Source organism: Aestuariivita sp., from assembly GCF_021404545.1.
Classification (GTDB): Bacteria; Pseudomonadota; Alphaproteobacteria; order Rhodobacterales; family Rhodobacteraceae; genus Aestuariivita.
On the sequence record NZ_JAAWWD010000033.1, the window covers coordinates 112,020 to 166,714 of the forward strand.

Here is a 54,695-nt window from a genome sequence, read left to right on the forward strand (position 1 = left end):
AGCTTTTTGGAAAAGAGCGGAACGAAGGCGGTATTGAATGCCCCTTCTGCGAAAAAGCGGCGAAACATATTGGGCAGCGAGAACGCAATCAGAAACGCTTCGGCCACGGGTCCCGAACCCAGAAAACCCGCGATCATCACATCGCGGACAAAGCCGAAGATACGGCTCGCCAGCGTCCAGACGCCAACGGTCAGAAAACCTGTGACCAGCCGGATGGGTTTCATGGCACCTGCCCGTTGCCTGTTTTGACCCCGTGATACCGTGCTTTGACGCCCACGGGAAGGGAGCGTCGTGCACCCCTTGAGATCTCGGGCGCGGGTTTCGCCGATCCTGTCGGATCGGCCGCATGGCACGGATCACGCGGTAAAGGGGAGCTGCGCGCCGCCGTCGGGAGAAGACCGCACGCAGTGTCCGGCAATCGGAAAACCTGCGAAGCGCATTCGCGGGCTCGCGGACAGGTTGGTGGGACGGTGGCAGGGCAGTTGAAGACCATGCCGCTCATCGGCTTGACGTGTGACCCGACCCAACTGCGATCTAACTTTACGCAAGGATTCGCGAGCAAAAGGGGGGATAGGGCTGCGGTGCAGAGCTTTGGCTGGCCGAGGGCGCGGATCCGCCCCTCGGCCCCGCCGCATGTTTACCGATAAGGCACGCCGTGGATCGGGCGCTGCTTGCCCGATCCGCAGGATGCGTCAGAACACCTCGTCAATCTCCACGGTGCGGCCATTGAATGTGAACGTATCGCCCGCGCCCATGCCGTTCATCGCCTTATAGATCGGGCTCTGCATCGAGATGCCCATATAGGTGACCCCGTCCACGTCGAACCGGTCGGTCGATACCGCGACGACGAAATGCCGGCCCTCAAATCCGACGATGGCACCGGCCTCGATCGTATCGGTCAGCGCGAAATCGAGACTTTCCAAAACGTCGATCTTTGCATGATGGTCCTTGACCGGATGGTCGAAGGCGGCCGCCAGATCGGCATTTTCGCGCGCTTCGGCAATATCTGAATTGTCGTGCTGTTCGCGGTCATCAAGCCGCGCTTCGGCCAAAAACCGTTCGTAATGCTCTTTGGCTGTTTCCAACTCTGCCGCCTCAAGGGACATCATCCTGTCCCGAATTTTTTGTTTCAGCGCCGTCTTCTCGGGCTCTGGCATATCGCGTCCCCTTTTTGGTTGATCGGACATATTCTGGCCTGCGGGCCACAGACTGGCAATGACCTAAATCAGCAGCGACGCCGCCCCTTCGTGCCGCAGGAGCGCGATCTTGGTCTCGACCCCGCCTTTGCCGGAAAACCCCGTCAGTTTACCGCCCGCGCCCATGACGCGGTGACATGGAATCAGGATCGGGATCGGGTTGCCGCCGCAGGCCGTGCCCACCGCTTGGGCCGATTTTCCCAGCGCTTTGGAAATCTCACCATAGGTGCGGGTCTCGCCAAAGGGGATGGCCAGCATCGCCGTGCAGACCGCCTTTTGGAAGTCGCTGCCCTGCACCGCGAATGGCAGATCGAACGCGGTGCGCCCGCCCGCGTCATAGTCGCGGAGCTGCCTGGCCGCCTCGCGCAAGAGAGGGGTCGGCGAGCCGTGATCCTCTCCATCCCAGACGACGCGGGTGATGGCGCCGTCCGTCTCTTCGATACCAATCCGGCCAAAGCGGGTCTGTGTCGCGATCATGGGCATGGCGTGACAATGGGCCAGCGTTCCGATCCGCGCAATCCGCTTTATGCGGATCAGCGGCTGGCAACGCCCGCGCGGGAGCCGCGATAGATCGCGCGCCGTTCGGCGGGTGTATCGGCGTATTTCGGAGCGTTGCCTTGCGCGGCGGCGACGGCCAGCGGATCGGGCGAGCCGAACTGCCCCGGCGTGCAGGCAGCAAGAAGGGTGAGCGACACGACAATGGCAGTCAATCGGACAAGCATATTCTGGATCCCGGTCAATTGGAAAATGTCTTCATTGATCAAAGATGGAGGCGTGATCGCCCCTTTCCAAGGCAGGTCACGACGATGTGTCAATGCCCGTACATGCAAGACCTGACCCGGTCCGGCTGATCGCCGGGTCCCGTCCGATTATCGAGCGTCGGAGGATCCCGGCCGGGTACGCCTGCTGGTTCATTGCGGATACTGAAAGAAGGGGAGGCTTAGCCCAGCGCCGTGGCGCAGCGTGCGCAGACGCCCGGGTGGCTATGTCGACCCACATCCTGCAGGATCTTCCAGCACCGTTGGCATTTCTCGCCATCAGCCTTTTCAAAGACCACACCGACTCCTTCGATTTCGGGCATCCGAAACGCCTCAGCCGGGATCGGATCCTCGGTCAGCGAGATATCAGACGTGATGCAGATATCCTCGAACGGGACAGATTTCAGCGCAGCGAGCACATCGGGATCACGCACATGAACCACCGGCGCGGCCTCCAGCGAGGCGCCGATCACCTTGTCGCGGCGCTGGATCTCCAGCGCTGCCGTGACCACCCTGCGCACGCGCCGGACATCGGCCCATTTCGCGGCCAGCCCGTCGTTCAGCCAGTCAGGCTGAGGCGCAGGCATATCTTGCAAATGGACCGAGCTTTCGTCGCCCGGAGCCCGCTCCAGCCAGACCTCTTCCATGGTGAACACAAGGATCGGGGCCAGCCAGGTCGTGAGCCGATGAAAGAGGATATCGAGCACCGTGCGTGCCGCGCGTCGGCGAACCGTGTCGCCATCGCAATACAGCACGTCCTTGCGGATATCGAAGTAGAACGCGCTCAGCTCCACAGTTGCAAAGTTGAACAGCGCCTGGAACACGCCCTGAAAATCAAAGGCGGCATAGCCTTCGCGCACCTCGGTATCCAGTTCAGCCAGCCGGTGCAGAACCCAGCGCTCCAGCTCGGGCATCACGGTGGGGTCGATCCGGTCGGCCTCGCTGAAATCAGCAAGCGATCCCAGCATGAACCGCATCGTGTTTCTGAGCCTGCGATAGCTGTCTGCGGTGCCTTTGAGGATCTCCGGCCCGATCCGCTGATCTCCGGTATAGTCGGTCTGTGCCACCCACAGCCGCAGGATATCGGCGCCATATTGGTCGATGATCTTTTGCGGGGCGATGATGTTGCCCAGCGACTTGGACATCTTCATGCCCTTTTCATCCAGCGTGAAGCCGTGGGTTACGACATTGCGATAGGGCGCGTGGCCCGTGGTGCCGACCGATTGCAGCAATGACGAATGAAACCACCCGCGATGCTGATCGGTGCCTTCCATATATACATCCGCGATCCCGTCCTCGGTCCCGTCGGGGCGGTCGCGCAGGGTAAAGGCATGGGTAGAGCCGCTGTCGAACCAGACATCCAGGATGTCTTTTACCTGGTCATAGTCGTCAGGGTTGTGATCATTGCCCAGAAACCGTTCCTTGGCGCCGTCCTCATACCAGACATCGGCGCCCTGGGCCTCGAACGCCTCCACGATGCGGGCGTTGACGTTCGGGTCGCGCAGCAGGAAATCGGGATCCGTGGGCAATGCGCCTTTCTTGGTGAAGCAGGTCAGCGGCACGCCCCAGGCGCGCTGGCGGCTGAGCACCCAGTCGGGACGCTGTTCGATCATAGAATAAAGCCGGTTGCGCCCGGATTTGGGCGTCCAGTTGACGTTGTCGATCTCGGTCAGGGCGCGCTGTCGGATGGTGGTGCCATGCTGATCCAGGCCGTCGCCCACCGGTTTGTCGATGGCCGCGAACCATTGCGGCGTGTTGCGATAGATCACCGGCGCCTTGGAGCGCCAGGAATGCGGATAGCTGTGCTTGATCTTGCCCCGCGCCAGGAGCCCGCCAACCTCGGCCAGCTTGTCGATCACCGCCTTGTTTGCGTTGCCCTCCTTGCCATTGGGCTTCAGGATCGCCGTGCCGCCAAAGAACGGCAGATCATCGCGGAACCGGCCATCGGGGTTCACGTTATAAGTGATGACCTGCTCCAACATGCCCAATTCGCGATAAAGCTCATATTCCTCCATCCCGTGGGAGGGCGCACAGTGCACAAAGCCGGTGCCTTCCTCATCGCTGACGAAATCGGCGGCACGAAAATCGCGCAGATCGTCCCATTCGCCGTTTGATCCTTCCTTCCCGGCCAGCGGGTGCGACAGGCTGAGCTCTTTCAGTTCATCGGGCGACACATCCCGCAACCGCCGCCACATGGTGTCATCGAGGCGCGCACGGCCAAGCACGTCGCCCGCCATTTTGTCGGCAAGGATGTAGCGATCGCCGATCCGCGCCCAGCAATCCTCAGGTCGGCCAGTGACTTCATAAAGGCCGTATTTGACGTCATTGCCAAAGACAACCGCCTTGTTCGACGGCATGGTCCATGGGGTTGTGGTCCAGATGACGACATACACACCCGCAAGATCCTGATTGCTTTTAAGGTATCTTTCCGCGTTTTCCGGCGACTCGAAGGCCGAAAAGATCTCATCAGGGACCAAATCCTGAATGTCCGACAAAGGAAGAGGTTTGGATTTGGCGACCCGGAATTTCACCCAGATCGTGAAGCTATCCTTGTCGTGATACTCGACCTCCGCCTCGGCCAGCGCGGTCTGTTCGACGGGCGACCACATCACGGGCTTGGAACCTTGGTAAAGCGTGCCGTTCATCAGGAACTTCATGAACTCCTCGGCGATCACGCGCTCGGCGTGGAAATCCATCGTCAGATAGGGATCGGCCCAGTTGCCGGTGATCCCAAGACGCTTGAATTCCTCGCGCTGCACATCGACCCAGCCCTCGGCGAACTTGCGGCATTCGGCGCGGAAATCGTTGATCGGGACCTGGTCCTTGTCCCGGCCCTTCTTGCGATACTGTTCCTCGATCTTCCATTCGATCGGCAGGCCGTGGCAATCCCAGCCGGGGATATAGCGGCTGTCGTGTCCCATCATCTGATGGCTGCGGACGATCATGTCCTTGATGGTTTTGTTCAGCGCGTGGCCGATATGCAGATGCCCGTTGGCGTAAGGAGGGCCGTCATGCAGCGTGAAGGGTTCGCGCCCCTGCTTGTCCCGCAGCCGGTCATATATGCCGATGCGGTTCCACCGCTCCAGCCAGTCGGGCTCGCGCTTGGGCAGGCCCGCGCGCATGGGGAAATCGGTTTTTGGCAGGTTCAGTGTATCTTTGTAGTCAGGTGTCTCGGCGCACATCGGTGGCGTCCTTCGGATCAGATCGTATCGGGGGAGAGAGGGGGAGGGCGGTGCGAACACTCAAACACCTTTGCCCGGCGTCTCATCAGGTCAGAGCGCCGGGGATATAATTCGGATAATGATCGCGCGGTGCGGGGTCATGTGGCGGGTTATAGGCGCGAGGGGTGCAAGGGGCAAGGGGTGGGGCGCTGACCGCACGCGGCGCGCCCTTGACGTGATGGCAGCGTGTGCGAGGCAAGACAGATACTAGCCTGGGGATGGCCTCTGCCGCCTGTATGTTTTTGGCCGCCCGGTGGCGCTGATACCGTCCTCATAGATCCAGGCCCGGTCCCAGTAACGCTGTACCTCGCGAAACCGGGCCCCGTTCAGCAGCGCGCGTACATCCGCCGGGGCCGTTTCGCCAGCCGGTCGCATATCTGAACTGACCCTGTAGGTGATCCGGGGCGGTAGATGCCCGCCGGTGCGGAACGCCAGATAACCGTCCCCGTCCAGTGTGAAGGATCCAAAAGAGGCAGCGTCCGAGCTGTCGGCATCTATCAGCGCCACATGGTCGCAGATGCGCCCGACCAGTGCGACGCGCGTGTCATAGCCGTCTTGCGACCAGATGCGTGAGGTCTGTGCGTTCACGGTGGTGGCATAGGTCGCCCCATCGGGAACGAACACCGGATAGCGCGCGTCGACAAGAACCATATCCTTGAGCCCGTCCAGTCCTTGGCGGTCGTCAGCGGTCAGGCGAAACGCAACCTCCTGTGCCATTTCAACGAGCTTGTGTCCGAACCGATGTTTGATGTCCCGCTCGAACATCGAAGTGGCGCAGTTGCGATAGGCCTTGGCGATCCCGGCCTTGAGATACATTTCAGCGGCGTATCCCAGCAGCAGCATTGAGGCGCGCGGTAAGCCCGTCAGCAACGGCCAATCGTCACTCCGCCGGGTGGAGCCTGTCATGTGCTGCGCGATGGTGTCGGCGAAATTTGCCCGATGTTCCGCCCAGACGGCGCGCATCTTGCGCGAAGAGGCCATCAGCCCGTCACCCTCTTTCGTCCAGTTCGCGGGATCGAACTGGGCCTCGCTGCGATGCGAAAGTCTGTGGCGGTCCTGCACGGTTCCCTGCTCCGATAGTGACGATCCGGTCCGGCGCGGGCAGTCTAGCCGGATCGCCTGGTGTTCCGCCATGGCCTGCGTCTAGGGGTGAAAAAGCGTGCCCACCGCATAGGCCAGCGCCGCCGCCACGCCGCCAATGGCCAGCGTTTCGGCCCCCGATCGCCACCAGGGCGACAGCGACCACAGGCTCTTGGTCGCGCCAATGCCAAAGAACACCCCCAGCGTCATGATTGCGGACCAGCGAAACGCGTCCGGGCCCATCCCGGCGATGAAGGGCAACAGCGGGATCATTCCGGCCACCAGAAAGGCCGCGAATGTGGCCAGCGCCGCGGCCATCGGGTGCGGATCGACGCCCCCCAACCCGTACTCGCCCTCCAGCATCAGCGCGACCCATGTTTCGCGACGCGAGGTTATTGCGCTGGTGGCATCCTCCAACACCTCCCCTTCCAACCCCTTCAACGCCAGGATTTCGCGCACCTCTTGCCGCTCGCCTTCTGGGTTGCGGTCGATATGGGCGTTTTCGATCCGGCGGATGCGGCGTATATTGTCAAGTTCGGCCTTGGTGCCCGAGTAATTGCCCGCCGCCATGGAAAAGCCGTCGGCCAGCACATTAGCCAGACCCAGCGCCACGATGATGACCGGCTGCAAGCCCGCCCCCGCGACCCCGGCCACGATGGCAAAGGTTGTCACCGACCCGTCGATACCGCCATAGATCATGTCGCGCAAAAGACCACGCCCCGGCGGCGCTGCAATACGGGCGCGGATATCGGCGGGATCGTGGCTGTGGTCTGACATGGCGGGCACTTGTGCTGGCTTTTCCGCCAGTCTGCCCTAGGTTCTTTTGGCGCGCCTTGCGCTGAATCAATCGCTCAGCCGCCTACGAAAGCCCATACATCCGAGATCACGACCGAGCCTTCGCCCACAGCGCTGGCCACGCGTTTCACGGATCCGGCGCGCACGTCGCCCACCGCATAGATGCCCGGGTGCGAGGTGGCAAAGGAGGACGATTGCCCGACCGCGGCGCCCGTCTGCACAAATCCGCGTGGGTCCAGATCGACAAGGCCCGAGAGCCACCCGGTATTGGGCGCCGCCCCGACCATCACAAAGAGCGCCCCGGTGTTCAGCCGCCAGTTCTGCCCCGACAGCGTATCGTGGATCGTCACACCCTCCAGCATGCTCTGGCCATGCAGTTCGGTCACGCTGGTGCACAGATGGATGGTGATGCGCGGATGCGCCTCCAGCCGTTGCAGCAAATAGTCCGACATCGACGCAGCCAGCGTCTTGCCACGCACCAGAACATGCACGTGGCGCGCGGTGCGGCTGAGATACATCGCTGCCTGCCCGGCGCTGTTGCCGCCGCCGATCACCGCGACCTCGCTGTCGCGGCACCAGCGCGCCTCGACCTCGGTCGCGGCATAGTAGACGCCCGCACCTTCGAGCCGCTCAAGCCCCTCAAGCGGCAAGCGCCGGTATTGCACGCCCGTGGCAACGATGACCGCGCGGGCCGAGACCTCGACGCCGTCATCCAGTTCGATGTGAAACAGTTTCTCGTCGCATTGGCGCAGCGCCACGGCCCGGCGCGGCGTGGCAAAGCGGGTGCCGAACTTGAGCGCCTGCACCTCGCCGCGCCCGACCAGATCGCCGCCCGAGATGCCCGTGGGAAACCCCATGTAATTCTCGATCCGCGATGAAGTTCCGGCCTGGCCGCCAATCGCGATATCCTCAAGCACCAGGGCGCTGAGCCCTTCTGCCCCGGCATAGACCGCCGCCGCCACCCCGGCTGGGCCGCCGCCTACGATGGCCACATCGACCACATCGCCCGCCGCAATCTCCAGATCCTGGCCCAGTGCGCGGGCCACAGCGCGCGGCGTGGGCGGGTCGATCTTCTGGTCGCGGCCAAAGATGGCCCCCGGCTGCGCTTCGGCAATGCCGCATTGAGCGGCCAGATCGCGCGCCTCGTCACTGTCCAGCGCAAGCTCGCGAAACGGGATCCGGTTGCGCGCGGCAAAGCTGGCGATGCGTCGCAGATCGCGATTGGTCTCGCCGCCGATCAGCGTCAGTCCGGCCTCTCGGCTCTCCAGGATGCGGCGACGGCGGGCGGCAAAGACGGTGATGATGATATCGCTCATCTCAGGGATATCGGACATCAGTTGCAACATCTCGGCGCGCGGCACACACAGGACCCGGCAGGCCACCACCGCACGGCTGCCCATCAGCGCCACACCGCCGGTCAGAAAGCCCAGCTCGCCGAAAAACTGCCCCGGACCCAGCGTCGCATTGCCGGTGCGGGCGCCGGTACGGGGGTCGATCGCCTCGAGCTCGCCCTCCACCAGATAGGGAAAGACCGTCATCGGCTGGCCCGGCTCCTGGAGCATCTGGCCCGGTTTGAGGGTGACCTCGCGCCCCACTTTCCGCATCTCCGCCACATGAGCGGGGGTCAGTGGGGTCCGCACCATGGTTGCCAGATCGGCCGCAAAGCTTTCCATATCGTTAACCTTCTACCTGGTTTTGAGGCGAACTAGCCCGGTCAGCGCGTTTTTCACCATCCCCCGGACCGAGGGGCGGCGGCGTTCGGAAAAGGGCAGGGGGCGGCAGACTTCCATCGCGGCCACACCCACCCGTGCAGTCAGCGCGCCGTTCACCAAACCTTCGCCAAACCGGCGCGAGAGTTTTCCAAGGATCGTACCGCCCAGAACCGGTTCCAGCATATCGTCGCCCACCGCCACAGCGCCTGTCGCCACAAGATGGGTCAGGACCGCGCGCGTCAACCGCCAAGAGCCCAAAACCCCGGATCTGCCGCCATAGACCTCGGCAACCCGGCGGATCATCCGCAGATTGGCGACAAGGGCTGCCGCCACGTCCGCCAGCGCCAGCGGTACAAGGGCGGTAACGGTGGCCACCTGACGGGCGGCGGCTTCGACTTCGCGGCTGGCCATCTTGTCGAGCGGGACCAGCAGTTCCGCCTCGGCCAGATCCAGCAGCGCGGGGGCGTCAAACATGTCGCTCTGCGCCTCTGCCAGCCGATCACGGCCCCAACGGGTTTCCTCGCGCGCTGCATAAAGACGGGTCATCCGGGCAACGACGCGGCGGCCGACGACCAGATCCTGCGCCGCGATGGCGTCATCGGCGGCGCGGCGCAGATCGTCGATGCGTGACAATCGGCCAAAGGCGGCCATCTCGCGGACGCCAATCACCGCGAGGACCAACAGAAATGCCGCGAACACAGCGGTGACTGCCCAACCCAAGAGCGGGGCACGGTCCAAAAGTCCGGTCACGAAATCCCACGCCGCCACCGAAATCACCGCGCCCAACAGCGCCGTCAGCAAGCCCCAGAACCATCGTGCGAGCCGCGATGGCCTGCGCGCGGCCAATCTGGCGGCGATCTGCATCGCCTCTCCTGTGGGCAGGGCGGCGGCATCCGGGACAGGTGGGGCTTCGGTCACGCTGGGGGCGGGCGATGCCTCCTCCAGGTCGATGATCACGGGACCTTTTGGTGTGGTCATATCCTGCCCCTTTTCCAGCCCATTCGCAGATCGGGCAACCCTTCATCATTGCCCGCGCCATCGGTTCGTTCCATCTCGGCAAACCCGTGGTGCCGATAGAACGCCTGCGCGCGGGTGTTGTGCTGAAATGTCCACAACGTCAGCGTGTCTGTCGCCCGCTGCATCTGCTTGAGCAGAGCCCCGCCGCAGCCTTTTCCGCGCGCGCGCGCATCCACGTAAAGCGCATGTACCATGCAGGCTTCGCGCGCAGAGAACCCGACCACCGTGCCCGCCGTCTCGGCCACTGTGACCCAGCCGCGGTCAATCATATCGGCGGCAAAGCTCAGATCTTCGGCCCGGGTGTGGATGCGCGGCATCCAATCGGTATGATCAATGAAAGCCGACAGGATCGCGCCGGTGCGGCCCGCATCGGTCGGACGCGCGGGACGCAGGAAGAACCCCGTCACAACCGATCTCCGATCAGAAACTGGGCGGCCTGGTCGAGCCGGATATGCGGCGGGCCGTAACCCGGTTTCAGCGATAGCACCGCAGGGGCAAAGCGCATCGCCTCGAAATCGACCTCCAGCCAGGTTTGCGCGCCATCGCGGGCGGGGCGCAGCAACTGGCCGGGATCCTTGGGCAACTCACCAGGGTATAGAGCGGCCTGTTTGCCAGTGTCTTGCAGCGTGCCGCGCACCATGTCGAGGGCTGTGCCCTGATGATCGCGCGTCTCTTCCGTCGTGGCCCGGATCGCGGCGATTGCCATCGCCGCTGTTTCCGCTCCGGCAAAGCCCGCGCGGTCGCGGGCCTCCCGCGTCAGTGCTTCGATGATGGCGGTCAGGCGGCTGTGCTGGCTGTGGTGGATGTGATCGGCCTTGGTCGCGGCAAACAGGATCCGTTCAACCCGTTTGCCCCGCAAGAGCTGGCTGAGAAAGGCGTTTCTGCCCGGGCGGAACGCGGCCAGGATATCGGCCATTGCGTGGCGCATATCCTCGACCGCTTCGGGCCCTTTGTGGATTGCGCCCAGCGCATCGACCAACACGATCTGCCGGTCGATCCGGGCAAAGTGATCGCGGAAAAAGGGGCGCACGACTTTCGCCTTGTAGGCCTCGTACCGCCGTTCGAACTCCCGCCAGATCGAACCGCGCGGGCCGCGCGGTCCGGGTAGCGGCGCAAAGGTCAGAGCGGGAGAGCCCGCCAGATCGCCCGGCAGCAGGAACCGCCCCGGTGTGCAATCATAAAATCCCGCATCGCGCGCGGCCTGCAAATAGCCGGTGAATGCCGAGGCAAGCGCTTTGGCAGGGCCTTCGTCATGGGGCACATCGGGCTTAGCGTCCGACAGCAAATCGCGAAACCCCGCCGCCATGTCGCGCGTTTGGGTTCGCCCCAGCACGTCGCCCGACCAATCCTCAAAACTCTTGTCCAGAAGGGGCAGATCGAGCAGCCACTCACCGGGGTAATCCACGATGTCGAGGTGGATCGTGCGCGGCCCTTGCAACCCTGCCAGCAGCCCCGCGGGTTTGACACGCATCGACAGGCGCAGTTCCGAGATCGCGCGGGTGCTGTCGGGCCAATGCGGTGCGGCGCCTGTCAAGGCCGCAAGATGGGTCTCATAGTCGAACCGGGGCACCGTATCGTCGGGCTGGGGTTGCAGGAAACTGGCGCTGATGCGCCCTTCGCCTGCTGCGACCAATCCGGTCATGCGCCCGCGATCCAGAAGGTTGGCGACCAGCGAAGTGATAAAGACCGTCTTGCCCGAGCGTGCCAGCCCCGTCACGCCCAGCCGGATCACCGGTTCAAAGAACGCGCCTGAAATCCGGTCGCTCGCCTCTTCGACGCCCCGGACCAGCGTGTCGGCGAGTGTGGAAATGACCAAACCGAATTCCTACCTTTGTCTTCTCGCCAAAATAGGCATCAGGATCCAAGGATACCAGTGGGAAGCCCAACTGGGAATTCCCCCGGGCTCGGGGTGGCGGGCACGCTGCGTACCCTTGCCCCGGCCCGATCATCGGTTTAGCTGGCAGTGCCATGCCCCGTTACGCTTTGAAAATCGAATATCACGGTGCCCCGTTTGCCGGGTGGCAGCGGCAGGCCGATCAACCCTCGGTCCAGGGCGCGATCGAGGCCGCCCTTGCGCGGCTTGAACGACGTGACCACACCATTGCGGCTGCCGGGCGCACGGATGCGGGCGTGCATGCGCTGGGCCAGGTCGCCCATTGCGATATGGCGCGCGACTGGGATCCGTTCCGGCTGTCGGAGGCGCTGAATTATCATCTCAAGCCCAACCCGGTTTCGATCCTGGCCTGCGCGCAGGTGGAGGACGCATGGCACGCGCGGTTCTCGGCGGTCGAGCGGCGTTATCTCTTTCGCATTCTGGAACGTCGCGCGCCTGCGACGCATGATGCGGGCCAGGTCTGGCAGATCACGCATCCGCTCGATGTTCACGCGATGCAGCAAGGCGCGGATATGCTGATCGGCAACCACGATTTTACCACGTTCCGCAGTTCGATCTGCCAGGCAAAAAGCCCGGTCAAGACGCTGGATGCCTTGCGGGTGCAACGGGTTGAAGGGTTCTCAGGCCCCGAAATCCACTTTCACGTGCGTGCGCGGTCGTTTCTGCACAATCAGGTTCGCAGTTTTGTCGGTACGCTGGAGCGGGTCGGTGCGGGGACCTGGACCCCAGCGGACGTGCGCCGCGCTCTGGAGGCAAAGGATCGTGCCGCCTGTGGTCCAGTTTGCCCGCCATACGGGCTCTATCTGGCTGCGGTGGGATATCCCAACGATCCATTCGCCTGAGGCGTTGCAGGCGGGTTCCGATGCGGGGCGTTGCCAGCGGAGTATCGTCGATAGTTCTCACATTTCGCAAAAAAACGCCGCGCAAATAGCGCGGCGTTCTCCGAACGAATATGAAGCGGGTTCAGAAACCCAGACCCTCGTATTTCTTTTTGAACTTCGACACACGGCCGCCGGTATCCATCAGACGCGACGAGCCGCCGGTCCAGGCCGGGTGAACCGAAGGATCAATATCCAGCGAGAGCGTGTCGCCTTCCGATCCCCAGGTTGATTTCATCTGGACGATGGTGCCATCGGTCATCTTGACGTCGATGAGGTGATAATCGGGGTGGATTTCTTTTTTCATCGGTCCAGTCCTTATGCCTTGGCGCCCGAGAGCGGCTTGTAACGGGTATCTTCGGCGATCCGGGCCGATTTGCCCCGGCGCGAGCGCAGATAGTAGAGCTTGGCGCGGCGGACACGGCCACGACGGACAACCTCGATGCTTTCGATATTCGTCGAATAGAGCGGGAACACACGTTCCACGCCTTCGCCGAACGAGATTTTGCGAACGGTGAACGACCCGGCGATGCCTTTGCCGTTGTTGCGGGCGATGCAGACACCTTCGTAATTCTGCACCCGGCTGCGCGTCCCTTCGGTCACCTTATAGCCGACGCGGACGGTGTCACCGGCCTTGAAGTCCGGGATCTCTTTACCCAGGGCGGCGATCTGTTCCGCCTCGATCTCTGCGATCAGGTTCATCTGATCTACTCCTATATGCTCGTGGTTGATCCACGAAGGTTTGGTGCGCCTCAGAGCTCTTGGTCTTCACCGGGTCCCGCCCCCTTGGAGCAGCCCGCCAGAGATGCAGGTCGGCATATCCTTGTCGCGATGTCCCCGGATACGCGCGGGTCCCGAAGAAGGTACCATATCCGAAGGGAACAGAGCCGCGCGAGGCGACTCTGTCCCGGCGGTGTTTAGGCGGGATGCCCCGTGCGATCAAGAGGAAATCCGGAGCACGTCGCATGGCGCTTCGGATCGCGTCAGATGCGGCGTTTCATCAGGCGGTCGACGGAACCGTCCAGGTTGGTCCCGCGATCCAGCGCGGTGTGGGAGCGATCTGCCTCCGGCGGCACCTTCTGAACGAGCGTTACACTTCGAGCACCGGGTCCCGGTGATCCGGGTCCGGTACAGAACTGTGCTGATCCTATGATCTCACTGATACGGCTCACCCGGTGGCGCAGGGCAGGAGTAGGGCGGGACTTGTCCCGCCGGCCAGGCGTGGCGGGACAAGTCCCGCCCTACTTTTTGTACTTCGCCCACAGATCCGGTCTCCGAGACTGCGTCAGCGTCTCAGACTGGGCGCGGCGCCATTCTGCGATCTTCTGGTGGTTGCCCGACAGCAGAATATCGGGGATCGCATGGCCCCCCCATATGGCTGGGCGTGTGTATTGCGGATGCTCCAGAAGTCCGGAGGAAAAGCTTTCCTCATCGGTCGATGCGGCATTGCCCAGGACCCCTGGGATCAGCCGCACGGTGGCGTCGATCAGCGCCTGGGCGGCGATTTCGCCTCCGGTCATCACAAAATCCCCAAGCGAGATTTCCTGAATGCCATAATGTGCGATCACACGCTCATCCAGCCCCTCGAACCGTCCGCAGATCAGGGTCACGCCGTCGGCCCGCGCGAGCGACTGGGCCAGGGGTTGATCCACCCGGCGGCCCCGGGGGCTGAGGTAAATCAGCGGCCAGTGGCCCCGTGCGCCTTGCATGGCCTCTTCGATTGCAGGACCAACCACATCCGCGCGCAGCACCATGCCCGCGCCACCGCCGGCTGGCGTGTCATCGACATTGCGGTGCTTGCCGATGCCAAACCGGCGCAGGTCGTGAATATGGAGTTGCCACAGCCCCTCTTTGAGGGCCTTGCCCGTCAGGCTGAGGCCCAGCACGCCTGGAAAGGCCTCGGGAAAAAGCGTGATGACATTGGCCTTCCATACGCCGTGCAGATCCGGCGTTTCCGTCATCAACTCCCGGGGCTGGGCACTGATCCGAATGGTCTTGCGGGCCCTGGCACGCGGGGTCTCTGTCATGTTCCGGCTCCATCCGCACCTTTGAAGATCTCTTGCTTGGCTGCCCTGCGTTGTTCAGTTCCCGTGATGGTGCGGTTCACCTCCAGCATACGCTCAAGGATCGACGGATCTGCGATCGGATTGGCAGGTTCTGGCCGGGTCATCCGGTCGCGCAGGTCCTGCGGTACGTCGCAGAGGTCCAGGAGTGGTGTGGCCGGGCCAAAGGGGCTTTCCAGGTTATCTTCAAACTGCGCACGCTCCACCCGCACCTGTGTGGCCGCCGCAATCTCATCGACGACCGCATCGAGATTGGCAGCACCCTGAAACCGTGTGGTGAAAGCGTCGAAATCCATTGTCATGGATGAGGATTTGACATGCTCCCAATAGGCGTTGCGCAACCAGTCTTGAGCGGCACAGGTCGTATAGAACAAAACCAGTTCGGTCTTGGGAAAGGCGATCTTGACGCAATCGGCCATATGCTGGGCCAGCGGCACCGCAGCGCTGTAGCTGGGTGTGGCGGGGCGTCCGGCCATCTGGCCTGAAAGCCCGTCCGCCGACAGGCACAGAATTCGGCGTGGCATCGGTTGCAGATCCGACAGGAACGCGCCGAACCGCCTGTGAAAGGTGGCACGCGCAAGTGCATCGTCGGTGCCCGAAACCTCGCGCGCGGTGCCGATCACGTCGCGCAGACCTGGTGGCAGAATGCTGCGCAGCACCGGTTTGAGCAGGGGTCGGTTCAGCTTGAGCGTTTGCTGAATGGCCGTCGCGCCGGTCTTGTGGAACCCGGCATGTATGACAATGCGCCGGGGCACGTCAGATCAGACCTTCGGGCGGGTCGGCGACAATGCGGCCGGTGTCCAGATCCACGGTCGGGACGGCCGCGCGCGTGAAGGGCAACAATACCGTTGACGGTAGGCCGGGGCCATGCAGTTCCAGAAGATCGCCCGCGCCATGGTTTTGTACGGATTTTACATGTCCCAGAAGCGCGCCACCGGTATCGACCACTTCGAGGCCGACAAGATCGGCATAGTAGAACTCATCATCGGGAAGCGATGGGAGCTGGTCGCGCCGGGCATAAAGCTGGGTGCCGCTTAGAGCATCAGCCTGTTCTTTGGTGGTCACGCCGGCCACCCGTGCGGCAAAGCCGTTCTTGATCGGACGTGTCAGGGAAAGGGTAAAATGGCGCGCGCCATCCTCGCTGGTCAGTGGCGCATAATCGGCGATGTCGGACGGGGTTGCGCAAAAGCTCTTCAGGCGCACCTCGCCGTGAACGCCATAGGCGCCGCCGATCGCACCGACACAGATCAGATCAGACATTCCGGTCCCATTCCCCCGGGCGCATGACGCGGCGCGGGGCCTGAATTGAAATGGCAGGCCACATGGTCAAAACGTGGCCTGCCCCAGATCATTTGTCGAGGCCTGCAAAGCGCCTCACACAGTCGTGCGCGCGATTCAGCTCGCGGCCTCTTGCTCGGCGGGGGCTTGGGTGGCCTCTGCCGCTTTGGCGGCTTTTTCTTCGGCGCGGTCCTTGGCTTTCTGACCGGGCTCCCCCTTCTTGAGGTTGGCGCGCTCCTTTTTGTCGATGGTGCCCGCGGCTTCGAGGAAGCGCGAGATCCGGTCGGTGGGCTGGGCGCCCTGATCCAGCCAGTACTGAACGCGTTCCATGTTCATCTTGACGCGGTCTTCGCTGTCTTTGGGCAGAAGCGGGTTATATGTGCCCAGCTTTTCGATAAAGCGGCCGTCGCGCGGCATGCGGCTGTCCGCGGCCACGATGCGATAGAAGGGACGCTTTTTCGAGCCGCCGCGGGCCAGTCTGATTTTCATTGCCATGGTGAATCTCTCCTTTGAATGGCGGTGGCGGGGATGTCCCGCCGGTGAGGGGTTGATGGCGAAGGCGGGACAAGTCCCGCCCTACGATTGGTGTTGCTCGTGGTGGCGAATGACCTCGTCAATCACGAAGCGGAGGAACTTCTTGGCGAACTCGGGGTCCAGATCGGCTCGTTTCGCCAGGTCTTCAAGCCGTGCGATCTGAGCGGCTTCGCGCGCGGGATCGGACGGGGGAAGGTCGTGTTCGGCTTTCAGTTTGCCGACGGACTGGGTGTGCTTGAACCGCTCGCCCAGCGTATAGATCAGGATCGCGTCGAGCCGGTCGATGCTCTCGCGGTGCTCGGCGAGAAGTGCTGCCGCGCGGGTGGTGGTGTCAGTCAAGAGCGTAGCCTTTCGGTTTAAAGAGCGGATCGGCGTAATGGGCAATTTCCATGTCAATGCCATGGGCCAGCTGGGTGCCGTCCAGCGCAGCGGGCGCGGGGTGGCGATAGACCACGTCATTGCCGTCGATCGAGGGCGCGCCTTTGTCCGGGGTGGCACCGAGCCGTTCGGCCAGCCGGATGCTGTCGAGGTTCTTGGGGTCGATATAGCTGACCGCTCCGTCCCAGCCATTGCGATAGAAATGGGCGCGCGCGGCATGGGTTGCCTCCAACGCATAGCCTTTGCCCTGGGCGCCGGGCCAGATCACCCAGGCCAGTTCGGTCTCGGGCCATTTGGCGGGTTTCCAGCCACCGGCCATGCCATAGGTCTCGTCTGTTTGCTTATCGTGTATCATCCACATGCCATAACCGCGGATCGCCCAGTGGCCGATCTCGGCGGCATAGAGCATCCAGGCCTCGTAGGCGTTGAGCGGCCCGCCCATGAACCGCGCCCGGTAGGAGGTGAAGGTGGCCTTGAAATCGGGATAATCCTGCGGTTCCGGTCCGCGCAGGATCAGGCGGTTGGTCTCCAGAGTGGGGATCGCAAGGTCGGTCATCGCACGGCCTCCGGTCCCCAGTGGCGCCAGACTTGCGTGGTGTCCGAACCCAGGGCGGCCTCAGCCTCCGCGTCGCGTTTCGCACCCAGCTTGCGGGCAACGTTTTGCGAGGCGGTGTTGCGATCCGAGACATAGCTGACAAGGGATGGCAGATGCAGCAGGTCACGCGCGCAGCCCCTGGCCGCGAGAGAGGCTTCGGTCGCATAGCCTTTGCCGCGCGCGGGCGCTGTGAGAAGATAGCCCAGCTCCGGCTCGCGGTCGCCGGGCTCAAAGCCCAGCCCGACGAAACCACACGCACCGGCGCTGTCTTCGACCGTCCACCAGCCGTGGCCCCGCAAAACCCATGTGGCGGACATCTGCATGAAGTTGCTCCATGCCTCTTCGCGGTTGTCCGAGCGCAGATCGGTATCGGCAAGGCTGTCTTCGATGTCGAGCAGAACCTGGAAGTCCCGCAATATCGGCGGGCGCAGTGCCAGGCGAGCTGTTTTGAGCGCAGGCACTGCTTCAAGGATGGACGGGCGCGCATGGGTGTGTGGCGCGCGCTCATGCGGGGAGGTCATGCGTAGGCCTCCACACTACCGTCATCGTCCAGCGCGGGATGCCGGTATATCAGACAGGGTTTGCCCAAGAGCGCGCCGGTGCTTTCACGCACCGCGCCCAACCGTTCGGCCAGTGCAATGGAGCGGGTATTGACCGGTTCGATGTAACTGATCGGGCGGTGAATCCCGAGATGGGCGGCGGCATAGTCGCGGGCGGCAAGGGCGGCCTCGAACGCGAGACCCTTGCCTTCGGCCTCGGGGAACACGGTCCAGCCCAGTTCAGGCTCGGCCCACCCGGGGGCGAAGAGGATGCCGGTCCAGCCCAGCACCTCATCCGTTGCCCGACCGGCAATGTACCACATGCCATAGCCGCGCAGCGCCCACTGGCCGATTGTGCCCGCCATGACCCGCGACGCGGCGCGCGCGTCGAGAGGACCTCCCACCAGATGGCTGCGCTCGGTCCGGTAAAAGGCGGTGAGCGTCGGCAGATCGTCCAGCTTGGGCGCGCGCAGCGTCAGGCGGGGTGTCTGGATCTGCGGGATCATGGCGCGCATGCGGGCGGCGCGCTCGTCTGGCGAGGTCTGCTCTGGCGGTGTGTAAGGGGCCATCATGCGTCCTCCCTTGGCAGGACAAACACCGCGCGGCCGGCCCCGGTCGCATAGCCGTGGCCACGTCCGTTGGGCATCAGCCACCAGGTGAGCTCATTGGACGGCCACAGCGACAAGCGGTCCGTCTGCAGAACGGTTGGGGGCGAGAGTGTTACCCTCATGCCAGAGCCTCGGGGGCTGGATGACGGTACACGTTCATCGCGCCGAACCGCTCATGGGTAAATCGGCCATCTGGCCTTGCACCCAATCGGGTTGCGACGGCGGCGGAGGCATCGTTGCCCTCGGCCACAAGGCTGATCAGAGTGGTCCAGCCCAGTGTGTCATAGGCATAAGCACGCGCGGCACGCGCGGCTTCGGTGGCATACCCCTTGCCGGTGGCATGTTCCGCCAGATCCCAGCCCAGCTCATGTTCCGGGAAGCCTTCAGGATACCACAGGCCGGTGATCCCGATCCATTGATCGCTTGCCTTTTCAATGATGGACCAGCGGCCAAAGCCCCGCAGCAGCCAGTGACCGGCTTCCATCGCAAGACTGCGCCAAGCCAATTCGGGTGTCATCGGCCCGCCCACGAATTTAGAGTGATCCGTGGCATAAAACGCGGCCACGTCCGGAAAATCGCTCAGCGTATGGGCCCGCAGGATCAAGCGGTCGGTTTCCAGTCGGGGGATGGTGATCTGAGCGGTCATGTCCGCAACCCTTCTGCACAGCGCCGAAAGGCCACGCAGCCCGGCAGCGGCACAGCTGCCGCAGGATCCGATTTGGCGCCCAGCCGCAAGGCCAGCGCGCGAGAGGCATGGTTTTCGGCGTCAATGTAGCTCACCACGCTTGACCAGCCGAGATCGGCAAAAAGATGAGTCAGGACTGCCCGGCAGGCTTCGGTGGCAAAGCCATGCCCTTCGGCATCGGCGGTCCAGAGCGTCCAGGTGAATTCAGGCGGATGCCGCTCGTCCATCGCCAGTGGGCCGACATGACCGATCGGGGCGCCGTTTTGAGCGATCACGTAACGGCCAAAGCCACGCAGCGTCCAATGGCCAATGATGGCTGCGAATGTGTCAAACGCTTCGGGAGCGGTAAACGGGCCGCGCACAAAGCGCGAGCGGTCGGATGCGCAATACCTGGTATAGGCGCCGAGATCCGTGGTCCGAGGTTGGCGGAGGCACAAGCGTCGCGTGGTCAGCTGGGCGGCGGCACTCATTGCGGCCTCCGGTGACGGTAGACTGTGGTGTCATCCGCGGTCTCACCGCGCGGCAAGGGAGCGTTCGGGTCTGGCGTGGCGCCGAGACATGTAGCCAGCGCTTCGGACCGGGTGTTGCCGGGCGTGATATAGCTGACGATGCTCGGCGCGTCAGAGGCGGCCCAGTACCAATCCAGTGCGGCCCGGGCGCCCTCCTGGGCGTAGCCATTGCCTTCGGCGGAGGCGCCCAGACTCCAGCCCAGTTCGGGTTCGGGAAAGGCATCCGGTTTGAGGATGCCGATATCGCCCAAGAAACGGTCTTCTTTATCGGTAAGCGTCCAGGCGCCGAAGCCGTGTAGGCACCAGTTGGCGCTGTTGTTTGCGAAATAGTCCCAGGCCGCATCGCGGTTGAACGGGCCACCCATGTATTTCATGCGCGGGTCGGCGAGCATGGTGGCGAAAGCCGCGAAGTCGCGTGCCTCGTGGCCGCGCAGGATCAGACGGGCCGTCTCGATCCGGGGGATATGGGTGGAGAGGGGCGTCATCGCAGCGTGAACGGGATCCGAAAGCCGCGCTGCCGCGCGACACTTGATGCCACGGAAAGGCGGATGCGACGCAATTCGTCGCGCGCAGCACCGGTGGCGGACAGCCGTATTTGAGAAGAGAAGAAAGGGCGGGTCATTTCTTTTTGCCGAAGCCGGAGAGGCCGGGCGGCAAGGCCATGCCGCCACCCAGGCCCGGAAGCTTGCCCGCACCGCCCATTTGTTTGGCGGCCGCTTCGAGCGCTTTGGGGTCCATACCTTGCGCCATGGCGGCGGGGTCCATGCCGCCTTTGCCCATCATCGCCTTCATCGCCTGTTTCATCATGCCGCCTTTACCCTTGCCGAGCTTTTTCATCATGTCGGACATCTGGCGGTGCATCTTGAGGAGCTTGTTGAGGTCCGAGACCTCCATGCCCGACCCTTTGGCGATGCGTTTCTTGCGGCTGGCCTGCAGGATCTGCGGCGCGGCGCGTTCCTTTTTTGTCATCGACTGGATCATGGCGATCTGCTGGCGCAGGATCTTGTCGTCGAAGCCTGCCTCCTGCACCTGTTTGGCCATTTTGCCCATGCCGGGCATCATGCCCATCATCCCTTCCATGCCGCCCATCTTGATCATCTGTTCGAGCTGCATCTTGAGGTCGTTCATGTTGAACTGACCTTTGGACATGCGGCGCATCATCTTTTCGGCCTGCTCGGCCTCGATGGTTTCCTGGGCCTTTTCGACAAGGGCGACGATGTCGCCCATCCCGAGGATGCGGCCTGCGACGCGGTCGGGCTCGAACGTTTCGATCGCGTCCATCTTTTCACCCAAACCGACAAAGCGGATGGGCTTGCCGGTGACCGCGCGCATGGACAAGGCGGCCCCGCCGCGCCCGTCGCCGTCCATCCGTGTCAGAACCACGCCTGAGACGCCGATCTTGTCGTCGAATTCGGTGGCAACGTTCACTGCGTCCTGACCGGTGAGCCCATCGACCACCAAGAGCGTCTCACGCGGCTGCGCCACGTCGCGCACGGCGGCGGCCTGCGCGATCAACTCCTGATCGATGTGCAGGCGTCCGGCTGTGTCAAGCATGTAGACGTCGTAGCCGCCCAAGGACGCCTGTGTCTTGGCCCGTTTGGCGATGGCGACGGGGTATTCGCCCTTGACGATGGGAAGGGTGTCGACGCCGATCTGGGCGCCCAGAATGGCGAGTTGCTCCATCGCGGCCGGGCGGTTGGTATCGAGCGAGGCCATCAACACCTTCTTGCCCTCGCGGTCTTTCAGGCGTTTGGCGAGCTTGGCTGTTGTCGTGGTTTTGCCCGACCCCTGAAGGCCCACCATCAGGATGGGTGCCGGTGGGTTGTCGATTTTCAGTGCGCCGGGGTCGCCGTCGCCTTGCAGCACATGCACCAGTTCGTCATGTACGATCTTGACGACTTGTTGGCCGGGCGTGACCGATTTGGTGACAGCCTGTCCGGTGGCCTTGTCCTGCACAGCCTTGACGAAATCGCGCGCGACCGGGAGGGAGACGTCGGCCTCCAAGAGGGCGACGCGCACCTCACGCAGGGCGGTCTTGACGTCTTCTTCGGACAGGGCACCCTGTTTCGTCAGCCGGTCGAAGACGCCAGAGAGACGCGTCGATAGGTTTTCAAACATGTCTCGGCCTCCTGCGCCGGTCGGTCGTTCTGCCCCAGACATAAGCAAGGGCGGCTCAATGCACAAATGCCCCCACGGGCGCAACGCGCTGGTGGAGGGCGATCCCCTGAGGGCGGGGACCGGAAGGATGACGCTTCCGGATCTGTGGGGGAGGTAGATCGGATATCGAACGGAGTCAAGTCCGGGGCGGCGGCGGCGCGGGTCTTTTTGGGATCGTGTTGGACCGCATCGCGACCGATCTTTCGGGCGAGGAGCATTTGCCGCGGCGTTGCGCGGACCGGCTCCAGGCCGGGTGTGGTCCACGCCCGCAATTCGGGCCGCGATTTCGACTTAGCGAAAGTGGGGGCGTGCGCGCATCGTCCCAAGGACCATGTCACAACCGAGGATCATTTGTGCCCAGCGGACGAGGACGGCCAGGCCACCACACCCAGACCGCCGCCGAGGATGATCAGGATCAGCGTCGCCCACAGGCTGCCTGACAGGATCAAAACGCCAGGGCGTCGCAAGGGCCAAACGGAGGATCGGCGTGCTGATCGCGAGACCCAACTGTGTCCCTTTGGCAATCCGCACTGGGTCGGTTTTGCGGGTGACTTTCCTGAGCCAAAGCGCACGGCGCCGCGCGGTTGTGTCAAACTCCTGCGCGGATGCGCCGCCACCCGGGTGTCACGCGGCGAGCCGTGTCACCGCCCGATATGCGGAATCCAATGCCGCCGCAGGATCAATGGCCAATTGGTCGGCCGCCACGACCTCGACATCGGTGATGCCGACAAACCGCATGATATGCGCGACATAGCCGCTTGCAAATTCGAGTTCCGACCCGATCTTGGTGCCACCGGAAAATACTGCGATAACCGCGCGCTTGCCGTAGAGCAGACCTCGGGGGCAATTCGCAGTGTACTCAAACGTGCGACCGGAGCGCCTGGCCAGGTCGATCCAGGCCTTGAAGCTGGCGGGGACCGAAAAGTTGTAGATCGGCAGACCGATCACAACGGTGTCGGCGGCGATCAGTTCATCGACCAGTTGGTCGGACAAGGCCAGTATGAAATTCTGTTCGGTGCTGCGCTGGTCGGCGGCGGTGAAGGTGGCGGTCACCCATGCGTCGTCGATCTGCGGCAGTGGCGCTGCCAAATCGCGCCGAACCACCTTGTCGGGGCCCAGATGCGCGACGATCCGGCTGGAAAGCTTCCGGGAGGTGGAACCGGTGAGGCGGGTCGAGGCGTCGATATGCAGAAGGGTGTTGGCCATGACAGAATGTCCTTTGAGGTGCGCGGCGTATCGGTCAGGTCCAGAGAATTGATCCTTGCTAAATCGAACGCAACGCCCGATAAATCACATCATATGTGGATTTTCGCACATAACTTTTTCGAGGGGCAGTATGGAAAACTGGGACGAAGTCAAAACAGCCTTTCAGGTCGCGCGGATGGGCACGGTCAGCGGCGCGGCAGAGGTTCTTGGCGTGCATCATGCCACTGTGATCCGCCATATTGACGCCATCGAGGGACGGCTGGGGGTAAAGCTGTTTCAACGCCATGCGCGCGGGTACACGCCAACCGAGGCAGGCGAGGATCTGTTGCGCGTGGCCCAGGCGACCGAGGATCAGTTCAACCAGCTTTCGGGCAGGATCAAGGGGCAGGGTAACGATGTCACCGGTGAGCTGGTCGTGACCTCCCTGGTGTCCCTGGCCCCTTTGCTCACCCCTGCACTAACAGAATTTCAGACCGTGCATGACGGGGTGATCGTGCGCTTCCTGACCGGGGCGCGCCTGTTCCGGCTGGAATATGGCGAGGCGCATGTAGCGATCCGCGCGGGCACGGTGCCGGATCAGCCGGATAACGTCGTTCAGGCCTTTGGCAAGCAACGGATGGGGCTTTATGCCAGTCGCGCCTATGCCGAGCGGTACGGGGTTCCCGACACGCTTGCCGACTTTCCCAAACACAGGTTTGTCGATCATGACGATGCCAGTTCCCGCGCTCCGTTCAGCCGCTGGTTGCGCGCCAATGTGCCAACCGAGGCGATCATGTTCCGCGCCATCGATGACCGGACGTTGACGCAAGCCGTGCGACTGGGTGCAGGGATCGGATTTGTGCCCGAATGGCAAGCCGTGGATGAACCCGACCTGATCGAGGTGCTGCCACCCAGTGAGGAATGGGACGGTTTGGTCTGGCTGGTCACTCACGTGGATCTGCACCGCACCACGAAAGTGCAGGCGTTTCTGAGCTTTCTCAAGGAAAAGGCAAAGGATTGGGATCTATGAGCCCAGCCCTTCAGGGTCATGCCGCTATGCTGCTTTTCTCGGCCCTGGTGGCGGGGTCGTTTTCGTTGGGCTCACTGGCCGCAAACGAGATTGCGCCTGCGGCCCTCAACGCAGCACGATTTGCATTGGCCGCACTGGTGATCGGTGTGGCGGCACTGGCGCTGGGCAAGCTGGACCGTGCGGCGTTTGCAGCACCCTGGCGCTATCTGGTGCTGGGCGGGCTCTTTGCGATCTACTTCGTGTTGATGTTCGAAGGGCTCAAGACCGCACCGCCGGTCAGCGCGGCGGCGGTTTTCACGCTGACGCCGGTGATGGCGGCAGGCTTCGGGTATCTGCTGATGCGCCAGATCACGACGCCGCGCATGGCGCTGGCGCTGGCGATTGGCGCTGGCGGCGCCCTGTGGGTCATCTTCCGTGCTGATCTGACCGCGCTCAGGGCATTTCGCATTGGCGGTGGCGAGGTTATCTATTTCTGGGGCTGTGTGGCGCATGCGATCTATACGCCGATGGTGCGCAAATTGAACCGGGGCGAGCCTGCGGTCACCTTCACCTTTGGCATGCTCTTGGCGGGGTGTGTGGTGCTGCTGGTCTGGGGATGGAGCGATATCCGGGCCACCGATTGGGCGGGGCTGCCGGGCATCGTGTGGATCACGCTGGTCTATATCGCGATCTTTGCCAGCTCGGCCACATTCGTTCTGCTGCAATTCGCGACGCTGCGGCTGCCTTCGGCCAAGGTGATGGCCTATACCTATCTCACCCCCAGCTGGGTCATCCTGTGGGAGCTGGCGCTGGGCAACGGCGCCCCGCGCGGGTTGGTGCTGGGCGGTATTGGTCTGACGGTTCTCGCGCTGCTCTTGCTGTTGAAGGACAGCGACGCGTGAGGCGGCGCATGGCCTGGCCCCGACGTGTCGGCCAGCATGCGCAGGTCGACACCTCTGCGCAGTGCGGCTGTCGCCATCACGGGTCGGCAGACCGTCCGTTCTGCCCCAGATTGTGTCTTTGGGGGAAGATGGCCTGTGCATCCCGGGCCAAGGGGACTAGCTTTCCCGCATAACATCGCAATCAGGAGAGTCTCATGCGTTCTGCCGTCACTGCCCTCACACTCGCTACCGCGACCATGGCGCAGGCTGAGAATAGGATTGATGTGGTGCGGCCCGACGCACCCGCCCTTGCCGCCTATGGCGCGTTCAAGGTGGGCGTCACGACCCTGACCTTTGTGAACGAAGATCAAATCGATTTGGTCAACACCCCGGCCGAGGGCGATGTTCCAATCTATGATCGGCCTCTGACCGTCGAAGTCTGGTATCCCGCAGCATCCGACACGACATCCGGCAGCAGCTTTGAGGTGATCCTGCGGGATGGCGAAAGCACCGCGACCCTGACCGGTCAGGCCGCGCGGGACGCGCAACCGCGTACCACCGGGACCTTTCCGCTTGTCATCGTCTCGCACGGCTATCCCGGCAACCGGTTCCTGATGTCGCCACTGGCCGAGAACCTGGCATCCAAGGGCTATGTCGTGGCCTCCATCGATCATCGCGACAGCACCTATGACGATCAAACGGCTTTTGGCTCCACTTTGGTCAACCGCCCCTGGGATCAACGGTTTGTTCTGGATCAGATGACCGATCTCGACAGTGATCTCGGAGCGATCATCGAAGACGACAATGCCGCGATCATCGGGTATTCCATGGGCGGCTACGGCGCGCTGATCTATGCCGGCGCAGGCGTAACGGAGGCCAGTACACAATATAGCTGGGGCGCGCCTCAAGGCCTTCTGGACCGCAACAGGATGGGCAGCCAGAGCCATCGGGAGTTGGAAGACGACCGGGTCAAGGCTTTTGTCGCCTTTGGCCCTTGGGGCAACAATACAGGCTTTTGGGATGCTGATGGTCTGGCCGGGGTCGACAAGCCGCTGATGCTGATCGCCGGCAGTGTGGATTCCGTCTCGGTCTATGAGGCGATGCGCGGGATCTTTGAAGGGACGCTGAACACCACGCGTCATCTTTTGACCTTCCAGAACGCGAACCATAATGCGGGTGCACCGATGCCTGCACCGGTCGAAAGCTATGCGCTGCCGGCCGTGAACGGCTGGTTCCCGTTCGAGCACTATGCCGATCCGGTTTGGGACAACACCCGGATGAACAACATCAGCCAGCATTTCATCACTGCTTATCTTGATCTGCACCTCAAGGGCGACGCGGCCAAGGCGGATTACCTCGATCTGGTTCCCAGCGGCGCCGAGGCTGTCTGGTCGCTTGATGACGCGGGCCAACCGACAGAGACCCACACCTATTGGGAAGGGTTCCGTGAGCAAAGCGCGGTCGGTCTGCGGTTCGAGACAAGACAGGCTGGCGAGTAAGGCGAGAGTTGGCAGGGCGGTGTCGCCGCCCTGCCGTTTCCTATCAGGCCGCCCGCACGGGACGGCAGATCCGCCCCGCACCGGGGCGATCCCGGAGGCCATTGCCGTAGGGCGGGATTTATCCCGCCGCAGCTTTTCGATGGCTCAGCGCGCAGACAACAGTTCGGGCACATGCAGGCGAATGATTTCGTTGCTGTCGGCCACGCCCAGCTCCCTGCCCGCCGAGAACGGCAGGTTGTTGTCGTTTGACACCAGAATATGCTCGTCGCCATCGCGGAGCACGCTTTCGATGGTTACGAAAGGAAACACAAAGGTCCCGTCCGCCACATCGCCCGAGGTTCCGGTCATCCGGCTGATATTGTCGGGGTCCTGAATATCCATCAGGTCGATCTGAGCGACGCGGCGCACAAAGCCGTCTGCGTCGATCTGGGCTGTGTCGATCAGGGTCACGCGTTTGACCTCGGCGGGACGATCAAAGCAGCCCTCGGTGGCCCCATCCGTGCAGGCCGCCGACGGGTGGCCCTGACCGCCATCGCGTTCGATGACCAATGCACGGGTGTCGTCGATGAAGTTGAAATCGCCAATCGCGACAGCACCCTCGGTCAGCGCGAATTTGAAGCTGTCACCGGTCCATTCGCGCGCGACCGGATCAAAGGCCAGAACCCTTAGAAAGTTACCTTCTGTCGCGCCCGCATCATCCAGCAACGGTTTTTCCAGCATACCCCAAAGCAGGCTTTGATCCGGTGTCAGCGCCAGACCTTCATACCCGCCCGAACGCGGCAGTTTCCAATCCGCGCCACCCGCAGCGGGGATGCGCAGCGCTGGATGATCGGGTGAGCGTAGCTCCTCACCATCGACCTGTGTCGGGTAGACGCCGGTGACCTTGCCATCCAGCGTGGCCGCGATCAGGTAAGGTCCGAACTCCTCGCCGATCCAGACGGTATCGCCCACAACCTGTAGCCCTTCGAGGTCGAAATCACCCCCCGTCAGATAGCGGGTCTCGGTCGCTTCATGGATGATGCGGAACGGCACGTGATGGTCAGGGTCATGCAGCCAGACACGGTCGTTGATCGCGATCTCTCCGGTCTCGAAATCAGGTGTGATGCGGGTGAACCCCAGCAGCGCGTCGGGGCTGTTGGCCTTGGAACCGAAGCCGTTGTCGATCAGCGCGTAAAGGCTGCCATCCTCTGCCCGGTTGAGCGCATAGCCGGAAAACCCTTGCAGCGGCTGTCCGAAGAACGGGCGCATCAGGCCGTTTTGCTCGATGCTCAAGGGTGTGTTTGCGGGAGTGGCTCCGTTGGTGAATTTGCCGGAGATCCACGTCTCTTGCGGAGCATCGGCCGGTGGGACGGAAAACGAGAACGCGGGCAAAACTGCGTGGCCTGCAAGCGTGGCGGGCACCATATCCTGCGCGGCCAGTGGCAGGGCGGTCACGCTGGTCAAGGCGAGGGCGAGGGAAGTCAGGCGAAACATCGAGCATCTCCGGTATTTGCATCTAGATCTGCAAATCCTGGCGCGGCTTGGTAACACTTCCTTGACCGATTGATGACGATTGCAAAACGCTTTGGCCGGGGCTCAGGTGGGCGCGACCGGACCCTCTTCGTGGTTCAGTTCACGCTCCAGAAAGCGCTCGAACGCATCGAGGTTCACCGCCTCGAACTGACCAAAGCTCTGCATCCAGATCGAGGCGTCGCGCATCGCGTCGGGTTCCAGCTTGCACCATTTTACCCGCCCGCGCTTGTCCTGGCTGATCAGGCCCGCGCGGGTCAGAATGGTGAGATGTTTGGAGATCGCAGCCAGCGACATCTCGAACGGATCGGCTACGTCCGTGACCGCCATATCGTCTTCCAGCAGCATCACAAGGATCTGCCGTCGGGTCGGATCGGCCAGAGCGGCAAAAACAGCATCGATCGAACTGGGCATACCAACCCTTCTAAGCCGAGGGCCGGCGTGGGTCAAAGCCTTGGATGAATTTCGCGTTGTGAGGGCAGTTCGAGGTTCAACAGATCGCGTTCGCTGGGCGACAGGTTGATGTCGCGGGCGATGTGATCCGAGAGCCTGTCCGGCCGACAAAGGCCAAGGCGCGGGCGAACGCGGGGTCTTGGTCTGCGCAGATCCCGAAAGCGTTTGCGAATGGCACAGATTAAGGAGCTGCCAAGAGGCAGCGACTGGATCAGAAAGCGCATGAAAAGTGCCTTTTTATATTGGGCTCTGGGGCTTTTTGTCATGCCTGGTGCGTGTGGACAAACATCGTTCCTTGACATGACCTGTGCAGAAAAATCACATTACCCATATGACACGCACCCTCCCTCCCCTGAATGCTCTGCGCGCGTTTGAAGCGGCCGGCCGACATGAAAGCTTTAGCCGCGCGGCCGAAGAGCTGGGCGTGAGCCATTCCGCGATCTCCCGCCATGTGAGGGGTCTTGAGGAACGTCTGGGCGCGCAGCTTTTTCGCGAGATATCACGCGGCGTGGGATTGACGGCAGATGGGCGGGCCTATCTGGGCCGGATCAGCCCGGCGCTCGATATGATCGCAGAGGCGACGGACGAGGTTACCGAAACCCCAGCGGGCCGCGTCACCATCAGCGCAGAGCCACTGTTTACGGCCAAGGTGGTCATTCCGCGCCTGCCTCGGTTCTATGAGGTTTATCCGGATGTCGAGCTGCGGATCGATCCGTCCCATACGCTGGCGGATCTGGATCGCTATGAGGCCGACATCGCCATCAGGTTCGCGGTGCGCGGGGTTTTGGACCAGCCAGCCGATCTGCTGAGCAATGCGCCGCTCTATCCGTTTGCCGCCCCGGGGCTGTTGGAGGGGGACCGGATCACGCCGGAGGATCTGCGGCGCCATCGGCTCTTTGCCGACCGTGACCCAGGGATCTGGGATGACTGGTGTGATGCTGCGGGGTTCGATATCCGGCCCGGCTTGCACGGGGATTGGCGGATGAGGCCAATCTATGCGCTGGAGGCCGCGGTCAGTGGGTTGGGTCTGTTTCTGGGCGCGATGGACGGCGCCGCGCATGATCTGCGCGAGGGTCGCTTGGTGCGGGTCTCGGACGTGGCGATACAAAGCGGCGCGTTTTACCTGATTTACGGGGCGCAGGCCGGTCGTCGAAAGGCAGTCAAACAAGTGCGCCGTTGGCTTTTGGAGGAGACCAGGGATCTGCGTATGCCGGAAAATCAACCTTTTGGTTGAATGACGGAAATGCTGACATTCAAGTGAAACCGCGCCTGCGGCGGAATGGCAGCACCTGGAAAGGTGGAAATTTTTCTAATTAAAATCAATGCACTATCGGATGGTTTGCGCAAGATCGCAACGAATTGACTCAGGTCGCAGCACAGCATATCCCATCCCCGAACCATCCAAGGGGATGTGACCTGCGTGACGGATCCCGACCAGACCAAAAAGATGGCTGAGCTGGAGGCCCGGATTGCCGCCGCAAAGGCGGCACAGGCGCCGAAACCGAGGGCGGATGAGCACTATTCCCAGGCGCAGCTTGCCTGGCGCATGGTGATTGAGCTGGTGGCCGGTTTGGGCATCGGTTTTGGGATCGGATACGGGTTGGATGCGCTTTTCGGCACCACACCGTTCCTCATGATCCTGTTCATATTCTTCGGCCTCGCGGCCGGCATTCAGACGATGATGCGCTCCGCGAAAGAGGTTCAGAAGAAACAGTTGGCCGAGCAGGCCGAGAGAGACGCAAAGGCTGCTGATGCAGCCCAGCATGACGACGAGAGGACCTGAGACGTGGCAGAACCGACAGAAGGCGGCGGTCTTGAGTTTTACCCGATGGATCAGTTCATCATCAAACCATTGTTTGGTGGTGATGTGGTCAACTGGTACACGCCCACGAACTCCACCCTGTGGTTGTTTCTGGCAATCCTTGCGATCATTGGGCTGATGGTGTTGACCACCTCCAGGCGCGCCATCGTGCCGTCGCGTGGCCAATCGATTGCCGAACTGGCCTATGGCTTTGTCTATAAGATGGTCGAGGATGTGACCGGCAAGGACGGGATCAAGTACTTCCCGTACATCATGACGCTGTTCCTGTTTATCCTTTGCGCCAACTTCCTCGGTCTGATCCCGATGTCCTTTACCACCACCAGCCACATCGCGGTGACCGCGGTCATGGGGTTTGGGGTGTTCATCGCCGTTACCGTTCTGGGCTTTGTCAAGAACGGTGCCTCGTTCCTGAGCCTCTTTTGGGTGTCGGCCGCGCCGCTCCCCTTGCGCCCGATTTTGGCGATCATTGAGCTGATCTCGTATTTCGTGCGCCCTGTGAGCCACTCCATTCGTCTTGCGGGCAACATGATGGCCGGTCACGCGGTTCTCAAGGTGTTTGCCGGATTCGCCCAGGTCGCTGCCGTTGCCCCAATCGCCATTATCGGCGTGGTCGCGATCTATGGCCTCGAAGTGCTGGTTTCGGCCATTCAGGCATATGTCTTTACCATTCTCACATGCGTCTATCTGAAAGACGCGCTGCACCCGCATCACTAACGCGCGGCGGGACAAGTCCCGCCCTACAAGAACTCAACCATTCCATCGTAAGGAGACTAAGGTCATGGAAGGCAATATCGCAGAACTCGGTCAATTCATCGGCGCAGGCCTGGCAGCCATCGGTTCAGGCGCCGCTGCTATCGGTGTGGGCCACGTGGCAGGCAACTTCCTGGCGGGCGCGCTGCGCAACCCGTCGGCAGCCGCCGGTCAGACCGCAACCCTCTTCATCGGCATCGCATTCGCAGAGGCGCTGGGCATCTTTGCCTTCCTCGTCGCTCTGCTGCTGATGTTCGCCGTCTAAGGCCTTTCGGAAGACTTATCCTTACGGTCGGGCGGCGCGCGTTTTGCGGGCCGCCCGATGTAACGGCACCTTCCCAAGGAGGACGACATGGCAACCGAGACCACAGGTGAAGCCACCCAGGCCGCGGGCATGCCGCAGCTTGAGTTCTCGACCTTTCCCAACCAGATCTTCTGGCTGGTGATCACGCTGGTCGTGATCTATCTGATCCTGTCACGGGTCGCATTGCCCCGGATCGGCGGCGTGTTGGCCGAACGGACGGGCACAATCACGAATGACATCGCCAAGGCCGAAGAGCTGAAAGCGCAAGCCGTCGAGGCAGAAGCCGCCTATAATCGCGCGCTGGCCGAAGCCCGGTCAGAGGCGCAACGCATCGCCGCCGAAGCGCGCGCGGACATCCAGGCGGGCCTCGACGATGCGATTGCCAAGGCCGATGCCGAGATATCGGCCAAGGCGGCGGAATCGGAAAAGGCGATTGCAGAAATCCGGGCCGGAGCGCTGGAAAGCGTGAAGGAGGTTGCAACTGTGACCGCTGCGGAGATTGTCACCGCACTGGGGGGCAAAGCCGACACCAAAGCCGTCGCTGCCGCGATCGAGACACGGATCAAGGGGTCAGCATGATGCGCATTACATTCGCCTTTCTTCTGACTTTCGGAGCGGCCACACCCGCTCTGGCGGCCAAAGGCCCGTTCTTTTCGCTGGCCAACACCGACTTTGTGGTGATGATCTCGTTCTTCCTGTTCCTGGGAGTTCTGTTCTATTTTAAGGTCCCGGGGCTGATCGTCGGATTGCTGGACAAACGCGCCGAGGGCATCCAGTCGGAACTGGACGAGGCCCGCAAACTGCGCGAAGAGGCCCAAACCATCCTCGCTTCCTATGAGCGCAAGCAAAAAGAAATGCAGGAGCAGGCCGACAAGATCGTGGCGGCGGCCAAGCAGGAGGCGGCGGCCGCCGCCGAGCAGGCCAAAGCGGACCTCGCGACCTCCATCGCGCGGCGCATGGCGGCGGCCGAGGACCAGATCGCCTCGGCCCAGGCATTGGCCGTGCGCGAAGTGCGCGATCAGGCCATTGCCGTTGCGGTCGCTGCCGCGCGGGACGTGATTGCCAAGGACATCACTGCGACCGCCGGGAACAAGCTGATTGACGAGGCGATCTCGGACGTTGGAGCCAAGTTCCACTAGGCCGTTTCAGTGACGTGACAGACAAGCCCCGGATGCCGCCGCATCCGGGGCTTTGTTTTGTGAAGGTTTTGCGAAGATTTGATGAACCGGGGTTCAGATCAAATCTGATGTCATCAAACGATGCCAGCCTTTCTCTGACCGGGGATGCCCTCCGGCCTCAGAGGAGGATGTCATGCGCGATTACCTGTCCAGCCCCCAAACTCCATCCACCAAGCTAGGCGACAATGCACCACCGGTTCTGACGGTGCGCGACCTGTCGCTTTGGTACGGGGAAAAACAGGCGTTGAAGGAGGTGAGTTTCGAGCTTTACCCGCGTGAGGTCATGGCCTTTATCGGGCCGTCGGGCTGCGGCAAGTCCACCGCCCTGAAATGTCTCAACCGGATGCATGACGAGACGCGCGGTGTGCGGATCGAGGGGCAGATATATATGCATGACCGCAACATCTATGACCCGGAGATCGACCCACCTGTCTATCGCCGCCACTTTGGCTGGGTTGCACAGAAACCGAACCCATTCCCCAAGTCCATCTATGAAAACGTGGCCTATGGCGCGCGCATTCACGGACTGACGCGGACCCGTGCCGATATGGATGCCCATGTAGAGCGGTGTCTGCGCCGCGCGCACCTTTGGGAGGAGGTCAAGGATGGGCTGCATTCCAAAGATGGCACCGATCTTTCGGGCGGCCAACAGCAACGTCTGTGTATTGCGCGCGCGCTGGCGACGGAGCCGGATGTGATGCTGATGGATGAGCCGACCGGGTCGATCGATCCGATTGCGACAGCCAAGGTCGAGGACCTGATGATGTCGCTGCGCGAGGATCTGAGCGTGGTGGTGATCACCCATTCAATGATGGAAGCGCGGCGCGTGGCGGATCGGGTGGCCTATTTCCACATGGGTGAGCTGTTGGAATGTGGTCCTGTCGGCCAGGTTTTTGACCACCCCCGCCATCAGCAGACCCGGGCGTTCATTTCGGGCCGGACAGGATAGGCGCGTCTGCCCGTCGCGGGTCTGGTCGGGGCTGGGGAAGGCTTTGCCATCATGCGCTGGCCACCACGCGGGAGGTGGCGAGGGCCCTGGCTCAGCTGCCGAGTTCCTGCTGCAGGCGTTTGCGAGCGATCACCTCGTTCCGTTCGGTCTTTTGATGATCGGCAAGGGCTTGCCCGACATAGCCCAGATGCGCCTCAATCGCCGCTCGCGCGCCTTCAGGGTCGCGGTCTTGCAGCGCCTGGTTGATCGCGCGGTGTTGATCGAGAAGGGCAGCACGTGTCGTGCGCTGTTTGAACATGACCTGACGGTTGTAGAACACCCCCTCGCGCAGCAGATCGAACATCGAGCGCATCATATGCAGCATGACGATGTTGTGGCTGGCCTCGATGATGGCGGTGTGAAACTGCGCATCGAGTGCCGCATCGTCTTGCGGGTTGCGTCGCGCCTGGGCAGCTTCCATCTTGTCGAAAATGGCCTGGATCACCTTGAGATCGCTGTCCGAGGCGAGGCGCGCTGCGCGTTCGGCGGCAAGCCCCTCCAGGTCGCGGCGAAAGGAAAGATAGTCAAAGACCGCCTCGTCATGGGTCGCGAATAGCCTGGTCAGTGCGGGCGAGAAGGCCGAGCCCAGAACATCGGCCACATAGATGCCGGACCCTGCCCGGGTAGCCAGCAGCCCCTGCTGCTGGAGTTCGGCCACCGCATCGCGCAGAGAGGGGCGCGAAACGCCCAGCCGCTCCGACAGCTCCCTCTCCGACGGGAGCCGGTCACCAGGGCGCAGGATGCCGCGCAGGATCAACCCTTCGATCTGGCGCACGACCGAGGTGGAAAGCTTTTCCGATTGGACTGGTTCAAAGGGCATGGGGCCTCGCCGGTTTGATCAAAACATATGACCGCGCGGAAGGCGCCGCAATGGCGCAAGGGTTTGTTAACCGCAATTGGGCAGTTTGGGACCATGCGATTTGTGATCCTGTGTCTTTGTCTGATGGCGTGCAACACGCCCAGCCCAGAATTTCGGGGGCTGGCGGCCCAGCGTGTAACGGTCGACGGCAGCACCTTTGACGTGCGTGTCCGGGGCGACCTGGCAGAGGCCATTCGCATCAATATGCAATACGCACCTCGGTTCGGCCCGATCGAAGGGCGGGCGGCCCAGGCTATGGCAATGGTCAGTGGCTGTTCGGTCACGCGCATCACAGGCGATCAGGCGCTGGCGCTGGGGCAGCTCGATTGCGATGGGGCAGGACGCCCCGGTTGGGTGCCGACGCCTCCACTGGGCCTGGAGTGTTACGAGATCGACAGCTGGCACGGAACCGGGCAGGGGCGTGAGTCTCTCGAATTCGATTGTCAGCCGTTTTAGGGGGCAAGGGGCAATATCTTGTGGATAACCCACCGTTCCCTGCCACATGCAGGGGCAGCGCCGTTGACAGACCACCCTTGAACCGGTCACGCTATTTGTTCATGCGGAATCACGGGACACGTCCGATTTGCGATTTTCCAAGCTCAGGCTGACCGGCTTCAAAAGCTTTGTCGATCCCACCGACTTGATCATTTCAGATGGTCTGACCGGTGTTGTCGGGCCCAATGGCTGTGGCAAGTCCAACCTCTTGGAGGCCTTGCGCTGGGTGATGGGGGAAAACCGACCGACCGCGATGCGCGGCGGCGGAATGGAGGATGTGATCTTTGCGGGTGCGGCGACACGCCCAGCACGCAACTTTGCCGAGGTGCAGCTCTTTCTCGATAACAGCGACCGGTTGGCACCTGCAGGCTTCAACGACAACGACACGCTGGAGATTGTGCGCCGCATCACCCGGGATGTGGGCAGTGCGTATAAGACAAATGGCAAGGATGTGCGCGCGCGCGATGTGCAGATGCTGTTTGCCGATGCGTCGACCGGGGCGCATTCGCCGGCTTTGGTCCGGCAGGGACAGATCTCAGAGCTGATCAACGCCAAACCGAAGGCGCGGCGGCGCATTCTGGAGGAGGCGGCCGGGATCAGCGGGCTCTATCAACGCCGCCATGAGGCGGAGCTGAAGTTGAAAGGCGCCGAGAGCAACCTCACGCGCGTGGATGATGTGATCGAGCAACTGGCCGCCCAGTTGCAGCAACTGGCCCGGCAGGCCCGTCAGGCAGCGCGCTATCGCGAGATCGGCGAGGCTCTGCGGCAGGCCGAGGGCATGCTCCTATATCGGCGCTGGCGCGAGGCGGATGAGGCGCGCGCCGCGGCCGATGAGGCGTTGCGGACCCGCACGACCGAGGCCGCGCAGGCCGAGACAGCGGCACGCCAGGCCGCGCAAGGGCGCATCCAGGCCGATGAGGCCTTGCCGCCGCTGCGAGAAGAGGAGGCGATCGCGGCGGCCGTCTTGCAGCGTCTTACGGTGCAGGGGGATCGGTTGAACGATGAGGAGGCGCGGGCCGCGGCGCTGATCGCCACGCTCGAGGGCCGGATTGATCAGCTTGCGCGCGATATTGATCGCGAAAGCGGGCTCAACCGTGATGCGGGCGAGACCATCGAGCGGCTGGACTGGGAAGCGCGCGAGCTTGCCAAAGCCTCTGACGGGCATGACGCGCGGCTGGCGGCGGCGGCGGAGGCCGCCCATGAGGCCGCCGTGACTTTGCAGGACCGCGAAACCAGCTTGGCGCAGGTGACCGAGGATGTGGCCCGTCTGGCCGCCCGCCACCAATCCGCGCAGCGCCTGTTGGAAGACAGCCGCAAGACATTGGCGCGGTCCGAGGCCGAGGCAGGCAAGGCGCGCGACGCCGTGGCCGCCGCGCAGGAGGCGTTGACTGGGGCCGCGCTGTCGCAGGAGCGTGCAACCCGCGCGGAGGCCGAGGCGCAGGCGCTGGCCACCCGGGCGGACGAGGCGCTGAACGCAGCCGACATTGCCCGCGGCGAGACGCAGACGCGGGAGGCCGAGGCGCGTGCGCAACGCTCGGAGGCCGAAGGCGAGATGGGCGCGCTCAGGGCCGAGGTGTCCGCACTCGTCAAGCTGGTGCAGCGTGACACGGCCGAAGGCGGGCAGGTTCTGGATCAGCTGACTGTCACGCCGGGGTATGAAAAGGCCTTGGGTGCCGCGCTGGCCGACGATCTGCGCGCCCCTGCCGTGGCCGCGGATGGCCCCTCGGGCTGGGCCGCGCTGTCACCCTATGATCAACCGCAGCCCCTGCCCGAAGGGGTGCATCAATTGGCCGCCCATGTGACGGTCCCCGATGTGATGTTACGGCGTATCACGCAAATCGGGCTGGTAGACGCCGATGATGGCCCACGTCTGCAACCGTTTTTACAGCCCGGTCAAAGGCTGGTGTCGGTGGAAGGTGATCTGTGGCGTTGGGATGGTTACCGCGCCTGGGCCGAAGACGCGCCAAGCGCGGCGGCGTTGCGCCTGGAACAGCTCAACCGTCTGGAGGCGCTGAAACAGGAGATGGAGCGTGTGGGCGCCCGTGCCGATGCCGCGCGCCTGGCCCATGAGGCGCTGACCAAGCGGCTGGCGGAGTTGACGGAGGCCGACCGCGCCGCCCGTCAGGCCCGGCGCGAGGCTGACACGCAACTGGCCGATGCGGGCCGCGCGCTCAGCCGGGCGGAGGCCGATCGCAACCTGGCCGAGGGGCGCCTGGAGACGATGAACCTCGCCGTGACCCGGCATCAGGAGGACGCGACCGCCGCCCGGCTGCAACTGCGCGAGGCCGAGACGGCGGCGGGTGGTCTGGGTAATCTCGATGCCGCGCGCGCCCGGGTGGAGGATATCAAGATCACCGTCGAGGCGGCGCGGATGACCATGATGGCCAAACGCTCGGCCCATGATGAGTTGCGGCGCGAGGGGGAGGCACGGCTTAAACGCGCGCAGGAGGTTACGAAAGAGGTCAGCGGCTGGAAGCACCGGCTGGAGACGGCGGAGAAGCGGATTTCCGAGCTGACAACGCGCAAGGCTGATAGTGAGAGCGAACTGGCAACGGCAAGCGCTGCTCCGGCAGACATCGCCGCTAAGCGTGAGGCCCTTGTCGGAGAGATCACCCAGGCCGAGGCGCGGAGGGCTGCGGCCAGCGACGCGCTTGTCGGTGGGGAGGCCGCGCAGCGTGCGGCTGTGGAGGCCGAGCGGACCGCCGAGCGCGCGGCGTCCGAGGCGCGCGAAGCCCGCGCCGGTGCGGAGGCACGCGCAGAGGCCGCGCGGGAGTCCGTTGCGGCGGCGGCCGAGCGGATCGCCGACGACCAGCAGCTGACGCCCAACCAGCTCTTGACGCAGCTCGATGTGAACCCCGATGACATGCCCCATGCCGATCAGCTTGAGGCCGAGGTCAATCGCCTCAAGCGGCAGCGCGACGCGCTGGGTGCGGTCAACCTGCGTGCCGATGAGGACGCCAAGGAGGTCCAGGAGGAACACGACACGCTGGTGCAGGAAAAAATGGATCTCGAAGAGGCGATCCGCACCTTGCGCAGCGGCATCTCCAGCCTGAACCGAGAGGGGCGCGAACGGTTGCTGACCGCGTTTGAGCAGGTCAACAGCAACTTCTCGATGCTGTTCAAGCACCTCTTTGGCGGGGGAGAGGCCAATCTGGTGATGGTGGAGAGCGACGATCCCCTGGAGGCGGGCCTTGAGATCATGTGCCAGCCGCCGGGCAAGAAGCTCTCGACGCTCAGCCTCTTGTCGGGGGGGGAACAGACGCTGACCGCGCTGGCGCTGATCTTTGCGGTGTTTCTGGCCAATCCCGCGCCGATCTGTGTGCTGGATGAGGTGGACGCGCCTTTGGACGACGCGAACGTCACCCGGTTCTGCGATCTGCTGGACGAGATGTGCCGCCAGACCGAAACACGGTTCCTCATCATCACCCACCACGCGGTAACGATGAGCCGGATGGACCGTCTGTTCGGGGTCACGATGGCCGAGCAGGGGGTGTCACAGCTCGTCTCGGTCGATCTGAAGAAAGCCGAGGCGATGGTCGCCTGATAAGCGCATTGTGATGTTGGGTTGAGCGGTGCCTGCGCTAGGCTGCGGGGTATGAAAATTTCAATAATCTGGTCGGTGTTTGTGCTGGCGGCGAGCGGCGCGACCGCACAGGACTGGAACCTGCGGGACAGCGATGCGGTTTTGGGCGCCGCGGAAATGGCGATGATCGCCGATGGCGGATCGCTCACCTATTACGATGACGGGGTGTCGCTGTTTTCCGCGGGAGGGGCCTATTCCTATACTTATGCCGATGGGGGCGGGACCGCCTTTGGCCAGTTTCGTATCGAAGAGGGCGGGCAGATCTGCATCGACTATCGAAACGGCTTTGCGCGCTGCGACATGTATGTGCGCAACAACGGGCGGCTTGTTCTGCTGACCGCAGATGGCGAGCGTTATCCGGTCAAGGTCGAGACCGGTGTTGCGCCGTAACCGCCGCATCAGCGCCGCCGATTAAGATTTTGGACATCTCCCGCTTCTAGCGTTTTCCCACCGCAAACCCTTGCGGTGAAAGGAGGTGTTTGTGTTGACATGACACAAGAGACGTTCTGGAAATGGATGGTGTTTCTGACAGGGGCGGGTTTGGTTCTGGGCATCATCCGGCTTGTTTTGAGCCTATAGATTTTGAACCAGTTGGCCGCGCAGAGATGATAGCTCTGCGCGGCCATTAGAGTGGTTGCGTTGCCACAGGCACGTTCTGGAAAGCCCATAATATAGCAATTCCCTTAGATTTGGTAAAGGATCGGCCCCGCTCAGAGCCGGTTGAGCAAGGCAGGCGTCGGCCAGGCATCGACAGGCAGCCCCAGCCGCGCCTGCTCAGCACGCACGGCGGCACGGGTGCCCGCGCCCAGAATGCCGTCGATATTGCCCACATCGTGTCCGCGTGCGCGCAGCCTTTGCTGAAGCGCTTTCATCTTATCACCGCTCAGCCCCGGCTCGGGGGTGCCTGCGTCATAGACCGGCGCGCCCTCCAATCGGGTGGCGAAATAGGCGGCCGTCAGAACATAGGTAAAGCTCTGGTTCCACTCGAAATACACGTTGAAATTCGGATAGGCGATAAAGGCCGGGCCGCGATGGCCTTGCGGAATGATAATCGAGGCGGGCAGATCGGGCCGGGCAAAGGTACCAGCGCGGGGCACGACACCTAACGTGGCCCAGTCCTGAGCACTGCGTACTTCATTCAGGCCGGTCAGCGACCAGTCGAACCCCTCGGGCATCCGCACTTCCTCCAGCCACGGCTCGCCCGCGCGCCAGCCCAGGTGTTGCAGCATCTTGCCCCCCGACATCAGCGCGTCGGGCGCGGAGGTCTTGAGATACACATGCCCGTCGCCATCGCCATCCACCCCGTTTTCCAGGATATCACGGGGCAGCATCTGCACCATGCCGATCTCACCCGCCCAGGCGCCGCTGGTGCGCGCGGGGTCGAAATCGCCGTTCTCATAAAGCTCAAGGGCAGCAAAGATCTGAGGGCGGAAAAGCGCGGGTCTGCGGCAGTCATGCGACAGGGTCACCAGCGCGTTGAGCGTGTTGAAATCACCCTGAAAGCTGCCGTAATCGGTCTCAAATGCCCAAAAGGCCAGGAGCACCCCACGCGACACGCCGAATTCCCGTTCGATCCGGTCAAACACGACGTCGTAGCGCTGTGCGTTCTGCCGCCCGCGGTCGATCCGGTTCTGCGAGATCAGGCGGCGCGAGAAATCGACGAAGGGGCGCTGGAACACGCCTTGCGCCCGATCGGCCCGCAGCACCTTCGGATCCTGGCGCGCGCTGGCGAAAAACGCCTCTACCGTGGCCGGGGCATGGCCCTTGGCGATGGCTTCGTCCTTGAGACCCGCAAGAAAGGCGGGGAACGATGCGCCACAGGCAGCGTGGAGCGGTGTGGCCATGAGGCTCAAAGCGGTCAAGATACTGATAAATCGCATGGAAAAATCCTTGAGTTCCTTATGCGGCAGAGCCTAACGTCGCCCTAGAAAATCGCAATCACAAGGCAGAGAGCGATCATTGCGCCCCAAGCCCGCCAGAGTGTCGTGACGGCGCGATCAATCTCATCTGGCCCGATGTCATGGCTGCCATCGCCATGCACAAATGGCAGCACGCGGCGCGCACCATCATAGCTGCGTGGCCCGGCAAGGGCGGCATTCAACACCCGCGCCATCGCGGCCTCGGGCCAGCCCGCATTGGGCGAACGGTGCAGCGCAGCATCGCCTTGGATCGCTCCCCAGCCGGTAAAGCGGCCCGAGGACAGCGCGATCAGCACGGCGGTCATTCGCGCCGGGATCCAGTTCATGACATCGTCCAGACGCGCCGCGGCCCAGCCGAACTCCTCGTACCTTTCGGTGCGGTAGCCGATCATGCTGTCGGCGGTGTTGATGACCTTATAGGCAAGGATCCCCGGCAGCCCGCCCAAAAGGAACCAGACCGCAGGGGCCACCACCCCGTCCGAGAGGTTTTCGGCAGCGCTTTCGATTGCCGCACGGGCCACGTCGCTCCGGTCCATCGCGGAGGTGTCGCGGCTGACGATGCGGGCGACCATCATGCGCCCGTCGGCCACCGAAAGGCGCAGCGCATCGGCCACCGCCCGCACATGCTGCACGAGCGAGCGTTGGGCCAGCAGAATGGCGACAACAAGCAGTTCGACCAGCGGACCGAACAGCGACAGGGCGAGGCCCAGCAGGATTGCCCCGGCCACAAGGATTGCCACCGTCAGAACACCGGCACGGCGCTTGTGCGCACCGCGATTGTACCGCGTCTCACACCAGGTCACGGCTTTGCCCATCAGGACCGCCGGGTGGGGCGCACGCGACCAAAGCCAGCGCGGCTCTCCCAGCACGGCATCAAGCGTTGCTGCGGCCGCGAGAACAGCGGCGCTCACAGCGCGTCCTCCAACTGTGTCCAGCGGTCTTCGGGGGGCAGGCCAAGACGGATCAGATCGTCGGCATATGGAAAGACCCGCGTCCAGATCTGGGCGTGGGCGAGGCGGGTCTGCCAATGCTCTGCGCAGTCAACGCGGTAGAGTCCGAAGAGATCCGTGCCTCCCACCGTTTCGGCCCCCGCACCGACCAGCATCGCATCCATCCGTTTGCGATTTTGCGACAGGCGCGCCCGGGTCCGTTCGGCCCAGTCTGTGTCCCCGAGAGCCTGTGCACCGACAAGCAGCGCGGGCCCCGAGACAGGCCAGGGGCCCAGCATGTCGGCCAATCGGGCAATGGTGTCCGCTGCGGCAATGGCAAAGCCCAGCCGCAGCCCCGCAAGCCCCCAGAACTTGCCGAAGCTCTTCAGCACCACGATACCGGGTCGGGCGGCATGTGCGATCAGGCTGTGATCCGGAATCACATCGCAAAAACTCTCGTCAATCACGGTCAGGCCGGGATGAAACGCGCCGGGCGAAAAGAGCCGCCCATCGGGATTGTTGGGATGCACCAGGACGCGCGCATCCGCCGGACCGTGATCGCGCACCTGCCAGCCCGCCGCGCGGAACGCCGCGCCATGTTCGTTATAGGTGGGTGGGGTGATCTGGACGCGGGTGCCTTGGATCAGGCGCGGCATCTGCGCGATCAGCGCCGACGCGCCGGGTGCGGCCAAAACCGCCGCCCCGTCTGGAACTTGCCAGAACCCGCGCGCCGCCTGTATCAGCCGATCTTGCGCCTCTGTGTCCGGCAGCGCGCTCCAGGCCGCGTCGGGAAATGTCGGCACCGGATAGGGTTGTGGGTTGATGCCCGTCGAAAGATCCAGCCACACCGCGCGCCTGCCTCCGAACCGGGCCATGGCTGCATCCAGATTGCCGCCATGATCGCGTGGCCGTGCATCGTGTAAGATGTGGGTCATCGAGGCTCCTGGATCATTCGACCGCATCGAACGGCGATTTCTCGCCGCTTTTTAGGCTAATTGCAGTGGATGTTAAGACTCTGATTGCAGCGTTAAGGAATTGTTAATCAATTCTGAACAAACCGTTAAGCAGGCAATCGGCGGTGGGTACGGCGTGAGCCTGGGAAGCGAAACCATGAATGTCTTGATCGTTGAAAGCAGTGTCGATCTGGGTGAGCTGTGGCAGCGCCACTTGCAACGCCAGAGGTCGAACGTGGACCTGGTCTACAGCCAGGATGCCGCAATCGAAGCGTTATGTCACAAGGCCTATGACATCATCGTGCTCGATCTGGTGTTGAACACCGGCAGTGCGCTGGCCGTTGCCGATTTCGCCAGTTACCGCCACCCGGACGCCCGGGTGATCTTTGTCACCAATACCACATTCTTCTCGGATGGCTCGATCTTTGCACACAGTCCAAACGCCTGCGCGTTCCTGCAAAGCTCCACCCCGCCCGAAGATCTGGCGGCGATGGTGGAGCATTACGCGATCCCGCGTTAACCACGATCATGCGGTGCGGCATAGTCCAGCACCGGGTTGATCGGGATGATCCGGTGCGGATTGATGCTGTCGTGGCTGTAATGATAGTGGCGCACGATATGGGCCATGTTCACCGTCTCGGCCACGCCGGGCCATTGATATAGCTCGCGGGTAAAAGCCCAGAGATTTGGGTAATCCACGATCCGGCGACGGTTGCATTTGAAATGCAAATGATAGACCGGATCGAAGCGGATCAGCGTGGTGAAGAGCCGCCAGTCGGCTTCAGTGACGCGCGCGCCCATCAGATAGCGGTTCCCGGCCAGCCGCGCCTCGATCCACTCCAGACTGTCGAAAAGCGCATGCACGGCCTCGTCATAGGCGGTTTGAGTGGTGGCGAACCCGGCGCGGTAAACGCCGTTGTTTACCGTGTCGTAAATGCGTGCGTTCACCCCTTCGATATCGTCGCGCATCTCCGTGGGCCAATAATCGTCGGTATTGCCGGTCAGCCCGTTAAAGGCGCTGTTGAACATCCGAATGATCTCAGAGCTTTCGTTGGAGACAATGGTGTTCTGCGCCTTGTCCCACAGGATTGGCACGGTGACGCGCCCGGAATAGGCAGGATCGGCGCGGGTATAGAGTTGATGGGCATGATCAGACCCAAAGAGCGGATCTCCGATGGCGCCGTGGTCATCGGTCTGAAAGCTCCAGCCCTGGTCCAGCATGTCAGGATGCACGGCCGAAACCGATATGTGATCTTCCAGCCCTTTGAGCGTGCGGAAAATCAGTGTGCGATGCGCCCAGGGGCAGGCGTATGAGACATAGAGGTGATACCGTCCGCTTTCGGCGGCAAACCCGGCCTTGCCGGATGGTCCGGTCCCGCCGTCCGCAGTAATCCAATTGCGAAACTGCGAGTGGGAGCGGACGAACTTACCCCCGGTTGACGCGGTATCATACCATTGATCGTGCCAGGTGCCGTCAACAAGTAGGCCCATATCGGCGCTCCTTTTTTGTGTCTTTGCAGGAATTTAAGGAATGAGAGGCGCCCTGAACACTCTCTACACTCGCGCAGCGGCCCTGCGGACGTGCACAAATTGCAACAACATGGGCGGAAGGCCGCGCGTGTTATTTGTGTTTTAGGGGAATCACTCCAGATTGATCAAAGGCGCGACCGAAGAAAGAGGGCGGCGATGACCACATTCCTACCCAAGAGTCTCCAGCAAGATATAGAGAGCGCACGGATCGCCGCACTGAAAAAGGCATCGCGCCTGCGCGTTCAGGCAGACGGACGCGAACACCCTGTGCTACGCCTCTGGTCGAACGGTTTTGCGGTTGAGACGGGCGTGGTGCCAACGTTGCGCGGGCTGGTCGATCTTTATGATGGCGCCAAACAGATCTCGCAGTGTCTGATCATCGCCTCGGAGGAGGATGCGGGCGAAATGCGTTATGAGTTCAAGCGCGCAACAGGGGTGACGGACCGCGCACCGCTTGACTTTTATCGTGCGCCATACGCGCCTGTGGCGCTCTTGGGCAAGGACTGAACAGTCGTCTGGGTGAGGGGCGCTGGACAGGGCGGACTGCCCAGCGCATGCGCCAATTCGCTTGGGTAGGATCGGCAACGAACGCTCTCTCGGCTGTCCGATCCGGGGCACGCCTGCGCGCGGGTGAGGGGAGCTTGCAATCCTGCGAACCGGCATGTCCGCATCGCGGGTTCAAAGCAGATAGTGTGCGGCGCAGCCGCGCCTTTGGATTCAGGTCAGTGCCTATTGCAAATCGTCAAACGCCTTGGCCAGACGCTCAACCGCTTCATCGACACGTGCGCGCGGAGTGGCGATGTTGAACCGCAGAAAGCTCTCTCCCCCTTTACCAAAGGTCGGCCCGTGGTTCACCGCGATCCGCGCGTCCTGTTCCACCCGTTTGGTGAAATCGGCCATCTCCATTCCCGTGCCCGAGAAATCGACCCAGGCAAGATAGGTGGCCTCCAGCGCCATCGACCGCAGCCCCGGTATCGCGTTCACGCCCGCGTCAAAGGCTTTGCGGTTCTGATCGAGATAGGCCACCAGGTCATCGACCCAGGCCGCGCCTTCGGGGCTGTAGGCTGCGGTCGCCATAAAAAGGCCAAAGGAGTTGGGCGAAAGACCCAGTGCCGCCATCCGCGCGCCGAACCTGGCGCGCAGGTCGGGGTCCTCGATAATCACATTGCCCGAATGGCTGCCCGCAATGTTGAACGTCTTGGTGGTCGCGGTCATCATCACCAACCGGTCGGTGATCGACGGATCGACCGTGGACATGGGAATATGTCTGTGGCCGGGAAAGACCAGATCGTGGTGGATCTCATCCGAGACCAGGATCAGGTCGTGGCGTTTGGCGAAATCGGCCAGGTCCTGAAGCTCGGCCCGGGTCCAGACCCTGCCGCCGGGATTGTGGGGAGAGCAGAGGATAAGCATCGTCTCATGCCCCTTCATCTGCGCGTCCCAGGCCGCGATATCCAGAACATAGCGCCCGTCCTCCAGCGCCATCTCGCACTCGATCACCTCACGGCCCGCAGCGTTAATCACCTTGGCAAAGGCGTGATAGACCGGTGTCATCAGGACGATCCCGTCTTTGGGCTGGCTGAACGCATCGACACACATCGCGGTGCCGTTGACCAGCCCATGGGTGGTAAAGATCCAGTCCGGCTCGACGTGCCAGCCGTGCCGCTGGTCCATCCACCATGCAATGGCGGCCTTGTATTTGGTATCGTCGCCGAAATAGCCGTAGATGCCATGATCGATCAGGGACCGCAGCGCGTCCTGGATCACCTCGGGCGGGCGGAAATCCATATCTGCCACCCACATGGCGATGCCATCTGTCTCGGGCACGCCATAGAGCTTTTCCATCATATCCCATTTCACGCAGTGGCTTCCGCGACGGTCGATGATTTCGTCAAAACTCATGGGTGTTCTCCGGTCTTGGTTTGACGCGCCAAGCTAACGCGCGCGCGGCTGAACGCAAGAGGCGTTGCGATGCGCGGGGTGATGACCTAAATCGTGGCAGATGAAACGTGATATTCTGATCCACCCCGATCCAAGGCTGAAAAAGCTGTGCGCGCCGGTGAGCGATCTGTCCGACATGCTGCGCGCGCTGGCCGATGACATGCTTGAGACGATGTATGCCGCCCCCGGCATCGGTCTGGCCGCCCCGCAGGTGGGGGAGCTGAGCCGCCTGATCGTTCTGGATTGCATTAAGGCGGACGAGGGCACGCCGCGCCCGCTGGTGATGTTCAACCCCGAGGTTATCGCCGTGTCAGACGACACGAATGTCTATGAGGAAGGCTGCCTGTCGATCCCCGATCAGTTCGCTGATGTCACCCGCCCACGGGCAGTGGAGGTCGCCTGGATCGACCGTGACGGTAACGCCTGTCAGGAGGTGTTTGACGGGCTTTGGGCCACTTGCGTACAGCATGAGATCGACCATCTGGATGGCAAGCTCTTTATCGACTATCTCAAACCGCTGAAACGCCAGATGATCACGCGCAAGATGCAAAAACTCAAGCGCGAGCGGGCGCGGGCATGAGTATCTTGCCCATCGTTACCTGGCCCGATCCGCGGTTGAGCGAGATGTGCACACCCGTGGGACAAGTCACATCCGCGATCCGGCAGCAGGCCGAGGATATGCTGGAAACGATGTATGACGCGCCGGGGCGGGGATTGGCCGCGCCGCAGGTCGGGGTGATGAACCGGCTGTTTGTCACTGATTTCACCTGGAAGGACGGGCAGCCGGATCCGCAGGTCTTTCTCAACCCCGAAATTCTGGACGCGAGCAGCACGCTGGTGGAAACCGACGAGGGGTGCCTGTCCATCCCCGGTGTGACCACGCGGGTGGCGCGGCCCGACCGTGTGCATTTCGTCTGGACCTCGCTGGACGGCGCGCGTGTCAGTCAGGTACTTACCGGTTTTGCGGCCGCCTGCGTGCAGCATGAGCTTGATCATCTGAATGGCATCGTCACGCTGGATCGCCTCTCGCCCGAGGATCGCGCCCGCGCCGAAGAGGCGTATTCCGCATGACGGTGCGCGCCTGTCTGCCCTGGCCCGACAAACGGCTGCGCACCGCCGCCGCACCCGTTGAGATGATCACCGGTGAGATTCGCGAGATCTGGCAGGACATGATCGACACGATGGAGGCGATGCCGGGCGTTGGCCTGGCCGCGCCGCAGATCGGAGTGATGTTGCGTCTGGCGGTTGTCGATGGATCGGACACGCGAGGGCGCGCGGTCCGCCTGGCAAATCCTGAGATTCTGGATGCTGTCTCTGAAATGCGCACCCATGAAGAGGCGTCGCCGAACCTGCCGGGCGTGTCGGCCACGCTCAAGCGACCGCGCCTTGTGACGGTGCGCTATCTTGACGAAAACGGGATGATCAACCGTCGAGATTTTGCCGATCTTGAGGCCACGAGCGTACAGCATCAGATCGACCATCTGAACGGGAAGATGTATTTCGACCATCTGTCGACAGTGAAACGCGACATGCTGCTGCGCCGCGCTCGCAAGGTGCGCACGTGAAGGTGATTTTCATGGGGACGCCGGACTTCTCGGTTCCGGCACTGGAGGCCTTGGTCACGGCCGGCCATGACGTGGTCTGCGTTTATTGCCAACCGCCCCGGCCCGCGGGACGGGGCAAGAAAGAACGCCCGACGCCTGTGCATGCGCGCGCCTTGGATCTCGGTCTGACGGTGCGCCACCCGGTTTCGTTGAAAGGCGCCACGCCGCAGGCGGAGTTTGCGGCGCTGGGCGCGGATGTGGCTGTGGTCGTGGCCTATGGCCTGATCCTGCCCCGCGCCGTTCTGGACGCACCGAAGCAGGGATGCCTGAACATTCATGCCAGCCTCTTGCCGCGCTGGCGTGGGGCCGCGCCAATTCATCGCGCGATCATGGCAGGCGACACGGAAACCGGCATTTCGATCATGCAGATGGAGGAGGGGTTGGATACCGGCCCCGTCCTGATGCGCGAAGCGACACCGATCACCCCGGAAGAGACAACGGATCAGCTTCATGACCGGCTGTCGGCCATGGGCGCGCGTCTGATCGTGGATACACTCGCGCAACTAGAGCATCTGGTGGCGCAGCCGCAGTCCGACGTGGGCGTGAGCTATGCCCACAAGATCGACAAGGCCGAGGCGCGCGTCGACTGGACACAGGCCGCTGATCGGGTTGACCGGCATATTCGTGGGCTCTCGCCCTTTCCGGGCGCCTGGACCGAACAGGACGGTGCGCGGCTCAAGCTCTTGGCGAGCAGGGTCGTTCAGGGGGAGGGCCCGCCTGGCACGGTTCTGGATGATACGCTGACTGTCGCCTGTGGCCAGGGTGCGGTGCGCCTGCTGCGCCTGCAACGGCCGGGCAAGGCGGCTCAGGATACTGAAACTTTTCTGCGTGGCCATCCGGTGCCACGTGGTACAAAACTTTGAGGGGCACGCGATGTTCTTGACGCTGATGGGCACTGTGGTGATCGCCGGTATCGTTGGCTATGCCTCGGAAAAGACCCGATGGACGCATAACGGCATCCTGCAATCCATCATTATCTGCATCGGAGGCGCGTTTCTCTTCTTCTTCGTGCGCCTGATGTTTGGGTTCGGCTTCTCCAGCCCCGGATTGAACGCCCTCGTGTCCTCGATCGGGGCGCTGATCATCGTTCCATTCCACTGGAGAAAGTGAGCCCGCCTTGCGTCCGTTATGCCCGTCGACGACGGGTCGATGGCAGATCGTTAGAGAATGGCCTCGCCAAACAGGGCCGCAATCGCGGTCGAGGCAATACGGGTCCGGTTCTCGTCCGCACGGCTGGTCAGCATGATCGGGACCTGAGCGCCCAGTACGACCCCGGCGGCCTCGGCACCCGCCAGATACATCAGCTGCTTGGCGATCATATTGCCTGATTCCAGATCCGGTGCCACCAGGATATCGGCTTGGCCTGCGACCTCGGAGGTGATGCCCTTGGTCGCCACCGCCCGCATCGAGATCGCGTTATCGAACGCTAGCGGCCCATCAAGAATGGCGCCGGTGATCTGACCGCGATCCGCCATTTTGCACAGCGCGCCGGCCTCGACCGTGGATTGCAGACGCGGCGTGATCGTCTCGACCGCGGACAAAAGCGCCACTTTGGGTGTGTCGATTCCAATGGCGCGGGCCAGATCAATGGCGTTCTGGATGATATCGGCCTTGGTCTGAAGATCCGGCGCGATGTTGATCGCGGCATCGGTAATCAGCAGCGGCTTGGTATAAGTGGGCACATCCATCACATAGATGTGGCTCATCCTGCGTTCGGTGCGCAGGCCACCCTGTTTCGCGACAACCGCAGACATCACCTCATCGGTGTGCAAGGCACCTTTCATCAAGGCGCGGGCTTGCCCATTATGGACCAGTGTCACGGCCGTCTCGGCAGAGGCATGACTGTGGGGTGTGTCAAAGATTTGCACATCTGACAGGTCAAGCCCTTCGGCCTCGGCCACGGATCTGATCCGCGCTTCTGGCCCAACCAGAAGCGGGATAATCAGACCGAGGTCGCGCGTTTCGAGTGCGGCGCGCAGCGACGGTTCATCGCAGGGATGGACAACGGCTGTGGGCAGAGGCGGTAGAGCATCGGCCTGGGCCAGAAGCCGGTCATAGACAGCCCCGCGCTGGTGCATCACCAGATCGGGCATCGTGACCCGCGGTCTGCGGATTTTCCGATCCGGGGCAATCACGATGGCCTGACCGGTGATGACGGGGCGACCGTCGCCATTGGTGCATTTGCAATCCAGGGTCACGCGTTTCTTGCTGGTATCCTTGTCCGTTACGGTCACCCGCACGGTCACGGTATCGCCCACGCCAACGGGTTTGAGGAACTTCAAAGACTGATCGAGATAGATCGTGCCCGGCCCCGGCAGCTGCGTGCCCAACACGGTCGAGATCAGCGCGCCGCCCCACATACCATGTGCAATCACCTTGTGAAAGACGTCGTCCTGGGCGAACGCCGCATCGACATGGGCGGGGTTCACATCCCCCGACACCACCGCAAAGGCGTCGATATCCTGTGCGCTGAGCGTGCGGACCAACTCAGCCGTCTCGCCGATCTCGATTTCACCAAAGGGGCGATTCTCGATAAATCCCATGCTGGGTGCGGGCTCAGACAACATGGTGTCCTCCGTCGATATAGGCGGTGTTGCCGCTGACTGAGCGTGCGAAATCCGACACCAGACAGGCGGCCATCGCACCGACTTCGTCAATGGTGGTCAGCCGATGGAGCGGTGCGTGCCGCTTGGCCTCGTCGATCAACTCGTCGAAATGCGCGATGCCGGAGGCCGCGCGTGTTTCAAGCGGTCCGGGCGACAGGGCGTTGACGCGGATGTTCTTGGGCCCAAGCTCAACCGAGAGATACCGCGCCACAGCCTCAAGCGCGGCTTTGACGGGCCCCATGATGTTGTAGTGATCCACCACCCGTTCGGCCCCCTGATACGAGACCGTCAGGATCGTGCCGCCATTGGTCATGAGCGGTTCGGCACGTTTCGCCAGCCGGATCAGGGAATGGACAGAGATATCCATGGCTGTCCCGAACCCTTCCTGCGAACAATCCACGACACGGCCATGCAGATCCTCGCGGGGGCAATAGGCGATCGAGTGCAGTACGAAATCCAGTCGGCCCCACCGGGCAGTGATCGCGTCGAATACCGCATCGAGTTGTTGCGGATCGCGCATATCGAGCGGCAGGAAAAGATCGGGCGCGACCGCATCGGCGACGGGCCGGACAAAGTCTTTGGCCGTTTCGGACTGATAGGTCAGGGCAATATCGGCGCCTGCGGCATGAAACGCGCGCGCACAGTCGGCCGCGATAGAATGCCGGTTGGCCACGCCCACGACCAACCCGCACTTGCCCGCCAGAAAATCGGTGCTGGGCAGCATCTCTATTCCATTCTCACATAAGTTCCCGGAGCGTCCGCAAGCGGCCGTGCGATCTGGGGCGGTTCGACCGGTTTACCTGACAAGGCCCAGAGCCACGCGGCCCAGGCGGGCCACCAGCTTCCGTCTTCATGCTGGGCGACATCGCGCCAATCCTGCGGCGAGAGTGTCACATCTTCATCCCGGGTGGTGTGGATCTGAAAATGCCGCCGTTTGTGCCCTGGTTCGGACACCACACCCGCGTTGTGACCGCCATTGGTCAGCACGAATGTCACATCGGCCCGGGTCAGGTTGTGCACCTTGAACACCGATGCCCATGGCGCGATGTGATCGGTCTCGGTGCCTACGCCGAAGACGGGCACCCTTATATCGCGCAAGGATATGGTGTGCCCTGCCACCTCATAACGCCCCGCCGCCAGATCGTTTTTGAGAAACATGTGCCGCAGGTATTCGGAATGCATCCGTGCCGGCATCCGCGTGCTGTCGGCGTTCCAGGCCATCAGATCGTTTGAGCGCATCATCTGGAACGCGCTCGTCATCTGGTTGGCCTCCAGATAGCCTTGGGCTGCCATCACGTCTTCAAGGATGGACACCTTGCTTTCGTTGATGAAAAGCGACAGCTCTCCGGGCTCGCTGAAATCGGTCTGTGCGGCGAGCAAGGTCATGCTGGCCAGCCTGTCATCGCCATCCCGGGCCATGGCGGCGGCGGCAATCGACAAAAGCGTACCGCCCAGGCAATAGCCGACCGTGTGGACCTTTGGCGCCGCTGTGGCGGCGGTGATATGTTCCAGCGCGGCCATCGGCCCCTGGTCCAGGTAGTCGGCCATTCCAAGGGATTTGTCCTCGGCATCCGGGTTGCGCCAGGAGATCATGAAGACCGTGAACCCCTGTTCGGTCAGGTACCGGACCATGGAGTTATGCGCGCTCAGATCGAGGATGTAGTACTTCATGATCCACGCAGGCACGATCAGGATCGGCTCGGGATGAACCGAAGGGGTTGCGGGCTCGTACTGGATCAGTTCCATCAGATGGGTGCGCAAGACGACCTTACCCGGGGTGGTGGCCACGTCCTGGCCAACATGGTGATTGGATTGCGGCACCTCTCCCTCAGCGGCGTGGTGCATGTCGCGCAGGAACCTGGCGCCCCCGCGCATCAGGTTCGCGCCGTGTTCCTCAATCGTGCGACCGGTCACTTCGGGGTTGGTCAGAGGAAAGTTGGACGGCGCCATCATATCCATGATTTGCCGCATCACAAATGTCATCGACCGATCATGCGCGGGGCTGAGGCCGGGCACGTTCGAGGTTGCCTGATCGACGAAATCTTCGGCCAGAAGAAAGGCTTGTGCCATCGCCGCATAGGGCGGCTTGGACCAGCTCTCATGCACAAACCGGCGGTCGCGCCGTTGCGGAGCAATGGGTTGCGCGTCAGGCTCGGGTGGGCACCCATTGGCCACAAAGCTCAGCCAACTGGCCCAGTTCGCATGCGCCTGTTTGACCAGGGCCATTTGCTTGTCGGGCGCGCAGGCCAGGTGCAGGGCCCAATCCTGCATCATGCTGATCATCGAGACCGGCGATGTGCCCCGTGTCAGTTGCGCGAGATGCTGGCGCAGCACGCGGTCGCTGGGTTCGGATCCATTCTCACTGCTCGGGCTGTCTTGCAACGCCCCCACGGTCATATCTTTCATGAAAGTCCATCACTCGGTTGTTTGTGCAAGCCGCTACTAGGTCAACATGACAGCCGTATTACGGCCAGAGCGCCAAAGCGTTCGTTGGCCCATCACTCCTCACGATGTATGTTTATGTTGCACAAATCCTATCCTGCGCGGCGATCTTAGGCGGTGTCAGAGCGACGCAGGCGAGTTGCCGCGCAGTGTTGGCGCCAAATGGGCCGACTGGCGCCTTACCGAAGCCCCTTGAGCAGATCCGGCCCAATGACCTTGATCGTCTGGCCTTGGGTCAGCGGCACAAACACCACATCGATCCCGGTCGGGCGGATATCGCAGACCCCAATTGCCGTGCCTTCGGTAATATGCAGCCCACCCGACCGATCCGGGCTGACCGTCGATTGCAACCCAATGGCCGAGATGACTGGAACCCCGTGCCACTGGCTGACCCGGTTGAGGTGGATATGGCCGCAAAAGATCATACCGATCTGGTAGTTCTCGACTGCCTCAGCCAGGAGCACGCTGTCGGCGGGATTGATCTGCGCCCAGCTGTGCTGCGACTCTGGCCCTGTTGCGGGTGGGTGATGGATCACCAGGATCTTTGGCAGATCGGAGTGCCGCTCAAGAGCCATGGCCAGAAAATCGAGCTGACCGTCCTCGAACCCGCCGCTCACCAACCCGGGAAGGGAGGTGTCCAGAACGATTACGTGCTGTCCGGCGACCACAATGTCATGATCCAGCGGCCCATCCGGCGCTCCGGCATATCCAGGAAAGGCTGTGTGAAAGCCTGCCCGCGAGTCATGATTGCCCAGCGCGTAGATAACCGGCATGTCGAGCTGGCCCATCTTTTTGGCCAGCAGCGCATAGCTCGCCGCGTCTCCGATATTGGTCAGATCCCCAGAGGCGATGATGAAGTCCGGGCGCGGTTCCAGTTGCTGGGCATGGACGATCACTTGATCCAGTGCGGCGGCTGTATCGGTTTGCTGGCCGGGATCTTGGGTCTCGGGCGCGGTGAGATGCAGATCGGTGATGTGCAGAAAACGGGTCATCTGTGGACTCTCTCGTTTGCGGTATGGGCTGGATAGCTGAGAGGTATGGTCATTTGCGACTACGGACCAGGCGAGGGTCGGTCAGATCGCGCAGCCCGTCACCCAAAAGGCCAAACCCCAGCACCGCAAGCACGATGCACAAGCCGGGATAGATCGCCAGTTCCGGGGCGATATACATCAGTGTCTGCGCCTCGCTCAGCATGCGGCCCCAGGACGGCATGGGGGGCTGCGCGCCCAGACCCAGATAGGACAGCGCGGCTTCGGCAAGAATGGCCACCGCAAATTCGATGGTGGCCTGCACGATCAGGATCGGTGCGATATTTGGCAGGATGTGTTGCCAGGTGATGCCCCAACCACTGCGCCCGGTCGCGCGCGCGGCCATCACGAACTCCCGCGCCCAGATCTGATTGGCCGCCCCGCGCGTGACACGGGCAAAGATCGGGATGTTGATAAATGCAATCGCCAGGATCGCATTGCCCAGCGACGGGCCGAAGGCCGCTGCCAGCATGATCGCGAAAAGGATCGCGGGGAAGGCAAAGCCCAGATCGCAGATCCGCATCAGGGCGGCCTCGGTCCAGCCGCCGCGCGCCGAAGCGACAAGGCCCATCCCGGTGCCGATCAGTCCGCCGATGCCCACCGCCGCAAAGGCCACGGTCAGTGAATTGATCGAGGCGGTCATCAACAGGCTCACCACATCGCGGCCAAGCTGATCGGTGCCCAACGGGTGCGTGACGGACGGGTCCTGGAATCGGTTGGAGATACTCAGCAGCGTGTGGTCATGCGGCGTCCAGACCAGCGACAAGAGCGCTATGATCGTCAAGAGCCCCACCAGCGTCGCCCCGATCCACAGATTGACCGCTGCACGCCTCATTTCAGCCGGTCCTGAAGGCGCGGATCGATCATCACATAGACGATATCGACAATGAAGTTGGCGATCACCACAATGGCCGCGAACAGAACGACCAGCGCCTGCACGGTAAACAGATCTCGGTTGGCAATGGATTGAAAAACCAGCCTGCCCAATCCCGGCAGGTAAAAGACATTCTCGATCACGATCGTGCCGGTGACCACGCCGGCCACCTGCAAGCCAATGATCGTCACCACGGGGATCAGCGCGTTGGGCAGGATATGATTGCGCAACACACGGCCACGGCTCAGCCCCTTGGCCCGCGCGGTCCGCACGAAATCCAGGCGCATCACTTCGAGCGCGGAGGACCGTGTGACCCGCGCCAGCACCGCCGATTGCACAAGCGTCAGCGCCGTCGCGGGCAGGATCAGCGACCGAAAGGCCAGCCACGGCTCGTCCCATCCGGGAAACCCGCCCGGCGGCAGCCAACGCAGATGCACAGCAAAGAAAAGCACCAGCA

The 54,695-nt window shown here is 62.6% G+C and carries 61 protein-coding genes (2 of these 61 cut by a window edge); 21 read left to right on the top strand and 40 right to left on the bottom strand.

Features of this window, described 5'->3' with window-relative positions:
- The 11 genes from murJ to HEP69_RS09880 all read right to left on the bottom strand — a co-directional run.
- A protein-coding gene (murJ, locus tag HEP69_RS09830) for a murein biosynthesis integral membrane protein MurJ (protein WP_290558337.1) crosses the window boundary here: on the bottom strand, positions 1 to 224 show its beginning. The gene continues 1,366 nt to the left of window position 1, outside the view; the window shows 224 of its 1,590 coding nt (coding positions 1-224); it begins with the start codon at positions 222 to 224; its stop codon lies off the left edge, out of view.
- A gap of 468 nt (positions 225 to 692) precedes the next feature.
- A complete protein-coding gene (locus HEP69_RS09835) occupies positions 693 to 1,157 on the bottom strand; it encodes a hypothetical protein (protein WP_290558338.1) in 465 nt (154 codons plus the stop codon).
- Between the two features lie 63 nt (positions 1,158 to 1,220).
- Positions 1,221 to 1,679: a methylated-DNA--[protein]-cysteine S-methyltransferase gene (locus tag HEP69_RS09840; RefSeq protein ID WP_290558339.1), complete on the bottom strand. Its 459-nt coding sequence runs from the start codon at positions 1,677 to 1,679 to the stop codon at positions 1,221 to 1,223.
- Between the two features lie 50 nt (positions 1,680 to 1,729).
- Positions 1,730 to 1,918 (bottom strand): hypothetical protein, encoded by a 189-nt coding sequence (locus HEP69_RS09845; protein ID WP_290558340.1) that lies wholly within the window; start codon positions 1,916 to 1,918, stop codon positions 1,730 to 1,732.
- Between the two features lie 218 nt (positions 1,919 to 2,136).
- Positions 2,137 to 5,136, bottom strand: coding sequence for an isoleucine--tRNA ligase (ileS, locus tag HEP69_RS09850; RefSeq protein ID WP_290558341.1), 3,000 nt, complete (start codon positions 5,134 to 5,136; stop codon positions 2,137 to 2,139).
- 246 nt (positions 5,137 to 5,382) lie between these two features.
- A complete protein-coding gene (locus HEP69_RS09855; RefSeq protein WP_290558342.1) occupies positions 5,383 to 6,309 on the bottom strand; it encodes a hypothetical protein in 927 nt (308 codons plus the stop codon).
- Between the two features lie 9 nt (positions 6,310 to 6,318).
- On the bottom strand, positions 6,319 to 7,032 hold the full coding sequence (locus tag HEP69_RS09860) for a VIT1/CCC1 transporter family protein (protein ID WP_290558343.1): 714 nt from the start codon (positions 7,030 to 7,032) through the stop codon (positions 6,319 to 6,321).
- A 74-nt stretch (positions 7,033 to 7,106) separates the two neighbouring features.
- The gene (locus HEP69_RS09865; RefSeq protein WP_290558344.1) at positions 7,107 to 8,723 is read right to left on the bottom strand and encodes a cyclic nucleotide-binding domain-containing thioredoxin-disulfide reductase; all 1,617 of its coding nucleotides are present in this window, start codon (positions 8,721 to 8,723) and stop codon (positions 7,107 to 7,109) included.
- Between the two features lie 12 nt (positions 8,724 to 8,735).
- A complete protein-coding gene (locus tag HEP69_RS09870) occupies positions 8,736 to 9,740 on the bottom strand; it encodes a TIGR01620 family protein (RefSeq protein ID WP_290558345.1) in 1,005 nt (334 codons plus the stop codon).
- Positions 9,737 to 10,186 (bottom strand): GNAT family N-acetyltransferase, encoded by a 450-nt coding sequence (locus tag HEP69_RS09875; RefSeq protein WP_290558346.1) that lies wholly within the window; start codon positions 10,184 to 10,186, stop codon positions 9,737 to 9,739. Before HEP69_RS09875 ends, HEP69_RS09870 begins: the two co-directional genes overlap by 4 nt.
- Entirely contained in the window at positions 10,183 to 11,595 is a 1,413-nt protein-coding gene (locus tag HEP69_RS09880; protein WP_290558347.1) for a YcjX family protein, read from the bottom strand. Before HEP69_RS09880 ends, HEP69_RS09875 begins: the two co-directional genes overlap by 4 nt.
- Before the next feature lie 152 nt (positions 11,596 to 11,747).
- Between HEP69_RS09880 and truA the strand changes: the two genes are divergently transcribed.
- Positions 11,748 to 12,515 carry a tRNA pseudouridine(38-40) synthase TruA gene (truA, locus tag HEP69_RS09885; RefSeq protein ID WP_290558348.1) on the top strand — a complete coding sequence of 256 codons (768 nt, stop codon included), beginning with the start codon at positions 11,748 to 11,750 and terminating at the stop codon, positions 12,513 to 12,515.
- 121 nt (positions 12,516 to 12,636) lie between these two features.
- On the opposite strand, the gene rpmE is transcribed toward truA, so the two are convergent.
- From rpmE to HEP69_RS09960, 15 genes are all read right to left on the bottom strand, one after another.
- The gene (gene rpmE, locus HEP69_RS09890) at positions 12,637 to 12,858 is read right to left on the bottom strand and encodes a 50S ribosomal protein L31 (protein WP_290558349.1); all 222 of its coding nucleotides are present in this window, start codon (positions 12,856 to 12,858) and stop codon (positions 12,637 to 12,639) included.
- Positions 12,859 to 12,869: 11 nt separating this feature from the next.
- A complete protein-coding gene (gene rplS, locus HEP69_RS09895) occupies positions 12,870 to 13,253 on the bottom strand; it encodes a 50S ribosomal protein L19 (protein WP_290558350.1) in 384 nt (127 codons plus the stop codon).
- A 539-nt stretch (positions 13,254 to 13,792) separates the two neighbouring features.
- Entirely contained in the window at positions 13,793 to 14,578 is a 786-nt protein-coding gene (gene trmD / locus HEP69_RS09900; RefSeq protein ID WP_290558351.1) for a tRNA (guanosine(37)-N1)-methyltransferase TrmD, read from the bottom strand.
- Positions 14,575 to 15,369, bottom strand: coding sequence for a hypothetical protein (locus tag HEP69_RS09905; RefSeq protein WP_290558352.1), 795 nt, complete (start codon positions 15,367 to 15,369; stop codon positions 14,575 to 14,577). Before HEP69_RS09905 ends, trmD begins: the two co-directional genes overlap by 4 nt.
- A 1-nt stretch (position 15,370) precedes the next feature.
- Positions 15,371 to 15,874 carry a ribosome maturation factor RimM gene (gene rimM, locus HEP69_RS09910; protein ID WP_290558353.1) on the bottom strand — a complete coding sequence of 168 codons (504 nt, stop codon included), beginning with the start codon at positions 15,872 to 15,874 and terminating at the stop codon, positions 15,371 to 15,373.
- 135 nt (positions 15,875 to 16,009) lie between these two features.
- The gene (gene rpsP, locus HEP69_RS09915; protein ID WP_290558354.1) at positions 16,010 to 16,387 is read right to left on the bottom strand and encodes a 30S ribosomal protein S16; all 378 of its coding nucleotides are present in this window, start codon (positions 16,385 to 16,387) and stop codon (positions 16,010 to 16,012) included.
- An 81-nt stretch (positions 16,388 to 16,468) separates the two neighbouring features.
- The gene (locus HEP69_RS09920) at positions 16,469 to 16,765 is read right to left on the bottom strand and encodes a chorismate mutase (protein WP_290558355.1); all 297 of its coding nucleotides are present in this window, start codon (positions 16,763 to 16,765) and stop codon (positions 16,469 to 16,471) included.
- Positions 16,758 to 17,360, bottom strand: coding sequence for a GNAT family N-acetyltransferase (locus HEP69_RS09925; RefSeq protein WP_290558356.1), 603 nt, complete (start codon positions 17,358 to 17,360; stop codon positions 16,758 to 16,760). The genes HEP69_RS09920 and HEP69_RS09925 overlap by 8 nt, the downstream gene beginning before the upstream one ends.
- Complete coding sequence (locus HEP69_RS09930; protein WP_290558357.1) at positions 17,357 to 17,920, bottom strand: GNAT family N-acetyltransferase; 564 nt, start codon at positions 17,918 to 17,920, stop codon at positions 17,357 to 17,359. The genes HEP69_RS09925 and HEP69_RS09930 overlap by 4 nt, the downstream gene beginning before the upstream one ends.
- Positions 17,917 to 18,510, bottom strand: coding sequence for a GNAT family N-acetyltransferase (locus HEP69_RS09935; RefSeq protein WP_290558358.1), 594 nt, complete (start codon positions 18,508 to 18,510; stop codon positions 17,917 to 17,919). The genes HEP69_RS09930 and HEP69_RS09935 overlap by 4 nt, the downstream gene beginning before the upstream one ends.
- Before the next feature lie 154 nt (positions 18,511 to 18,664).
- Positions 18,665 to 19,192: a GNAT family N-acetyltransferase gene (locus tag HEP69_RS09940; protein ID WP_290558359.1), complete on the bottom strand. Its 528-nt coding sequence runs from the start codon at positions 19,190 to 19,192 to the stop codon at positions 18,665 to 18,667.
- Positions 19,189 to 19,701, bottom strand: a complete 513-nt coding sequence (locus HEP69_RS09945; RefSeq protein ID WP_290558360.1) for a GNAT family N-acetyltransferase — start codon at positions 19,699 to 19,701, stop codon at positions 19,189 to 19,191. The genes HEP69_RS09940 and HEP69_RS09945 overlap by 4 nt, the downstream gene beginning before the upstream one ends.
- Positions 19,698 to 20,225 (bottom strand): GNAT family N-acetyltransferase, encoded by a 528-nt coding sequence (locus HEP69_RS09950; protein WP_290558361.1) that lies wholly within the window; start codon positions 20,223 to 20,225, stop codon positions 19,698 to 19,700. The genes HEP69_RS09945 and HEP69_RS09950 overlap by 4 nt, the downstream gene beginning before the upstream one ends.
- 133 nt (positions 20,226 to 20,358) lie before the next feature.
- Positions 20,359 to 21,858: a signal recognition particle protein gene (gene ffh, locus HEP69_RS09955; RefSeq protein WP_290558362.1), complete on the bottom strand. Its 1,500-nt coding sequence runs from the start codon at positions 21,856 to 21,858 to the stop codon at positions 20,359 to 20,361.
- 663 nt (positions 21,859 to 22,521) lie between these two features.
- Positions 22,522 to 23,103: an NAD(P)H-dependent oxidoreductase gene (locus HEP69_RS09960; protein ID WP_290558363.1), complete on the bottom strand. Its 582-nt coding sequence runs from the start codon at positions 23,101 to 23,103 to the stop codon at positions 22,522 to 22,524.
- A 130-nt stretch (positions 23,104 to 23,233) separates the two neighbouring features.
- Here HEP69_RS09960 and HEP69_RS09965 point away from each other — a divergent pair, with 130 nt between their 5' ends.
- The 3 genes from HEP69_RS09965 (at position 23,234) to HEP69_RS09975 (ending at position 26,471) form a co-directional block, all read left to right on the top strand.
- On the top strand, positions 23,234 to 24,112 hold the full coding sequence (locus tag HEP69_RS09965) for a LysR family transcriptional regulator (RefSeq protein ID WP_290558364.1): 879 nt from the start codon (positions 23,234 to 23,236) through the stop codon (positions 24,110 to 24,112).
- Positions 24,109 to 24,993 (top strand): DMT family transporter, encoded by an 885-nt coding sequence (locus HEP69_RS09970; protein WP_290558365.1) that lies wholly within the window; start codon positions 24,109 to 24,111, stop codon positions 24,991 to 24,993. Before HEP69_RS09965 ends, HEP69_RS09970 begins: the two co-directional genes overlap by 4 nt.
- Before the next feature lie 194 nt (positions 24,994 to 25,187).
- Complete coding sequence (locus tag HEP69_RS09975) at positions 25,188 to 26,471, top strand: alpha/beta fold hydrolase (protein WP_290558366.1); 1,284 nt, start codon at positions 25,188 to 25,190, stop codon at positions 26,469 to 26,471.
- 144 nt (positions 26,472 to 26,615) lie between these two features.
- Here HEP69_RS09975 and HEP69_RS09980 read toward each other — a convergent pair whose 3' ends face one another.
- Positions 26,616 to 27,944, bottom strand: coding sequence for an esterase-like activity of phytase family protein (locus HEP69_RS09980; RefSeq protein ID WP_290558367.1), 1,329 nt, complete (start codon positions 27,942 to 27,944; stop codon positions 26,616 to 26,618).
- A 102-nt stretch (positions 27,945 to 28,046) separates the two neighbouring features.
- Positions 28,047 to 28,394, bottom strand: a complete 348-nt coding sequence (locus HEP69_RS09985) for a metalloregulator ArsR/SmtB family transcription factor (RefSeq protein ID WP_290558368.1) — start codon at positions 28,392 to 28,394, stop codon at positions 28,047 to 28,049.
- A gap of 370 nt (positions 28,395 to 28,764) precedes the next feature.
- Between HEP69_RS09985 and HEP69_RS09990 the strand changes: the two genes are divergently transcribed.
- From HEP69_RS09990 to HEP69_RS10020, 7 genes are all read left to right on the top strand, one after another.
- A complete protein-coding gene (locus tag HEP69_RS09990) occupies positions 28,765 to 29,667 on the top strand; it encodes a LysR substrate-binding domain-containing protein (protein WP_290558369.1) in 903 nt (300 codons plus the stop codon).
- Positions 29,668 to 29,853: 186 nt separating this feature from the next.
- Entirely contained in the window at positions 29,854 to 30,216 is a 363-nt protein-coding gene (locus tag HEP69_RS09995; RefSeq protein WP_290558370.1) for an AtpZ/AtpI family protein, read from the top strand.
- Between the two features lie 45 nt (positions 30,217 to 30,261).
- The gene (locus tag HEP69_RS10000; RefSeq protein WP_290558421.1) at positions 30,262 to 30,969 is read left to right on the top strand and encodes a F0F1 ATP synthase subunit A; all 708 of its coding nucleotides are present in this window, start codon (positions 30,262 to 30,264) and stop codon (positions 30,967 to 30,969) included.
- A 64-nt stretch (positions 30,970 to 31,033) separates the two neighbouring features.
- Entirely contained in the window at positions 31,034 to 31,270 is a 237-nt protein-coding gene (locus tag HEP69_RS10005; RefSeq protein ID WP_050928673.1) for a F0F1 ATP synthase subunit C, read from the top strand.
- A gap of 87 nt (positions 31,271 to 31,357) precedes the next feature.
- Positions 31,358 to 31,888 (top strand): F0F1 ATP synthase subunit B', encoded by a 531-nt coding sequence (locus tag HEP69_RS10010; protein ID WP_290558371.1) that lies wholly within the window; start codon positions 31,358 to 31,360, stop codon positions 31,886 to 31,888.
- Positions 31,888 to 32,448 (top strand): F0F1 ATP synthase subunit B, encoded by a 561-nt coding sequence (locus HEP69_RS10015; protein ID WP_290558422.1) that lies wholly within the window; start codon positions 31,888 to 31,890, stop codon positions 32,446 to 32,448. Before HEP69_RS10010 ends, HEP69_RS10015 begins: the two co-directional genes overlap by 1 nt.
- Before the next feature lie 172 nt (positions 32,449 to 32,620).
- Positions 32,621 to 33,436, top strand: a complete 816-nt coding sequence (locus tag HEP69_RS10020; protein WP_290558372.1) for a phosphate ABC transporter ATP-binding protein — start codon at positions 32,621 to 32,623, stop codon at positions 33,434 to 33,436.
- Between the two features lie 91 nt (positions 33,437 to 33,527).
- Here HEP69_RS10020 and HEP69_RS10025 read toward each other — a convergent pair whose 3' ends face one another.
- Positions 33,528 to 34,295, bottom strand: coding sequence for a FadR/GntR family transcriptional regulator (locus HEP69_RS10025; RefSeq protein ID WP_290558373.1), 768 nt, complete (start codon positions 34,293 to 34,295; stop codon positions 33,528 to 33,530).
- A 93-nt stretch (positions 34,296 to 34,388) separates the two neighbouring features.
- On the opposite strand from HEP69_RS10025, the gene HEP69_RS10030 reads away from it, so the two are divergent.
- The 3 genes from HEP69_RS10030 (at position 34,389) to HEP69_RS10040 (ending at position 38,802) form a co-directional block, all read left to right on the top strand.
- Positions 34,389 to 34,790 carry a hypothetical protein gene (locus HEP69_RS10030; RefSeq protein WP_290558374.1) on the top strand — a complete coding sequence of 134 codons (402 nt, stop codon included), beginning with the start codon at positions 34,389 to 34,391 and terminating at the stop codon, positions 34,788 to 34,790.
- A gap of 127 nt (positions 34,791 to 34,917) precedes the next feature.
- The gene (smc, locus tag HEP69_RS10035; RefSeq protein WP_290558375.1) at positions 34,918 to 38,373 is read left to right on the top strand and encodes a chromosome segregation protein SMC; all 3,456 of its coding nucleotides are present in this window, start codon (positions 34,918 to 34,920) and stop codon (positions 38,371 to 38,373) included.
- A gap of 51 nt (positions 38,374 to 38,424) precedes the next feature.
- Positions 38,425 to 38,802, top strand: a complete 378-nt coding sequence (locus HEP69_RS10040) for a hypothetical protein (protein ID WP_290558376.1) — start codon at positions 38,425 to 38,427, stop codon at positions 38,800 to 38,802.
- A gap of 320 nt (positions 38,803 to 39,122) precedes the next feature.
- On the opposite strand, the gene HEP69_RS10045 is transcribed toward HEP69_RS10040, so the two are convergent.
- The 3 genes from HEP69_RS10045 to cobD are packed head-to-tail and all read right to left on the bottom strand — an operon-like array spanning position 39,123 to position 42,195.
- A complete protein-coding gene (locus HEP69_RS10045; protein WP_290558377.1) occupies positions 39,123 to 40,292 on the bottom strand; it encodes a lytic murein transglycosylase in 1,170 nt (389 codons plus the stop codon).
- A 44-nt stretch (positions 40,293 to 40,336) separates the two neighbouring features.
- Positions 40,337 to 41,242, bottom strand: a complete 906-nt coding sequence (gene cbiB, locus HEP69_RS10050; protein WP_290558378.1) for an adenosylcobinamide-phosphate synthase CbiB — start codon at positions 41,240 to 41,242, stop codon at positions 40,337 to 40,339.
- Positions 41,239 to 42,195, bottom strand: a complete 957-nt coding sequence (gene cobD / locus HEP69_RS10055; RefSeq protein WP_290558379.1) for a threonine-phosphate decarboxylase CobD — start codon at positions 42,193 to 42,195, stop codon at positions 41,239 to 41,241. Before cobD ends, cbiB begins: the two co-directional genes overlap by 4 nt.
- A gap of 175 nt (positions 42,196 to 42,370) precedes the next feature.
- On the opposite strand from cobD, the gene HEP69_RS10060 reads away from it, so the two are divergent.
- Positions 42,371 to 42,733 carry a response regulator gene (locus HEP69_RS10060; RefSeq protein WP_290558380.1) on the top strand — a complete coding sequence of 121 codons (363 nt, stop codon included), beginning with the start codon at positions 42,371 to 42,373 and terminating at the stop codon, positions 42,731 to 42,733.
- Here the strand turns inward: HEP69_RS10060 and HEP69_RS10065 are convergent.
- On the bottom strand, positions 42,730 to 43,704 hold the full coding sequence (locus HEP69_RS10065) for a glutathione S-transferase family protein (protein WP_290558381.1): 975 nt from the start codon (positions 43,702 to 43,704) through the stop codon (positions 42,730 to 42,732). The two genes, HEP69_RS10060 and HEP69_RS10065, sit on opposite strands and share 4 nt — an antisense overlap.
- Positions 43,705 to 43,899: 195 nt before the next feature.
- Between HEP69_RS10065 and HEP69_RS10070 the strand changes: the two genes are divergently transcribed.
- Positions 43,900 to 44,250 (top strand): hypothetical protein, encoded by a 351-nt coding sequence (locus HEP69_RS10070; protein WP_290558382.1) that lies wholly within the window; start codon positions 43,900 to 43,902, stop codon positions 44,248 to 44,250.
- Between the two features lie 222 nt (positions 44,251 to 44,472).
- Here HEP69_RS10070 and HEP69_RS10075 read toward each other — a convergent pair whose 3' ends face one another.
- Complete coding sequence (locus HEP69_RS10075) at positions 44,473 to 45,645, bottom strand: MalY/PatB family protein (RefSeq protein ID WP_290558383.1); 1,173 nt, start codon at positions 45,643 to 45,645, stop codon at positions 44,473 to 44,475.
- A 100-nt stretch (positions 45,646 to 45,745) separates the two neighbouring features.
- On the opposite strand from HEP69_RS10075, the gene def (HEP69_RS10080) reads away from it, so the two are divergent.
- Genes def (HEP69_RS10080) through HEP69_RS10100 form a run of 5 tightly spaced genes read left to right on the top strand, consistent with a single transcriptional unit; the run spans position 45,746 to position 48,398 of the window.
- Complete coding sequence (gene def, locus HEP69_RS10080; RefSeq protein ID WP_290558384.1) at positions 45,746 to 46,264, top strand: peptide deformylase; 519 nt, start codon at positions 45,746 to 45,748, stop codon at positions 46,262 to 46,264.
- Positions 46,261 to 46,755 carry a peptide deformylase gene (def, locus tag HEP69_RS10085; RefSeq protein WP_290558385.1) on the top strand — a complete coding sequence of 165 codons (495 nt, stop codon included), beginning with the start codon at positions 46,261 to 46,263 and terminating at the stop codon, positions 46,753 to 46,755. The genes def (HEP69_RS10080) and def (HEP69_RS10085) overlap by 4 nt, the downstream gene beginning before the upstream one ends.
- Positions 46,752 to 47,249, top strand: a complete 498-nt coding sequence (gene def, locus HEP69_RS10090; RefSeq protein WP_290558386.1) for a peptide deformylase — start codon at positions 46,752 to 46,754, stop codon at positions 47,247 to 47,249. The genes def (HEP69_RS10085) and def (HEP69_RS10090) overlap by 4 nt, the downstream gene beginning before the upstream one ends.
- Positions 47,246 to 48,151: a methionyl-tRNA formyltransferase gene (fmt, locus tag HEP69_RS10095; RefSeq protein ID WP_290558387.1), complete on the top strand. Its 906-nt coding sequence runs from the start codon at positions 47,246 to 47,248 to the stop codon at positions 48,149 to 48,151. The genes def (HEP69_RS10090) and fmt overlap by 4 nt, the downstream gene beginning before the upstream one ends.
- 10 nt (positions 48,152 to 48,161) lie before the next feature.
- Positions 48,162 to 48,398, top strand: a complete 237-nt coding sequence (locus tag HEP69_RS10100; protein WP_290558388.1) for a hypothetical protein — start codon at positions 48,162 to 48,164, stop codon at positions 48,396 to 48,398.
- A gap of 50 nt (positions 48,399 to 48,448) precedes the next feature.
- Here the strand turns inward: HEP69_RS10100 and HEP69_RS10105 are convergent, their stop codons facing one another.
- The 6 genes from HEP69_RS10105 to HEP69_RS10130 form a co-directional block, all read right to left on the bottom strand.
- Positions 48,449 to 49,855 carry a bifunctional enoyl-CoA hydratase/phosphate acetyltransferase gene (locus HEP69_RS10105; RefSeq protein WP_290558389.1) on the bottom strand — a complete coding sequence of 469 codons (1,407 nt, stop codon included), beginning with the start codon at positions 49,853 to 49,855 and terminating at the stop codon, positions 48,449 to 48,451.
- On the bottom strand, positions 49,845 to 50,618 hold the full coding sequence (fabI, locus tag HEP69_RS10110) for an enoyl-ACP reductase FabI (protein WP_290558390.1): 774 nt from the start codon (positions 50,616 to 50,618) through the stop codon (positions 49,845 to 49,847). The genes HEP69_RS10105 and fabI overlap by 11 nt, the downstream gene beginning before the upstream one ends.
- A gap of 2 nt (positions 50,619 to 50,620) precedes the next feature.
- Positions 50,621 to 52,300 carry an alpha/beta fold hydrolase gene (locus tag HEP69_RS10115; protein WP_290558391.1) on the bottom strand — a complete coding sequence of 560 codons (1,680 nt, stop codon included), beginning with the start codon at positions 52,298 to 52,300 and terminating at the stop codon, positions 50,621 to 50,623.
- Positions 52,301 to 52,515: 215 nt separating this feature from the next.
- On the bottom strand, positions 52,516 to 53,328 hold the full coding sequence (locus HEP69_RS10120; RefSeq protein WP_290558392.1) for a metallophosphoesterase: 813 nt from the start codon (positions 53,326 to 53,328) through the stop codon (positions 52,516 to 52,518).
- Positions 53,329 to 53,377: 49 nt separating this feature from the next.
- Positions 53,378 to 54,199, bottom strand: a complete 822-nt coding sequence (locus HEP69_RS10125) for an ABC transporter permease (RefSeq protein ID WP_290558393.1) — start codon at positions 54,197 to 54,199, stop codon at positions 53,378 to 53,380.
- Positions 54,196 to 54,695 carry the 3' portion of an ABC transporter permease gene (locus HEP69_RS10130; RefSeq protein ID WP_290558394.1) on the bottom strand. The gene runs 448 nt beyond the window's last position, so the window shows 500 of its 948 coding nt (coding positions 449-948); its start codon lies beyond the right edge, outside the window; the stop codon is at positions 54,196 to 54,198. The genes HEP69_RS10125 and HEP69_RS10130 overlap by 4 nt, the downstream gene beginning before the upstream one ends.

Excerpts from the sequence above, each read along its gene's own strand:
- def (WP_290558384.1), top strand. The coding sequence starts at position 45,746 with ATGAAACGTGATATTCTGATCCACCCCGATCCAAGGCTGAAAAAGCTG.
- HEP69_RS09860 (WP_290558343.1), bottom strand. The coding sequence starts at position 7,032 with ATGTCAGACCACAGCCACGATCCCGCCGATATCCGCGCCCGTATTGCA.
- HEP69_RS10075 (WP_290558383.1), bottom strand. The coding sequence starts at position 45,645 with ATGAGTTTTGACGAAATCATCGACCGTCGCGGAAGCCACTGCGTGAAA.
- HEP69_RS10060 (WP_290558380.1), top strand. The coding sequence starts at position 42,371 with ATGAATGTCTTGATCGTTGAAAGCAGTGTCGATCTGGGTGAGCTGTGG.
- HEP69_RS09925 (WP_290558356.1), bottom strand. The coding sequence starts at position 17,360 with ATGACCGACCTTGCGATCCCCACTCTGGAGACCAACCGCCTGATCCTG.
- def (WP_290558386.1), top strand. The coding sequence starts at position 46,752 with ATGACGGTGCGCGCCTGTCTGCCCTGGCCCGACAAACGGCTGCGCACC.
- HEP69_RS09945 (WP_290558360.1), bottom strand. The coding sequence starts at position 19,701 with ATGAGTGCCGCCGCCCAGCTGACCACGCGACGCTTGTGCCTCCGCCAA.
- rpsP (WP_290558354.1), bottom strand. The coding sequence starts at position 16,387 with ATGGCAATGAAAATCAGACTGGCCCGCGGCGGCTCGAAAAAGCGTCCC.
- HEP69_RS10025 (WP_290558373.1), bottom strand. The coding sequence starts at position 34,295 with ATGCCCTTTGAACCAGTCCAATCGGAAAAGCTTTCCACCTCGGTCGTG.
- truA (WP_290558348.1), top strand. The coding sequence starts at position 11,748 with ATGCCCCGTTACGCTTTGAAAATCGAATATCACGGTGCCCCGTTTGCC.
- HEP69_RS10070 (WP_290558382.1), top strand. The coding sequence starts at position 43,900 with ATGACCACATTCCTACCCAAGAGTCTCCAGCAAGATATAGAGAGCGCA.
- HEP69_RS10125 (WP_290558393.1), bottom strand. The coding sequence starts at position 54,199 with ATGAGGCGTGCAGCGGTCAATCTGTGGATCGGGGCGACGCTGGTGGGG.
- HEP69_RS09970 (WP_290558365.1), top strand. The coding sequence starts at position 24,109 with ATGAGCCCAGCCCTTCAGGGTCATGCCGCTATGCTGCTTTTCTCGGCC.
- HEP69_RS09980 (WP_290558367.1), bottom strand. The coding sequence starts at position 27,944 with ATGTTTCGCCTGACTTCCCTCGCCCTCGCCTTGACCAGCGTGACCGCC.
- HEP69_RS10105 (WP_290558389.1), bottom strand. The coding sequence starts at position 49,855 with ATGTTGTCTGAGCCCGCACCCAGCATGGGATTTATCGAGAATCGCCCC.
- ffh (WP_290558362.1), bottom strand. The coding sequence starts at position 21,858 with ATGTTTGAAAACCTATCGACGCGTCTCTCTGGCGTCTTCGACCGGCTG.
- HEP69_RS10000 (WP_290558421.1), top strand. The coding sequence starts at position 30,262 with ATGGATCAGTTCATCATCAAACCATTGTTTGGTGGTGATGTGGTCAAC.
- HEP69_RS09965 (WP_290558364.1), top strand. The coding sequence starts at position 23,234 with ATGGAAAACTGGGACGAAGTCAAAACAGCCTTTCAGGTCGCGCGGATG.
- rplS (WP_290558350.1), bottom strand. The coding sequence starts at position 13,253 with ATGAACCTGATCGCAGAGATCGAGGCGGAACAGATCGCCGCCCTGGGT.
- HEP69_RS09935 (WP_290558358.1), bottom strand. The coding sequence starts at position 18,510 with ATGATGGCCCCTTACACACCGCCAGAGCAGACCTCGCCAGACGAGCGC.
- HEP69_RS09835 (WP_290558338.1), bottom strand. The coding sequence starts at position 1,157 with ATGCCAGAGCCCGAGAAGACGGCGCTGAAACAAAAAATTCGGGACAGG.
- cobD (WP_290558379.1), bottom strand. The coding sequence starts at position 42,195 with ATGACCCACATCTTACACGATGCACGGCCACGCGATCATGGCGGCAAT.
- HEP69_RS10020 (WP_290558372.1), top strand. The coding sequence starts at position 32,621 with ATGCGCGATTACCTGTCCAGCCCCCAAACTCCATCCACCAAGCTAGGC.
- ileS (WP_290558341.1), bottom strand. The coding sequence starts at position 5,136 with ATGTGCGCCGAGACACCTGACTACAAAGATACACTGAACCTGCCAAAA.
- HEP69_RS09870 (WP_290558345.1), bottom strand. The coding sequence starts at position 9,740 with ATGACCACACCAAAAGGTCCCGTGATCATCGACCTGGAGGAGGCATCG.
- HEP69_RS09855 (WP_290558342.1), bottom strand. The coding sequence starts at position 6,309 with ATGGCGGAACACCAGGCGATCCGGCTAGACTGCCCGCGCCGGACCGGA.
- rpmE (WP_290558349.1), bottom strand. The coding sequence starts at position 12,858 with ATGAAAAAAGAAATCCACCCCGATTATCACCTCATCGACGTCAAGATG.
- HEP69_RS10100 (WP_290558388.1), top strand. The coding sequence starts at position 48,162 with ATGTTCTTGACGCTGATGGGCACTGTGGTGATCGCCGGTATCGTTGGC.
- HEP69_RS10115 (WP_290558391.1), bottom strand. The coding sequence starts at position 52,300 with ATGAAAGATATGACCGTGGGGGCGTTGCAAGACAGCCCGAGCAGTGAG.
- HEP69_RS10045 (WP_290558377.1), bottom strand. The coding sequence starts at position 40,292 with ATGCGATTTATCAGTATCTTGACCGCTTTGAGCCTCATGGCCACACCG.
- HEP69_RS09940 (WP_290558359.1), bottom strand. The coding sequence starts at position 19,192 with ATGACCGCTCAGATCACCATCCCCCGACTGGAAACCGACCGCTTGATC.
- def (WP_290558385.1), top strand. The coding sequence starts at position 46,261 with ATGAGTATCTTGCCCATCGTTACCTGGCCCGATCCGCGGTTGAGCGAG.
- HEP69_RS09985 (WP_290558368.1), bottom strand. The coding sequence starts at position 28,394 with ATGCCCAGTTCGATCGATGCTGTTTTTGCCGCTCTGGCCGATCCGACC.
- rimM (WP_290558353.1), bottom strand. The coding sequence starts at position 15,874 with ATGTCTGATCTGATCTGTGTCGGTGCGATCGGCGGCGCCTATGGCGTT.
- HEP69_RS10030 (WP_290558374.1), top strand. The coding sequence starts at position 34,389 with ATGCGATTTGTGATCCTGTGTCTTTGTCTGATGGCGTGCAACACGCCC.
- HEP69_RS10120 (WP_290558392.1), bottom strand. The coding sequence starts at position 53,328 with ATGACCCGTTTTCTGCACATCACCGATCTGCATCTCACCGCGCCCGAG.
- HEP69_RS10065 (WP_290558381.1), bottom strand. The coding sequence starts at position 43,704 with ATGGGCCTACTTGTTGACGGCACCTGGCACGATCAATGGTATGATACC.
- fabI (WP_290558390.1), bottom strand. The coding sequence starts at position 50,618 with ATGCTGCCCAGCACCGATTTTCTGGCGGGCAAGTGCGGGTTGGTCGTG.
- HEP69_RS09960 (WP_290558363.1), bottom strand. The coding sequence starts at position 23,103 with ATGGCCAACACCCTTCTGCATATCGACGCCTCGACCCGCCTCACCGGT.
- HEP69_RS09865 (WP_290558344.1), bottom strand. The coding sequence starts at position 8,723 with ATGGAAAGCTTTGCGGCCGATCTGGCAACCATGGTGCGGACCCCACTG.
- HEP69_RS09975 (WP_290558366.1), top strand. The coding sequence starts at position 25,188 with ATGCGTTCTGCCGTCACTGCCCTCACACTCGCTACCGCGACCATGGCG.
- HEP69_RS09845 (WP_290558340.1), bottom strand. The coding sequence starts at position 1,918 with ATGCTTGTCCGATTGACTGCCATTGTCGTGTCGCTCACCCTTCTTGCT.
- HEP69_RS10005 (WP_050928673.1), top strand. The coding sequence starts at position 31,034 with ATGGAAGGCAATATCGCAGAACTCGGTCAATTCATCGGCGCAGGCCTG.
- trmD (WP_290558351.1), bottom strand. The coding sequence starts at position 14,578 with ATGACAGAGACCCCGCGTGCCAGGGCCCGCAAGACCATTCGGATCAGT.
- HEP69_RS09840 (WP_290558339.1), bottom strand. The coding sequence starts at position 1,679 with ATGCCCATGATCGCGACACAGACCCGCTTTGGCCGGATTGGTATCGAA.
- HEP69_RS10040 (WP_290558376.1), top strand. The coding sequence starts at position 38,425 with ATGAAAATTTCAATAATCTGGTCGGTGTTTGTGCTGGCGGCGAGCGGC.
- HEP69_RS09930 (WP_290558357.1), bottom strand. The coding sequence starts at position 17,920 with ATGACCTCCCCGCATGAGCGCGCGCCACACACCCATGCGCGCCCGTCC.
- HEP69_RS09990 (WP_290558369.1), top strand. The coding sequence starts at position 28,765 with ATGACACGCACCCTCCCTCCCCTGAATGCTCTGCGCGCGTTTGAAGCG.
- HEP69_RS10015 (WP_290558422.1), top strand. The coding sequence starts at position 31,888 with ATGCGCATTACATTCGCCTTTCTTCTGACTTTCGGAGCGGCCACACCC.
- HEP69_RS10010 (WP_290558371.1), top strand. The coding sequence starts at position 31,358 with ATGGCAACCGAGACCACAGGTGAAGCCACCCAGGCCGCGGGCATGCCG.
- HEP69_RS09950 (WP_290558361.1), bottom strand. The coding sequence starts at position 20,225 with ATGACGCCCCTCTCCACCCATATCCCCCGGATCGAGACGGCCCGTCTG.